Annotated in this window: 51 protein-coding genes and 1 pseudogene (1 of these 52 running past the window's edge); 22 read left to right on the top strand and 30 right to left on the bottom strand. The window is 72.3% G+C overall.

The window, feature by feature from the left end; all coding sequences use genetic code 11:
* Nucleotides 1-133: 133 nt before the first annotated feature.
* Genes FS532_RS11690 through FS532_RS11680 form a run of 3 tightly spaced genes read right to left on the bottom strand, consistent with a single transcriptional unit; the run spans nucleotide 134 to nucleotide 2,021 of the window.
* Nucleotides 134-847 carry an anti-sigma factor family protein gene (locus FS532_RS11690; protein WP_144754212.1) on the bottom strand — a complete coding sequence of 238 codons (714 nt, stop codon included), beginning with the start codon at nucleotides 845-847 and terminating at the stop codon, nucleotides 134-136.
* Nucleotides 844-1,359 carry a sigma-70 family RNA polymerase sigma factor gene (locus FS532_RS11685; RefSeq protein ID WP_144754209.1) on the bottom strand — a complete coding sequence of 172 codons (516 nt, stop codon included), beginning with the start codon at nucleotides 1,357-1,359 and terminating at the stop codon, nucleotides 844-846. The genes FS532_RS11690 and FS532_RS11685 overlap by 4 nt, the downstream gene beginning before the upstream one ends.
* Nucleotides 1,356-2,021, bottom strand: a complete 666-nt coding sequence (locus FS532_RS11680) for a YceI family protein (RefSeq protein WP_144754207.1) — start codon at nucleotides 2,019-2,021, stop codon at nucleotides 1,356-1,358. The genes FS532_RS11685 and FS532_RS11680 overlap by 4 nt, the downstream gene beginning before the upstream one ends.
* Before the next feature lie 141 nt (nucleotides 2,022-2,162).
* On the opposite strand from FS532_RS11680, the gene FS532_RS11675 reads away from it, so the two are divergent.
* On the top strand, nucleotides 2,163-2,717 hold the full coding sequence (locus tag FS532_RS11675; RefSeq protein ID WP_144754204.1) for a COG4315 family predicted lipoprotein: 555 nt from the start codon (nucleotides 2,163-2,165) through the stop codon (nucleotides 2,715-2,717).
* Between the two features lie 25 nt (nucleotides 2,718-2,742).
* Nucleotides 2,743-3,597, top strand: coding sequence for an NAD-dependent epimerase/dehydratase family protein (locus FS532_RS11670; RefSeq protein WP_144754201.1), 855 nt, complete (start codon nucleotides 2,743-2,745; stop codon nucleotides 3,595-3,597).
* Nucleotides 3,598-3,615: 18 nt separating this feature from the next.
* On the opposite strand, the gene FS532_RS11665 is transcribed toward FS532_RS11670, so the two are convergent.
* Together FS532_RS11665 and FS532_RS11660 are read right to left on the bottom strand one after the other, a co-directional pair.
* Complete coding sequence (locus FS532_RS11665) at nucleotides 3,616-4,758, bottom strand: ATP-binding protein (RefSeq protein WP_144754198.1); 1,143 nt, start codon at nucleotides 4,756-4,758, stop codon at nucleotides 3,616-3,618.
* A 90-nt stretch (nucleotides 4,759-4,848) separates the two neighbouring features.
* Nucleotides 4,849-5,811 carry a DNA-3-methyladenine glycosylase 2 family protein gene (locus FS532_RS11660; protein WP_144754346.1) on the bottom strand — a complete coding sequence of 321 codons (963 nt, stop codon included), beginning with the start codon at nucleotides 5,809-5,811 and terminating at the stop codon, nucleotides 4,849-4,851.
* Between the two features lie 79 nt (nucleotides 5,812-5,890).
* Between FS532_RS11660 and FS532_RS11655 the strand changes: the two genes are divergently transcribed.
* The 4 genes from FS532_RS11655 to FS532_RS11640 all read left to right on the top strand — a co-directional run bounded on the left by FS532_RS11655 (nucleotide 5,891) and on the right by FS532_RS11640 (nucleotide 9,512).
* Nucleotides 5,891-6,919: a 6-phosphofructokinase gene (locus FS532_RS11655; RefSeq protein ID WP_144754195.1), complete on the top strand. Its 1,029-nt coding sequence runs from the start codon at nucleotides 5,891-5,893 to the stop codon at nucleotides 6,917-6,919.
* 48 nt (nucleotides 6,920-6,967) lie between these two features.
* Complete coding sequence (locus FS532_RS11650; protein WP_144754192.1) at nucleotides 6,968-7,945, top strand: MDR family oxidoreductase; 978 nt, start codon at nucleotides 6,968-6,970, stop codon at nucleotides 7,943-7,945.
* Between the two features lie 89 nt (nucleotides 7,946-8,034).
* Nucleotides 8,035-8,703, top strand: a complete 669-nt coding sequence (locus FS532_RS11645) for a GntR family transcriptional regulator (RefSeq protein ID WP_144754189.1) — start codon at nucleotides 8,035-8,037, stop codon at nucleotides 8,701-8,703.
* Nucleotides 8,704-8,726: 23 nt separating this feature from the next.
* The gene (locus FS532_RS11640; protein ID WP_144754186.1) at nucleotides 8,727-9,512 is read left to right on the top strand and encodes an ABC transporter ATP-binding protein; all 786 of its coding nucleotides are present in this window, start codon (nucleotides 8,727-8,729) and stop codon (nucleotides 9,510-9,512) included.
* 264 nt (nucleotides 9,513-9,776) lie between these two features.
* Here FS532_RS11640 and FS532_RS11635 read toward each other — a convergent pair whose 3' ends face one another.
* The 12 genes and pseudogenes from FS532_RS11635 to hemE form a co-directional block, all read right to left on the bottom strand.
* Nucleotides 9,777-10,250 (bottom strand): DIP1984 family protein, encoded by a 474-nt coding sequence (locus tag FS532_RS11635; RefSeq protein ID WP_144754183.1) that lies wholly within the window; start codon nucleotides 10,248-10,250, stop codon nucleotides 9,777-9,779.
* 74 nt (nucleotides 10,251-10,324) lie between these two features.
* Nucleotides 10,325-11,656 carry a glutamate-1-semialdehyde 2,1-aminomutase gene (gene hemL / locus FS532_RS11630; RefSeq protein WP_144754180.1) on the bottom strand — a complete coding sequence of 444 codons (1,332 nt, stop codon included), beginning with the start codon at nucleotides 11,654-11,656 and terminating at the stop codon, nucleotides 10,325-10,327.
* Complete coding sequence (hemB, locus tag FS532_RS19060; protein ID WP_260852663.1) at nucleotides 11,653-12,708, bottom strand: porphobilinogen synthase; 1,056 nt, start codon at nucleotides 12,706-12,708, stop codon at nucleotides 11,653-11,655. The genes hemL and hemB overlap by 4 nt, the downstream gene beginning before the upstream one ends.
* A 66-nt stretch (nucleotides 12,709-12,774) precedes the next feature.
* Nucleotides 12,775-13,455 (bottom strand): annotated as a pseudogene (locus tag FS532_RS19055) (uroporphyrinogen-III synthase); the annotation flags it as partial.
* Nucleotides 13,456-13,519: 64 nt separating this feature from the next.
* Nucleotides 13,520-14,509 (bottom strand): hydroxymethylbilane synthase, encoded by a 990-nt coding sequence (hemC, locus tag FS532_RS11620; protein ID WP_260852656.1) that lies wholly within the window; start codon nucleotides 14,507-14,509, stop codon nucleotides 13,520-13,522.
* Complete coding sequence (locus FS532_RS11615; protein WP_144754174.1) at nucleotides 14,506-15,741, bottom strand: ferrochelatase; 1,236 nt, start codon at nucleotides 15,739-15,741, stop codon at nucleotides 14,506-14,508. The genes hemC and FS532_RS11615 overlap by 4 nt, the downstream gene beginning before the upstream one ends.
* The gene (hemQ, locus tag FS532_RS11610; RefSeq protein WP_144754171.1) at nucleotides 15,738-16,469 is read right to left on the bottom strand and encodes a hydrogen peroxide-dependent heme synthase; all 732 of its coding nucleotides are present in this window, start codon (nucleotides 16,467-16,469) and stop codon (nucleotides 15,738-15,740) included. The genes FS532_RS11615 and hemQ overlap by 4 nt, the downstream gene beginning before the upstream one ends.
* 69 nt (nucleotides 16,470-16,538) lie before the next feature.
* Nucleotides 16,539-16,769, bottom strand: coding sequence for a DUF3618 domain-containing protein (locus FS532_RS11605; protein WP_022906123.1), 231 nt, complete (start codon nucleotides 16,767-16,769; stop codon nucleotides 16,539-16,541).
* A gap of 36 nt (nucleotides 16,770-16,805) precedes the next feature.
* A complete protein-coding gene (locus tag FS532_RS11600) occupies nucleotides 16,806-17,264 on the bottom strand; it encodes a phage holin family protein (RefSeq protein WP_079237687.1) in 459 nt (152 codons plus the stop codon).
* On the bottom strand, nucleotides 17,261-17,515 hold the full coding sequence (locus tag FS532_RS11595; protein WP_079237686.1) for a hypothetical protein: 255 nt from the start codon (nucleotides 17,513-17,515) through the stop codon (nucleotides 17,261-17,263). Before FS532_RS11595 ends, FS532_RS11600 begins: the two co-directional genes overlap by 4 nt.
* Nucleotides 17,516-17,614: 99 nt before the next feature.
* Nucleotides 17,615-18,931: a protoporphyrinogen/coproporphyrinogen oxidase gene (locus FS532_RS11590; RefSeq protein ID WP_260852655.1), complete on the bottom strand. Its 1,317-nt coding sequence runs from the start codon at nucleotides 18,929-18,931 to the stop codon at nucleotides 17,615-17,617.
* The gene (gene hemE, locus FS532_RS11585; protein WP_144754168.1) at nucleotides 18,928-20,043 is read right to left on the bottom strand and encodes a uroporphyrinogen decarboxylase; all 1,116 of its coding nucleotides are present in this window, start codon (nucleotides 20,041-20,043) and stop codon (nucleotides 18,928-18,930) included. Before hemE ends, FS532_RS11590 begins: the two co-directional genes overlap by 4 nt.
* A 90-nt stretch (nucleotides 20,044-20,133) precedes the next feature.
* Between hemE and FS532_RS11580 the strand changes: the two genes are divergently transcribed.
* Both FS532_RS11580 and FS532_RS11575 read left to right on the top strand, forming a co-directional pair.
* Entirely contained in the window at nucleotides 20,134-21,456 is a 1,323-nt protein-coding gene (locus FS532_RS11580; RefSeq protein WP_144754165.1) for a glutamyl-tRNA reductase, read from the top strand.
* Nucleotides 21,457-21,473: 17 nt separating this feature from the next.
* Nucleotides 21,474-21,884 carry an NUDIX hydrolase gene (locus FS532_RS11575; protein WP_260852654.1) on the top strand — a complete coding sequence of 137 codons (411 nt, stop codon included), beginning with the start codon at nucleotides 21,474-21,476 and terminating at the stop codon, nucleotides 21,882-21,884.
* Between the two features lie 18 nt (nucleotides 21,885-21,902).
* On the opposite strand, the gene FS532_RS11570 is transcribed toward FS532_RS11575, so the two are convergent.
* A complete protein-coding gene (locus FS532_RS11570) occupies nucleotides 21,903-22,190 on the bottom strand; it encodes a hypothetical protein (protein ID WP_144754162.1) in 288 nt (95 codons plus the stop codon).
* A 121-nt stretch (nucleotides 22,191-22,311) separates the two neighbouring features.
* On the opposite strand from FS532_RS11570, the gene FS532_RS11565 reads away from it, so the two are divergent.
* From FS532_RS11565 to FS532_RS11555, 3 genes are all read left to right on the top strand, one after another.
* A complete protein-coding gene (locus tag FS532_RS11565) occupies nucleotides 22,312-22,965 on the top strand; it encodes a DUF4232 domain-containing protein (RefSeq protein WP_144754159.1) in 654 nt (217 codons plus the stop codon).
* Nucleotides 22,966-22,984: 19 nt separating this feature from the next.
* Nucleotides 22,985-23,401: a GNAT family N-acetyltransferase gene (locus FS532_RS11560; protein ID WP_144754157.1), complete on the top strand. Its 417-nt coding sequence runs from the start codon at nucleotides 22,985-22,987 to the stop codon at nucleotides 23,399-23,401.
* 82 nt (nucleotides 23,402-23,483) lie between these two features.
* Entirely contained in the window at nucleotides 23,484-24,326 is an 843-nt protein-coding gene (locus tag FS532_RS11555; protein ID WP_260852653.1) for a phosphotransferase family protein, read from the top strand.
* 19 nt (nucleotides 24,327-24,345) lie between these two features.
* Here the strand turns inward: FS532_RS11555 and FS532_RS11550 are convergent, their stop codons facing one another.
* From FS532_RS11550 to FS532_RS11540, 3 genes are read right to left on the bottom strand one after another with little or no spacing between them, the layout of a single operon-like run.
* Nucleotides 24,346-25,299, bottom strand: a complete 954-nt coding sequence (locus tag FS532_RS11550) for a serine hydrolase (RefSeq protein ID WP_260852652.1) — start codon at nucleotides 25,297-25,299, stop codon at nucleotides 24,346-24,348.
* On the bottom strand, nucleotides 25,299-27,281 hold the full coding sequence (locus tag FS532_RS11545) for a M13 family metallopeptidase (RefSeq protein WP_144754154.1): 1,983 nt from the start codon (nucleotides 27,279-27,281) through the stop codon (nucleotides 25,299-25,301). Before FS532_RS11545 ends, FS532_RS11550 begins: the two co-directional genes overlap by 1 nt.
* Before the next feature lie 39 nt (nucleotides 27,282-27,320).
* Nucleotides 27,321-28,742 carry a hypothetical protein gene (locus FS532_RS11540; RefSeq protein ID WP_186322000.1) on the bottom strand — a complete coding sequence of 474 codons (1,422 nt, stop codon included), beginning with the start codon at nucleotides 28,740-28,742 and terminating at the stop codon, nucleotides 27,321-27,323.
* A gap of 100 nt (nucleotides 28,743-28,842) precedes the next feature.
* Between FS532_RS11540 and FS532_RS11530 the strand changes: the two genes are divergently transcribed.
* On the top strand, nucleotides 28,843-30,180 hold the full coding sequence (locus FS532_RS11530; protein WP_144754145.1) for a uracil-xanthine permease family protein: 1,338 nt from the start codon (nucleotides 28,843-28,845) through the stop codon (nucleotides 30,178-30,180).
* Nucleotides 30,181-30,240: 60 nt separating this feature from the next.
* Here the strand turns inward: FS532_RS11530 and FS532_RS11525 are convergent, their stop codons facing one another.
* Entirely contained in the window at nucleotides 30,241-30,903 is a 663-nt protein-coding gene (locus tag FS532_RS11525) for a GAP family protein (protein ID WP_186321999.1), read from the bottom strand.
* 120 nt (nucleotides 30,904-31,023) lie between these two features.
* Here FS532_RS11525 and FS532_RS11520 point away from each other — a divergent pair, with 120 nt between their 5' ends.
* The 3 genes from FS532_RS11520 (at nucleotide 31,024) to FS532_RS11510 (ending at nucleotide 33,390) form a co-directional block, all read left to right on the top strand.
* Nucleotides 31,024-32,358, top strand: coding sequence for an MATE family efflux transporter (locus FS532_RS11520; RefSeq protein WP_144754139.1), 1,335 nt, complete (start codon nucleotides 31,024-31,026; stop codon nucleotides 32,356-32,358).
* A 73-nt stretch (nucleotides 32,359-32,431) separates the two neighbouring features.
* Entirely contained in the window at nucleotides 32,432-32,887 is a 456-nt protein-coding gene (locus FS532_RS11515) for a DUF1772 domain-containing protein (protein WP_144754136.1), read from the top strand.
* A gap of 26 nt (nucleotides 32,888-32,913) precedes the next feature.
* Nucleotides 32,914-33,390: a GNAT family N-acetyltransferase gene (locus FS532_RS11510; protein ID WP_186321998.1), complete on the top strand. Its 477-nt coding sequence runs from the start codon at nucleotides 32,914-32,916 to the stop codon at nucleotides 33,388-33,390.
* Between the two features lie 99 nt (nucleotides 33,391-33,489).
* Here the strand turns inward: FS532_RS11510 and FS532_RS11505 are convergent, their stop codons facing one another.
* Complete coding sequence (locus FS532_RS11505) at nucleotides 33,490-34,062, bottom strand: TetR/AcrR family transcriptional regulator (protein ID WP_186321997.1); 573 nt, start codon at nucleotides 34,060-34,062, stop codon at nucleotides 33,490-33,492.
* A gap of 62 nt (nucleotides 34,063-34,124) precedes the next feature.
* Between FS532_RS11505 and FS532_RS11500 the strand changes: the two genes are divergently transcribed.
* Complete coding sequence (locus tag FS532_RS11500; RefSeq protein ID WP_144754127.1) at nucleotides 34,125-35,003, top strand: oxidoreductase; 879 nt, start codon at nucleotides 34,125-34,127, stop codon at nucleotides 35,001-35,003.
* Between the two features lie 156 nt (nucleotides 35,004-35,159).
* Here the strand turns inward: FS532_RS11500 and FS532_RS11495 are convergent, their stop codons facing one another.
* Nucleotides 35,160-36,302: a substrate-binding domain-containing protein gene (locus tag FS532_RS11495; protein WP_144754124.1), complete on the bottom strand. Its 1,143-nt coding sequence runs from the start codon at nucleotides 36,300-36,302 to the stop codon at nucleotides 35,160-35,162.
* Between the two features lie 77 nt (nucleotides 36,303-36,379).
* Between FS532_RS11495 and FS532_RS11490 the strand changes: the two genes are divergently transcribed.
* From FS532_RS11490 to FS532_RS11475, 4 genes are all read left to right on the top strand, one after another.
* Nucleotides 36,380-37,594, top strand: coding sequence for an MFS transporter (locus tag FS532_RS11490; RefSeq protein WP_144754121.1), 1,215 nt, complete (start codon nucleotides 36,380-36,382; stop codon nucleotides 37,592-37,594).
* Nucleotides 37,595-37,604: 10 nt separating this feature from the next.
* Entirely contained in the window at nucleotides 37,605-38,300 is a 696-nt protein-coding gene (gene nucS, locus FS532_RS11485) for an endonuclease NucS (RefSeq protein WP_144754118.1), read from the top strand.
* A gap of 89 nt (nucleotides 38,301-38,389) precedes the next feature.
* Nucleotides 38,390-39,064: an HAD hydrolase-like protein gene (locus FS532_RS11480; RefSeq protein WP_144754115.1), complete on the top strand. Its 675-nt coding sequence runs from the start codon at nucleotides 38,390-38,392 to the stop codon at nucleotides 39,062-39,064.
* Complete coding sequence (locus FS532_RS11475) at nucleotides 39,061-40,323, top strand: MFS transporter (RefSeq protein WP_144754112.1); 1,263 nt, start codon at nucleotides 39,061-39,063, stop codon at nucleotides 40,321-40,323. Before FS532_RS11480 ends, FS532_RS11475 begins: the two co-directional genes overlap by 4 nt.
* Before the next feature lie 56 nt (nucleotides 40,324-40,379).
* Here the strand turns inward: FS532_RS11475 and FS532_RS11470 are convergent, their stop codons facing one another.
* Together FS532_RS11470 and FS532_RS11465 are read right to left on the bottom strand one after the other, a co-directional pair.
* The gene (locus FS532_RS11470) at nucleotides 40,380-41,210 is read right to left on the bottom strand and encodes an SDR family oxidoreductase (RefSeq protein ID WP_144754110.1); all 831 of its coding nucleotides are present in this window, start codon (nucleotides 41,208-41,210) and stop codon (nucleotides 40,380-40,382) included.
* A 49-nt stretch (nucleotides 41,211-41,259) separates the two neighbouring features.
* The gene (locus FS532_RS11465; protein WP_144754334.1) at nucleotides 41,260-41,904 is read right to left on the bottom strand and encodes a nucleoside/nucleotide kinase family protein; all 645 of its coding nucleotides are present in this window, start codon (nucleotides 41,902-41,904) and stop codon (nucleotides 41,260-41,262) included.
* A gap of 69 nt (nucleotides 41,905-41,973) precedes the next feature.
* Here FS532_RS11465 and FS532_RS11460 point away from each other — a divergent pair, with 69 nt between their 5' ends.
* Nucleotides 41,974-42,342 carry a VOC family protein gene (locus tag FS532_RS11460; RefSeq protein WP_144754106.1) on the top strand — a complete coding sequence of 123 codons (369 nt, stop codon included), beginning with the start codon at nucleotides 41,974-41,976 and terminating at the stop codon, nucleotides 42,340-42,342.
* Between the two features lie 6 nt (nucleotides 42,343-42,348).
* Here FS532_RS11460 and FS532_RS11455 read toward each other — a convergent pair whose 3' ends face one another.
* From FS532_RS11455 to FS532_RS11440, 4 genes are all read right to left on the bottom strand, one after another.
* A complete protein-coding gene (locus FS532_RS11455) occupies nucleotides 42,349-42,789 on the bottom strand; it encodes an NUDIX hydrolase (RefSeq protein ID WP_144754103.1) in 441 nt (146 codons plus the stop codon).
* A gap of 159 nt (nucleotides 42,790-42,948) precedes the next feature.
* Nucleotides 42,949-43,539: a TetR/AcrR family transcriptional regulator gene (locus FS532_RS11450; protein ID WP_144754100.1), complete on the bottom strand. Its 591-nt coding sequence runs from the start codon at nucleotides 43,537-43,539 to the stop codon at nucleotides 42,949-42,951.
* Nucleotides 43,540-43,746: 207 nt separating this feature from the next.
* A complete protein-coding gene (locus FS532_RS11445; RefSeq protein WP_144754097.1) occupies nucleotides 43,747-45,069 on the bottom strand; it encodes a carboxylesterase family protein in 1,323 nt (440 codons plus the stop codon).
* 79 nt (nucleotides 45,070-45,148) lie between these two features.
* Nucleotides 45,149-46,357 (bottom strand): MFS transporter, encoded by a 1,209-nt coding sequence (locus FS532_RS11440; protein WP_144754095.1) that lies wholly within the window; start codon nucleotides 46,355-46,357, stop codon nucleotides 45,149-45,151.
* A gap of 105 nt (nucleotides 46,358-46,462) precedes the next feature.
* Here FS532_RS11440 and FS532_RS11435 point away from each other — a divergent pair, with 105 nt between their 5' ends.
* Nucleotides 46,463-46,597: the 5' portion of a sugar phosphate isomerase/epimerase family protein gene (locus FS532_RS11435; protein ID WP_186321996.1), read on the top strand. 666 nt of this gene lie beyond the right edge of the window; 135 of the gene's 801 nt are visible here — the first part of the coding sequence; the start codon lies at nucleotides 46,463-46,465; its stop codon lies beyond the right edge, outside the window.

Below are 46,597 nucleotides of genomic sequence, written 5' to 3'. Positions count from 1 at the left end.
GCCGAACACACCCCGTGCGAGGGTGGAGAACCAGCGATGTGCGGCTGGTGAGCGCTCCGGGTGTTCCCCGGTTGTTGCAGGTGATTCGGCACCCTCGGCCGACCGGTTTGGTCGAGTTCGGGAAATCGTTCGATCAGAGTTCGACGGACGCCAACGACCGCGCTGCACCGTGCAGTCGGACCTCGACCGACGCGATCGATCCGAGCGGCACGTCCGTCGCCGCCGCGAGCCCCGTCGCACGCTCGCCCGTCGCGCTCCACGACGCGACGGTCTCGTCGGTGCCGTCCTCCCGCACCACCACGAGGTCGTACATGACCGCGCTGCCCGTGCCCCAGTCGCGGCCGCCGTACTCGCACCCCCAGTCGAACCGGGTGCCCCACGCCTTGCCCGTCACGTCGAGGTCCACCGTCAGGCCGGACCCCGACGACATCGCGTAGCGCTCCCCCGCCTGCGGCACGGACGTCGACAGCGGCGGCGCCGAGGGCGACCCCGGCGAACCGGCTCCCGTCCCGACCGCGACCCCGCCGAGCACCGCCGCGACGACGGCAAGCCCCGCTGTGGACGCGACCAGCACCCGGCGACGGCGCCGCCGGGTGCGGACGCGGTGCGCGACCACGGCGAGCGAGCGCTGCGGGGCCGGGTCGGGCCTCCCGTCCGGTTCTGCGATCGCCACCGCGTCCCCGGCCGGCAGCCGCCCCAGGAGCCCGGGCATCCCGGCCAGCTCCGCGACGGCGGCGCGGCACGCGGCGCACGTCTCCAGGTGCCGCTCGTACTCGAGCCGCTCGTCGGTCGGCAGCGAGCCGAGAACGTACGCGGCGTCCCAGTCCCGGTAGCGGTCGTCGGTCATCGGGTCACCCCTCGTTCCTGCAGTGCGAGCCGGAGCGCGCGGAGGCCGTAGTGCAGGCGCGACTTCGCGGTGCCCTCCGGGATCCCGTGGCGTCGGGCGATCTCGGGCACGGTGTGGCCGAGCCAGTACGCGTCGACGACGACCCGCCGGTGTTCCGGTGAGAGGCCGGCGAGCGCGTCCGCGACGACGATCCCGTCGAGGACGGCGTCCGTCCGGTCGGGCTGGACCTCGTCGACGGGCAGGTCGGAGCCGACCTCGCGGCGGCGCCGGGCGGACCGCGCATCGTCGACGACGAGGTTCCGCGCGACCGTGAACAACCACGCACGGGCGGCATCCGCGTCGCGCTCGAGCACCGCGGGCCGCTGCCAGGCTCGCACGAGGGTCTCCTGGACGACGTCCTCGGCGAGCGCCCGGTCCGTCGTGAGGTGCAGCGCGTACCGCCGGAGTGCGTCCCCGTGCTCGGCGTGCAGCGCCGTCAGGAGCTCGTCGGCGGGCCGGGCGTCCACGGTCACCGTGCCAGCTCGACCGAGAACTCGACCGCACCGTGGTCGTCGACCCGCACGAAACCGAGGTCCGGCGCCTGCACGCCGTAGTCAGCGAACGTGATCGGCACCGAGCCCGCGACCTGCACGTGGCCGTCCCGGTCGACACCGAGCTGCGCGTCCGCCGTCACGGCCTTGGTGACGCCGTGCAGGGTGAGCTCGCCGCGCAGGGCGACGTCGGAGTCCGTCCCGGCGAGCGCCGCGCGCACGTCGACGGGCGTGGTCACCCGGAACGTCGCCGTCGGGAAGCGGTCCGTCTGCATCGCGGTCCCGCGGAAGTAGTCGTCGCGGGCGGACTCGGGCGTGCTGATCGACGCGACCTGCACCGTCACCGTGGCCGCCGTGAGGGACCCGTCCGCCACGGTGGCCCGGGCATCGACGTCCTTGGTGCGTCCGGTCACGGTCACATCCTGGCCCCGGAGCACCTCGTGCACCCGGTACCCCGCGAAACCTGCGGACGTCGAGGTCCACGTGCCGTTTGCCTCGGTCGCGCTCAGGGTGGCGCCCCCGGTCGGTGCCAGGGACGGCGCCGCGTCCGCGGCGTTGTTCACGAGGTTCGCGTAGACGATCGGACCGCCGACGACGACCACACCGGCGGCGATGCCGAGCAGGACCTTCGTTCGTCTCTTCACACCCGGTCAACGAGGCAGGTCGCCGGATCGTTCGATCCGGGTCGGGATCGAACGATCCGGCCCGTCGTGCCGTGTCACCTCATGAGCGGATCCGTTCCAGCCGGGAGGCCCGGCCCGGGTCCGCAGGACAGGGGTCACCCCATGCGTTCCACACGTTCCAATCGTTCGGTCCTGCTGGTCGTCGGCGTCGCGTTCGGCGCGTTGGCCCTCGCCGGGTGCGCGTCGCAGTCGACGGCGTCGTCCGGCTCGTCGGCTTCGTCGTCGTCACCGGCATCTTCTTCGTCTTCTTCCGGGGGCCTGTACGGGTCCGACGACAGCGGCGGTGACAGTGGCGGCCACGGTGCCGACGACGGCATCGCGACCGCCTCGGCCTCGCTCGGTACGGTCGTCGTCGACGGCAAGGGGATGACGGCGTACTTCTACGACCAGGACGTCAAGGGCTCGGGCAAGAGCACCTGCACCGGTGGGTGCGCCTCGGCCTGGCCGGCGATCGAGTCCGACGCCACCACCCCCTCGGTGTCCGGTGTCACCGGCACGGTCGGCACGATCACGGGTGTCGACGGGAAGCTCCAGGTCACCGTCGACGGGCGGCCGATCTACACGTACGCGGCGGACACGACGGCCGGGGACGTCACCGGGCAGGGCGTGGGAGGGGTCTGGTACGCGGTGAACCCGGACGGCACCGAGCACCGCTGAGGCGCTGCTGGCCCATGATGGGACGGTGGACATCGTCATCGCCGGCTGCGGCGACCTCGGGATCGAGACCGGCCTGCGCTTCGCCGCGGAGGGGCACCGTGTGGTCGGGCTCCGGCGCCGGGGTGAACTCGTCCCCTTGCCGCTCGTCGGCCGGTCGGTGGACCTCCGGCACGAGGTCGCACCGATCGACCCCGCCACGGACGTCGTCGTCGTGGCCCTGGCGGCGGGGAGCCGTGACGTCGACGAGTACCGCGCGACCTACGTCGACGGGCTGCGGAACGTCCTGGACGGCATCGACGCGTCGGGGTCCGACCCGCGGGTGATCGTGGTGTCCTCCACTGCCGTGTACGACGTGGACGACGGCAGCACCGTCACGGAGGCGACCCCGGCGGTCGCCTCCACTCCGACGGCTGGTGTGCTGCTCGAGACCGAGGCGCTGCTCCGGTCCCGCGTCCCAGATGCCGTGCTCGCTCGGCTGTCGGGCGTGTACGGCCCCGGGCGTGAGCGCCTGATCGACCAGGTCCGCTCCGGTTCTGCGCGCCTGGCACCGGGGGTCTCACCGCACACGAACCGGATCCACCGCGACGACGCCGCCGCCGCACTGGTGCACCTCGCGACACTGGACGAACCCGCGCCGACGTACCTCGTCACCGACGACGAACCCGCGCGGCTCGACGACGTGTACGCGTTCCTCGCCGCCGAACTCGGCGTTCCGGAGCTTCCCCGCGCCGAAGCCGCCGAGGCCTCCGGACGGCAGGGCGCCGGGGACAAGCGCCTGTCGAACGCCCTGCTCCGCTCGACGGGATGGGCCCCACGCTTCCCGTCGTTCCGCGAGGGCTACCGCGCCGTGATCGCCGGCGAGGGCACCCGCCACCCCTGACCACCGGGGCGCAGACGCCTACTCACCGCCGTTGCCACGCACGAACTCAGCGAATCCCGGCATCGTGAACTGGAGCAGCCCGCGGTCCGCCGGTTGGATCAGTCCCTTGTCGATCAGTCGCGCCCTCGGCGCTGAGAGGCTGTTCGGTGTCGCGTGCATCGCCTGCGCCAACGTCGCCCGCGCGACCGGCCCGGCACCGAGATCAGCCATGGCCCCGAGAAGACGACGTTCGAAGGCCGTGCATCCGGCCCATCGAGCTCGGAAGAGCGCTTCGAGGTCAGCCTGCATGACCGATCGACCGCGTTCGACCGCTCGGACGTCGACGACATGACCCGGGTCAGGGCGTCCGGCTGCGGTCCACGCCGCGTCCGCGATCAGCTGAACCGCGTACGGGTAGCCCTGGGCGATCGAGAGGGCGAGCTCGACTGCCTCCTCGGTCCATCTGACGCCGAGGGCGCGGGCCGGTCCGACGACGGCGATCTCCTCTGCTTCGCGTCCGAGCGTCCCGAGCGGTCGGTACGCGATTCGCTCACTGAACGTGACGACGGCGGCGATCCGCTCCGGTGCGCTCGGGAGCCCCGCAGCGAACACCGCAGCGGGGACGTCAGCACCCTCCGCTTGCAGGTGTTGCCAGGCGTACACGAGGGTCCGCAAGCCGACTTCGTCCGCGGCCTGGATCTCATCGATGAGCACGACGACTCCGCCGACGCCATCGGTCTTGTCCCTGATGGCGGCTTCGAACGCTCGAGCGCCGCGGGGTTCGACACGTGGGCCGACGGAACGAGTACCGGAGACCTGCGCGAGCCCGGGCACACCGAGCGTCAGTTCGACCGACTCCAGGCGCCCCACGGACGCCCGGGCCCGGTCACCAGATGTCTCGGTGGCGGAAGCGAGCGCAGTGCAGATCTGGGCGACCAGGCCCGCCTCCTCACCCGCTGTCACCCACACCGAGAGCAGTCCGCGTGCCTCTGCCCGACGCTGGTACTCCCGCAACAGCGATGTCTTCCCGAAACCCCTCGGGGCGTGGTCGACGCGGATGCGGCCCACCAGCCGGCCCAGGTCCGCCAGAACCGACAGTCGTTCGTCGATCTCCGCCAGCTGAATCGCCCGTCCAGGTACCGCACGGGCTACCTCGCCAGGCGTGTATGGGCTGGGCTGCATGGTCTGCCTCCGGATGATTCGTTATGAATGGGCGCTTTCATAACGGATCATCCAGACCCCTGCGACTGCAGCCCGAATCCTCGGTATTTCCTAGTGGAACCGGTGGTCCTGGATCGTCATCCGGGGCCCGAACGCCGGCTTCCGGAAGCCCGAGCCCCCGATCAACCGCACGACCCGCTCCCGGTGCCCGCGCCAGGGTTCGAGGAGCTCGAGCATCCCGTCGTCGTCGACCGGCCCGCCGGTGAGTGCCCACCCGACGAGGGCCGGTACGTGGAAGTCCCCCACGCTCGGGGAGTCCGGGTCGCCGTGCGCACGCTGTGCCGTCTCGGCAGCCGTCCACTTCCCGATGCCCGGCACCGACTGCAGGCGCTCGGACACGACGGTGCCGCCGCGGCCCAGCGTCAGCGTCCGCTCGAGTGCGGGCGCGACCCGCATCGCCCGCATCACGGTGGCCGACCGCCCGGGTTCGATGCCGGCCCGGTGCCACTCCCAGCTCGGGATCCTGGACCAGGTCGCAGCGTCCGGCGGGACGAACATGTCCGCCGGGGCCGGTCCGGGGGCGGGCGTGCCGTACCGCCGGAGCAGGTACCGCCAGGCGCGCCAGGCCTGGCGCGAGGTCACCTTCTGCTCCATGATCGCCGGCACGAGCATCGCGACGACGGTGTTGGTGCGGAGCAGCCGGAGCCCGGGTTGCCGGTGCCGCGCGTCGGCGAGGAACGGGTGCCCCGAGACGTCCAACGACGACCAGTCGTCGCCGCGGCCGAGCAGGTCGGGTGCGTGGGTGACGGCCCAGGCGGCACCGTCTCCCCACGCGGACACCGCGATCGTGGACGACCCCGCGCGGCGCACGAGCACCGAGGCCGGCCCGGTCGGCGTGCGGAGGGCGAGCCACGTGTCGGCGCCGACCACGCGGAAGGCGGGGTCACCGGAGCCGCGCTGCAGGGGCCGGAGGGTCGCGCGGACGTCCACCGCGCCTCCAGGCCGGTAGAGCGTGTCCACGCGAGCCGCGTCGTCCGGCGCGGCGACGGACGACGACGCGGCGGCAGCATGCAGGGACACACGGGGATGGTAATGCGGAACCACCGTCAGTCATGATGGGGGCAGTCCCCCACCACCCGACGACGGAGTTCCCATGCGCATCGGCATCCTCACCTCCGGAGGCGACTGCCCCGGCCTGAACGCGGTCATCCGCGCGATCGTGCTGAAGGGCATCGCGATCTACGGACACGACTTCGTGGGGTTCCGCGACGGTTGGCGCGGCGTCGTCGACGGCGACATCGTCCCGCTCGGTCGCAAGGACATCCAGGGCATCGCGAAGCAGGGCGGCACGATCCTCGGCACGAGCCGGACGAACCCCTTCGAGGGCCCGAACGGCGGCGTGGAGAACATCGAGAAGACGCTGGAGCGGCACGGCATCGACGCCATCGTCGCGATCGGCGGCGAGGGCACCCTGGCCGCGGCGAAGCGCCTGACCGACGCCGGCCTGAAGATCGTCGGCGTCCCGAAGACCGTCGACAACGACCTCGGCGCGACCGACTACACGTTCGGCTTCGACACCGCCGTCGCCATCGCGACCGAGGCCATGGACCGCCTCCGCACGACGGGCGAGTCGCACTCGCGCTGCATGGTGGCCGAGGTCATGGGCCGCCACGTCGGCTGGATCGCCCTGCACTCGGGGATGGCCTCGGGTGCGCACGCGATCCTGATCCCGGAGCAGAAGACGAGCATGGAGCAGATCGCGCAGTGGGTGCGTGCCGCCTACGACCGCGGCCGGGCACCCCTGGTCGTCGTCGCCGAGGGCTTCGTCCCCGACCACGAGGACAACGCGCACACCGAGCGTGGGCTCGACGCCTTCGGGCGGCCGCGGCTCGGCGGTATCGGTGAACGCCTCGCGCCCCTCATCGAGGAGATGACGGGCATCGAGAGCCGCGCCACCACCCTGGGCCACATCCAGCGCGGTGGGACGCCGACGGCGTACGACCGCGTGCTGTCGACGCGCCTCGGCCTGGCGGCCATCGACGCGGTCGTCGAGGAGCGGTGGGGCCGGATGGTCGCGCTGAGGGGCACGGACATCGTGCACGTCTCGTTCGACGAGGCACTCGGCGAGCTGAAGACCGTGCCGCAGGCCCGGTACGACGAAGCCGCCATCATGTTCGGATGAGCACTGCCGGGTAAGCAGGGCCGGGAGGCGCGGGGTAGCGTCCGTCTCGTGACCCGCGCAGTCCTCGTCTCCAGTTCCGCCCCGCCCACCGTCACCGAGGTCGACCTCGCCGACCCGGCCGAGGGCGAGGCCCTCGTCGACGTGACGTACTCGAGCGTCAACTACAAGGACGGCCTTGCGCTCGCCCGGAACCCCGGTGTGGCGCGGGTCGATCCCCTCGTTCCCGGCATCGACGTCGTCGGTCGGGTGTCGGCCCTCGGCCCGGGTGTGCACGACGTCGCGATCGGCGACCGTGTCGTGCTGAACGGCGCCGGGCTGGGCGAGACCCGGCACGGCGGCTGGGCGGAGCACGCCGTGGTGCCGTCCGGGTCGCTGGTGGTGCTGCCCGACGGCCTCGACGACTCCGTCGCCGCCGCGATCGGCACGGCGGGGTTCACCGCGATGCTCAGCGTGCTCGCACTCGAACGGTTCGTCGCCCCCGGGGACGGTCCGGTGCTCGTGACCGGCGCGTCCGGCGGTGTCGGTACCGTCGCGATCGCGTTGCTCGCCGCCCGCGGGTACGACGTCACCGCGTCGACCGGACGGCTCGCCAACGAGGACTCGCTCCGTGCCCTGGGCGCGACGGCCGTCGTCGACCGGGCCACGCTGTCCGAACCCGGCAAGCCCCTGCAGCGTGCGGCCTGGGCGGGCGCGGTGGACAGCGTCGGTGGCGCCACACTCGCGAACGTCATCGCTGCGACACGGTGGGGCGGAGCGGTCACGGCGTGCGGACTCGCGCAGGACGCCGCGCTGCCGATGACGGTGATGCCGTTCATCCTGCGAGCGGTGTCCCTGCTCGGCATCAACTCGGTCGACGCACCGCTGCCGCTCCGGCAGCAGGCGTGGGACCGACTCGCGACCGATCTCGACCCGGCGGTGCTGGCGGGGGTGGTGCGGACCGTGTCGCTCGACGAGGCCGTGCGGGTGGGTCCGGAGGTCGTCGCGGCAAAGGTGCACGGGCGGACCATCGTCAGGATTGATGCATGACATTCCATCATGCTAAGATTTCACAAGCGTTTGCATATTGACACGTTAGGATTGGAGTACAGAACACCTGACCCTGTGAGGAGTCCGGCATGCCGGTACCCAAGTCGACCGTCGAGAACTCGCCGCGGAAGCTCCTGCGAGACGTCGTGCTCGAGAAGATGCTCGCCGCGATCCAGGACGGCACCCTCCAGGCCGGCGAGCGTCTCAACGACGACGAGCTCGTGCAGTGGCTCGGAGTCAGTCGCACCCCGATCCGCGAGGCGATCGCCAAGCTCGTCGACTACGGCCTGGTCGAGATGGAGGCGAACCGGTACACCCGGATCGCGACGCCGAACGCCAAGCAGTACGACGAAGCGCTCCAGGTCTCCCTCGGCATCGCCGAGCTCGCGGTGCGGTGGTCGTTCCCGAAGCTCGACGAAACCGATCTCGCGCAGCTCGTGGACGTCCTCGAGAACCTCCGGGTCCACGCGGAGAACGAGGACCGCGCAACGAACGACGACATCTCCGACTTCCTCGAACTCCTGGTCCGCGTGGCCGACAACGAGCTGCTCGCGACGTTCACCACGTCGCTCGTGCCGCGCGTGAAGTTCCTCGCGCTGACCGCCGACGAGTTCATCTTCTGGGACGTCAAGCACGCCGTCGACCCCCTCGCCGCTGCGGCACGAGGTCGTGACGGCGAGGCCGGGGCCGCGGTCATGCGCTCACTCGCCCGTGCCGTCGACGACCACCTGAAGACGCTCCGCGCCGCTCGCGCATGAGCGGCGTCGGGCACGATGGGATCGTGACCGACGTCCTCATCCACGCCACCGGCGTCCGCGTGACCCGGTCCGGCCGGGACCTCCTGCACGGCATCGACCTGACCGTCCGGCGCGGCGAGCACTGGGCACTCCTCGGGCCGAACGGTGCCGGCAAGTCGACGCTGCTCGCGGTCCTCGGTGCGAACAGCCACCCGACGGCGGGCACCGTCGAGGTGCTGGGCCGCCGACTCGGGCGGGTGGACGTCCGGGAGCTCCGCGAGCACATCGGGCACGTCGACCCGCGGCACCGCATGCTCTCGCCGCTGACCGTCCTCGAGACGGTTCTGACCGGGCTCACCGGGACGACCGACCTCATGATGCGGTGGACGCCGACGGACGCCCAGGTGGCCACGGCCGAGCGGCACATCGCCGACGTCGGGCTGACCGACCGGCTCGATGCCCGCTGGCCCGTGCTCTCCCAGGGTGAGCGCGGCCGGGCCCTGATCGCCCGCGCGCTGATGTCCGAGCCGCAGCTGCTCCTGCTCGACGAACCCGCCACCGGGTTGGACGTCGCCGCCCGGGAGCACCTGCTCGAGACCGTCGACGCGCTGCGGCACCGGCACCCCGAGCTCGGCAGCGTGATGGTGACCCACCACCTGGAGGACCTGCCGGCCTCGACCTCGCACGCGATGCTCCTGCGGGACGGCGCGTCGGTCGCGCAGGGCACCTCCGACGAGGTCATCACGTCGTCCGCGGTCTCCCACGCGTTCGACTTCCCCCTCGCGATCCTGCGCGCCGAGGGCCGCTGGGCCGCACGCCGCGCGTCGTAGCCGACCCGCGCCTCCAGGGAGCGGACGGCGACAGCGCGACCTGCTGACGGGGCGGTGGTGTCCCCTGTCCCACCCTCGGTGGTCCGGTCGGTACGCGGTTGTGCGTGGTGCTGCGTGCACCGTCGCCGGTGCGCGGTGCTGGGCTGCGTTGTGCCGGCTCGCGCCACGGCGCTGCCCACTGCGCCACATGAGGACCGGATTGCCCGCCGGTCCGTCGGGTCCGTACCCGCCCCGGTCCGCCTACCGACGCACCGCCCCGTTCGTTCAGTCGGTCGGCTCCAGGAGCGCCACCTCCCAGTTGCTGCGCTGGATGGTCGCGTCGAGCTCGCGGAGTTCCTTCGCCAGGGCGTCCGCACGACTCCGCAGCTCGGCCGTCGGCAGGGCGGCGAACGTCCGGAGCTCGCTGCGGAGTTGCCGGTAGCCGCCACCACCGCCCGCGGTCGCGTCGGCCGCACCGGTCACGAGCGAGTGCCGCAGCCGCAGGGCGTCCCGGCGTGCGAGGAGCGCGGTGACGGTGTCCCCGGAGGCCAGCACGGTCGACGCGTTGGTCGCGTTGATGCGCGCGAGCAGCACCTCGAGTGCGTCGACGGCCTGCTCGGCCTCGGCCAGCAGGGCGGCGGCGTCCTCGTCGGGCTCCTCGCCCTCCTGGTAGCGGGCGTTGGCGGCGATCCGCGATCGGAGCTGCTCGATGCGCTTCTGCAGGTCCGCGCGTTCGATGAGCGCTTCAGCGAGTTGCATGTCGCCATCCAACCAGCGGACGGGAGGCACGGGCCGGGTCCGGCACGGGCCTGCCGTCGCGGGGACGGTCGGCTCTACGGCGTCGCGCTCGCCGCCGCCTTCGCCGCGGCCGGCAGCGCGTCGAGCACCCGGCCGACGGCCCGGTCGTCGTGGGCGGCGGTGACGAACCACGCCTCGAACACGCTCGGCGGCAGGGTGACCCCGGCGTCGAGCATCGCGTGGAAGAACGGCGCGTACCGGAACGCGTCCTGCGCGCGGACGTCGTCGTAGTTCCGAGGGGCGGTCTCGCTGAAGGCGAAGGAGAACAGGTTCCCGGCGCGCTGCACGGTGTGTGCGACGCCCTCGGCGGAGAGTGCCTCGCTGGTGGCGGTCGCGATGGTCGACGCCGTGCGGTCCAGGTGCGCGTACACGTCCGGGGTCGCGGCCCGGAGCGTGGCGATGCCGGCAGCGACGGCGAGCGGGTTCCCGGACAGGGTGCCCGCCTGGTACACGGGGCCGAGCGGTGCCAGGTAGTCCATGACCTCCCGGCGACCACCGAGTGCGGCGAGCGGCATGCCGCCGCCGATGACCTTGCCGAACGTGATGATGTCGGGCTTCCAGCCGGCACCGTCCGGAACGACCTTGGACGCCTCGAGCCCCCACCAGCCGGCAGAGCCGACACGGAAGCCCGTCAGGACCTCGTCGACGATGAGGAGTGCGCCGTGCGACTGGACGATCTGCGCCAGCGCCCGGTTGAACCCGCGCTCCGGTGCGAGCACGCCCATGTTCGCGGCGGCGGCCTCGACGATCACGCCGGCGATGCGCTCGGAGTGCTCGTCGAACGCGCGGCGGACGGCGTCCAGGTCGTTGTACGGCAGCACCAGGGTCTGCGCCGCGGTCTCCTCGGTGATGCCCGCGCTGCCGGGAAGGGCCAGGGTGGCGACCCCCGAACCAGCCTCGGCGAGCAGGGAGTCGGAGTGCCCGTGGTAGTGCCCGGCGAACTTCACGAGCAGGTCGCGGCCGGTGTAGCCGCGGGCCAACCGGATCGCCGTCATCGTGGCCTCGGTACCGGTCGACACCATGCGGAGCTTCTCGATGGGGCCGTCGCCGTCGACCGACACCCGCTGCTTCACGAGCTCGGCGAGCTCGGTCTCGCCCGGGGTCGAGGCCCCGAAGGACAGTCCGCGCGCGGCAGCCTGCTGCACGGCCTCGACGGTACCGGGGTGCGCGTGACCGAGGATCGCGGGACCCCACGACGCCACGAGGTCGACGTACTCACGTCCCTCGGCGTCGGTGACGTACGCTCCCTTCGCCGACACCAGGAAACGCGGGGTGCCGCCCACCGATCCGTAGGCACGGACGGGCGAGTTCACGCCGCCGGGGATCGCGTTCTTGGCACGGCCGAACAGCTGGTCGTTCGTGGTCATTCGGGGGCCTTCCCGGTCGAGGCGATGCCGGCGACTACGGCGGTGGTGCCGGAGGTGCGGAGACCGGCCTCCTGGTTGAGCTTCCGTGCGATGTCGACGGCGAAGTAGGTCAGGATCGCGTCGGCGCCGGCACGCTTGATGCCGATGAGCGACTCCATCGCGGCGGCGTCGCGGTCGATCCAGCCGTTCTGCGCGGCTGCCGTGATCATCGCGTACTCGCCGGAGATCTGGTACGCCCACACCGGCACGGGCGAGGTCGCAGCGGTCTCGGCGAGCACGTCGAGGTAGCTCATCGCGGGCTTCACCATGACGATGTCGGCGCCCTCCTCGATGTCCTGCTCGACCTCGCGCAGCCCCTGCCGACCGTTGGCGGCGTCGATCTGGTACGTCCGGCGGTCGCCCACGAGCGAGGAGTCGACGGCCTCGCGGAAGGGGCCGTAGAACGCGGACGCGTACTTCGCCGCGTAGGCGAGCAGGGCCGTCCCGGAGTGGCCCGCGACGTCGAGCGCGTCACGTGCGGCGGCGATCTGGCCGTCCATCATCCCGCTCATGCAGACGAGCTCGGCACCCGCCTCGGCCTGAGCGACGGCCATGTCGCGGTAGCGCAGCAGGGTCGCGTCGTTGTCGACCGACCCGTCCGCCGCCAGGACACCGCAGTGCCCGTGGTCCGTGAACTCGTCGAGGCACAGGTCGGACTGCACGACGAGCGCGTCGCCGACCTCTTCCTTCGCGATCCGGATCGCCACGTTGAGGATGCCGTCCGGGTCGGTCGCGCCGGAGCCGACGGCGTCCTTGCGTTCGGGCACGCCGAACAGGTTCACGCCCCCGATGCCGACGGACGCGGCCTCGACCAGCGCACGCCGGAACGAGTCGAGCGAGTGCTGCTGCACCCCGGGCATGCTCGAGATGTCGATCGCGTCGCGCGCCCCTTCGCGGATGAACATCGGCAGCACGAGCTCGGCGGAGTGGAGCCGGGTCTCGGCGACGAGGCGTCGCATCGCGGGGGTGGCGCGGAGTCGACGGGGGCGGACCTGGGGGAAGCGGCCGGTCACTGAGGTGCCTTCCTGTTCGGGGGCGGGGTGGTGCAGGGTCTCGACGACGGCGTCGAGCAGGGCTTCGGCGGACCGGGTGCGTCCGATCACGTGGACGGGCAGTCCGGCTGCGCGAGCGTCGGCGGCGGTCCCGGGCCCGATGCAGGCCACGAGGGTGCCGGGGTCGAGCGGGGTCATCCGGCGGGCGATCTCGCGGGCGACGCTGCCGCTCGTCACGAGCACCGCGGCGGGCACCGTGTCGAAGGTGATCGGCTCGTCGCCGGTCCCCACGGTACGGTACGCCACCACGTCGTCCACGTCGATCCCGCGGGCGCGCAGACCGTCCACCAGCGTCGGTGCGGCCAGGTCGGACCGCGGGAACAGGACGGATCGAGCCGTGTCCGGCAGCGCCTCGACGAGCGCCGCCGCCGAGGCGTCCGGCGGCACCAGGTCGACGACCCAGTCGGCGGCACGCGCGGCTCGTGCGGTCGGCTCGCCGACCGCCGCCACCAGCAGGTCGGACGGGAGGCGCGTCACCAGTCCCGCGATCACGCGCACCGCCGTCGCACTGGTCACCACGAGCCAGTCGGAGCCGGCCACGCGTGGACGGTCGCCGACCGCGGATGGTGCGTCGTGCCTCCCGGCCGCTCCGGAGGCGACCAGACGGCGGACCGCAGCGGCGAGCGGGGCGGGGTCCTTCGGTGCCTCCGTCCCGATGAGCGGGACGATCCGCGGGTCGAGCCCCCGGTCGTGTGCGGCAGCGGCCACGCGGTCGCCCCAGTCGCCACCCCGCGGGATGACGACGACGGGCGACCGCGTGTCCGTGACGTGCCTACTCGGCGGCGGAGGCGATGTCGGCCAGCTCGGCCGCGCCGTTCTCGAGCAGTTCGGCGGCGACGCGGGCGCCGACCTCGAGTGCCTCGGCCTGGCGGTCCTGCGCGGATCCCTCGAGCACCGATGCGTGCGATGCGGTGCGGTACTCGGAGCCGTCGGGACGGTAGACCGTCGCCGAGACGAGCAGGAGTTCGGCGTCGACGATCGCCGTCGCGCCGATCGGTGCGGAGCAGCCGGCCTCGAGCTTCGCGAGGACCTCGCGTTCGGCCGACACCGTCAGACGGGTCGGGGCGTGCTCGATCTTGCCCAGCGCGGCGAGCAGGTTCCGGTCGGTCTCGTCCGCCCGGATCTCGACCGCGAGTGCGCCCTGGCCGGGAGCACTCGGCCAGAAGCCGAGGTCCAGGAGCTCGGTCGCCTCGTTCAGCCGGTCGATCCGACCGAGGCCGGCGGCGGCGAGCACCACGGCGTCGAGGTCGTCCTCGACGCGGCCGAGACGGGTGTCGATGTTCCCGCGGATGTCCACGACGTCGAGGTCGGGGCGCTTCGCCTTGAGCTGCGCGACGCGGCGGGGCGATCCGGTGCCGACCTTCGCGCCCTCGGGCAGGGTGTCGAGCGTCGCGGCGTTCCGGGCGACCAGGACGTCGCGGGCGTCCGCGCGCTTCGGCACCGCGCCGATCCGCAGGCCGGGGTACGGCGCGGTCGGCAGGTCCTTCAGCGAGTGCACGAGCACGTCGACCTCGTTCGCGACGAGGGCTTCGCGGAGGGCACTGGCGAAGACGCCGGTGCCGCCGAGGCTCGCGAGCGAGGCACGGTTCGTGTCGCCCTCGCTCGTCACGGTCACGAGTTCGACCGGGCGACCCGATGCCTTCGCCAGGCGGTCGGCGATGTCCTGGGACTGCGCGACGGCGAGGCGGCTGGCGCGGGTGCCGAGGCGGATCGGCGGCGGGCCGCCGGCTGCTCCGTCCGTCACGCCTGCTTCGTCCGTCACGGGGCGAGCCCTGCGGCGGCGGGCTTGAACCCGGCGCGCACGTTCTCGCAGCAGCCCGGACGGCAGACGTCGTACCAGGGGCCGAGGTCCGTCTCGTGCGGCCGCTCGCTCGTCGGCGTGCCGTTGACGCGCTCGAGGACGAGGTCCACCAGGCCGGCGACGTAGGCCGGGTCGACGCCCGGGGTCTGCGTCCGGACCGACCAGAAGCCGAGCTCGCCAGCGGTCTCGGTGGCTTCTTCGTCGAGGTCCCACATGACCTCCATGTGGTCGCTCACGAAGCCGAGCGGGACGATGAGGACCGCACGCGTCGGGCCGCCCTTGAGCGTCTCGTTCATGTAGTCGTTGATGTCCGGCTCGAGCCACGGCTGCGACGGCGGGCCCGAGCGCGACTGGTAGACGAGCTTCCACGGCGGCGTGCTCGTGCCGCGGAGGGACGCGTGCTCGGGGAGTTCGAGCAGCTCGGCCCACGCCTGGTCGAGGACGACCTGCGCCACGGCGAGGTGCTGGGCCTCGTACGCCCCGTGCTCGTCGAAGCCGCCGTAGTCGGGGCCGGACTTCGCCGCGTCGGTCGACGGGATCGAGTGCGTCGAGAACAGCACGTGCAGCTCGGTCGCGACGTCGAGGCCGTCGTTCTCGGCGATGGCCTTCGCCATGCCGTCGCGGACACCGTCGACGAACGGGCGGACGAAGCCGGGGTGGTCGAAGAACTGCCGGACCTTGTCGATCTGGATGGTGTCGATCAGACCGGTCTCGGTGAGCACGCGGGCGTAGTCCTCGCGGTACTGGCGGCAGCTCGAGAACGACGAGTAGGCGCTCGTGGCGATCGCGATGAGCTTGGTGTAGCCGTGGTCTGCGGCCTCGGTGAACGCCTGCTCCAGGTAGGGCTCCCAGTTGCGGTTGCCCCAGAGCACCGGCATGTCGATGCCGCGGCTCGCGAGTTCACCTTCGAGAGCCGCCTTGAGCGCGCGGTTCTGCGCGTTGATGGGGCTGACACCGCCGAAGTGCCGGTAGTGGTGCGCGACCTCTTCCAGTCGCTCGTCCGGGATGCCGCGACCACGCGTGACGTTGCGGAGGAACGGGATGACGTCGTCCTGGCCCTCGGGACCGCCGAAGCCGGCGAGCAGGATCGCGTCGTACGCGACCGGGACCTCGACGTGCTCGGGACCGTCGGCCGCTGCCGGCGTCGCGGCGAGCACGGGCTGACCGTTCGTGATGTGGGTCGTGTCGGTCATGACAGCACCTCCGGCAGCTCGGCGGTCGTCACCCGACGACCGGTGAAGAAGGGGACCTCCTCGCGCACGTGCAGGCGCGCCTCGGTGTAGCGCAGGTCGCGCATCAGGTCGACGAGGTCCACCAGGTCCGGGCTCTCGAGCGGCAGGATCCACTCGTAGTCGCTCAGCGCGAACGTGGCGATCGTGTTCGTGAGCACCCGGCGGTACTTCGCGCCGGCGATGCCGTGGTCGCGGAGCATCTTCGAGCGCTCTTCTTCGGGCAGGAGGTACCACTCGTAGGAGCGGACGAACGGGTACACCGTGATCCACGCCTCGGGGTCCTTGCCGCGCAGGAACGCAGGGGTGTGCCGCTTGTTGAACTCGGCCTCGCGGTGCATGGCCATGGCGTGCCACACCGGCTCGGCGTCCTGGAACAGGCCGGTCCGGCGGATCTCGCGCAGGACGGACTGGATCGCCTGCGCGTCGTCGCCGTGCAGCCAGATCATCACGTCGGCGTCGGCGCGGAAGCCGGACACGTCGTAGAAGCCGCGGATCGTCACGCCTCGCTCGGCGGCGGCCGTGACGACGGCGTCGAGCTCGGCCACCGCGTCGTCTCCGACGGTGTGGATCGGGCCGAGGGGCCGACGGAACACGGCCCAGAGGGCGTACGCCGTGAGCAGGTTGGGGTCGATGCCGTCGGGGGCGGTCTCGTGGGCGTCGTGCGCGGACGAGGGCGCGGTGGAGCTCATGGAATCCATTGTCCTATCGGTTGCCAGGGTGTTGGCCGCCCCGCATCCCGTGGACCGCGCTCGAGCGGTCTACCGCCGTCGGAGCACCGCTACGACGATACCCCCGACCACCGCCACGCCCGCTGCGAGCCCGGCCAGGTACGGCACCGGCTTCTCGTCGATCCCACGCTTGACCTTCGAGGCCGCGATCCCGATCTGCTTCGGCACGTTGAGCTTGTCCTCGATCGCGTCGAGGGTGTCGAAGAGCTGGGCGCGCGTCGCTGCGACGCGGTCGGCCAGGTCGTCGTGCTGATCGGTCACGTGGTTCCTCCGAGGGGGTGGTGCGGGTACGAGCCGCTAGAAGCGGCCACCGACGTCCGGCTTGCGGGTGCCGTACTGGGTCGGCGGGGTCGGCTTCTTGCCCAGGCCCTTCACCGCGTTGACGTCGTTCTTCACGCTGTCGATCGTGCGCTTGGGCGTGATCGGGAGTCCGGTCTTCAGGCGCCGCCAGCCGAGGAGCCCGAGGATCGCGGCGACGAGCAGCATCGCGACGGCGATCACCAGCGCCGCGAGCCACGCGGGCATCACGGTCGCCAGGCCCATCACGGCAGCGGTCAGCAGGACGCCGATCGCGTACAGGACGATGACGAGCGCGCCCACGAGCAGACCGGCGGCGAGACCGAAGATCTTCGCCTTGGTCAGCATCTCGGCCTTGAGCAGGTTCAGCTCGCCCTTGACCAGCTCCTTGACGAGCTTGGGGACGTCGCCGACCAGGCCGAACAGCGAACGCGGCTTGCGGTCGCGCGTGTCCGTCATGAGGTGGCGTTGTCCTTCTTCTGGCCGACCTTGCGGACGACCTTCTTCGTCTGCTCACCGACGAACTCGGCGACGTCCGGGGTCTTGTCGGCGATGAAGTCCTCGGCGACGTGGACGCCCTTCTGGACGCCGTTGCTGTTCCAGATCTTGCCGCTGACGGTCTTGATCTGCTCGTACCGCGCCCGTCCGGCTCGCGATCCCAGGACGTACCCGAGTGCGGCGCCGGCGACGAACAGGAGCTTGCCTCGCATCTGCGATTCCTCCGTTGGGTCAGTGTGCGGTGGTCATGCGCCGAACGGAATACGTCCGGCGTTCCTGCAACAGTAGCCCTCCACCAGGGTGGGGTCCGCTCAGGAATCCAGGATGTGCTCAGCGGCGGTGCGCGAAGACGCCACGATCCCGGCGAGGCCCCGGCCGGTCGAGGCCTCCCCGATCGCGACGACCCCCTCCGCCAGACCGGCTGCGGTCGTGTCCGGCCCGTGCCAGCGGACGCGGGCGGCGCCGACGACCGCACTCGGTGCGACCGGCACGCCGAGCAGGGCGGTCGCATCGCGGGTGGCGCGGGTCCCGGTGGCGTCGGCGGGGTCGACCGGGAGGCTCGTGGCGACGTCCGCCCCGTCGGTCGCGTCGGTCGCGTAGCTGAGTCGCAGGACGTGTCGGCCCGCGGCCGCCTCGGCGAGCCACGGCCACTTCACCGTCGCGTGCGTGATCGCCTTGGCGGCGACCTCGGCGGCATCGGGGTGCACGAGCATCCCGGTGCCCCGCGGAGCCGCGTCCAGCTCGGGCTGGTCGACCACGAGCGTGACGAGCTCGATGCCCGTCCGCGTGGCCGGGGTGGTCCGGGCGGGGTCGGGGGTCGAGGCGAGGACGTGATCGGCCGGCAGGCGTTCGGTCGGCCCGTCGGCGGAGACGAGCTCGACCGCGTGCTCCTCGATCGCCGTGGCCCGGGTGTGCAGCCGGACCTCGACGCCGTAGGTGTCCATGTCGGCGACGAGCTCGTCCACGAGCCGGACGATGCCGCCGCGGATCCCCTGCACCGCCGACCCCGCGGTCGCCCGGGCCCGGAGCGCGAGGACGGCGCGGGCGAGGGAGCCGTCCCGGAGCAGCGCGGCACGCAACCCTGGTGCGACGCGGTCCGGGTCGAGGTGGTCCGGGTGCGTGGAGTGCACGCCCGCGACGATCGGCACGACCAGGTCGTCGAGCACCCGCTCGCCCATGCGCTTCCGGACCAGCTCGCCGAGCGACGTCGCCTTCGAGCCGACGAGCGACGGCAGCAGGGAGTCCATCTGCGCCCGGAACGCGGCCTTCTGCCCCACGACCGCGAGCACGTCCGCCGCCATCGGGCTGCCCGGGATCCCGAGCAGGCCGGTGGCGGGGATCGGGAAGGTGCGACCGTCGCGTGTCATCAGCCAGGCGCCGCGGGGGTCGGGCGTCGTGATCTCGTTGCCGAGACCGAGCTCGATCGCCAGTCGTCCGACGGCGTCGTTCCGGGTCGCGAACGAGTCCGCGGCCATGTCGAGGTCGAGCCCGGCCACGGTGTGCCGACGGACCATCCCGCCGAGCACGCCGGACGCCTCGACGAGGACCACGTGTGCGCCGCCCTTCGCGAGGTCACGGGCGGCGACGAGACCGGCGACCCCGCCGCCGACCACGACGACGTCGGTCACGCGGCGGCTCCGTCCGTCCCGTCGCCGAGCTCGTGGACGAGCGCCACGATCCGGGTGAGCACGGCCGGGTCGGTCTCCGGGGGCACTCCGTGCCCGAGGTTCACGACGTGGGCACGGGCCGCACCACCGCGACGGACGACGTCGCGCACGTGGGCCTCGAGCACCTCCCACGGGGCGGAGAGCATCGCCGGGTCGATGTTGCCCTGCACGGTGACGCCCGTGCCGACGCGGCGGACGGCCTCGTCGAGCGGCAGGCGCCAGTCGACCCCGACCGCGTCGACGCCCACGGTGCCCGTGCCGAGCGTGGTCATGTCGCGCAGGACCTCGCCGCTGCCGACACCGAAGTGGATGCGGGGGACGCCGAGGTCGGCCACGTGGGCGAGTGCCGCGGCGGAGTGCGGTGCGACGGACTGCACGTAGTCCGCCCGGGACAACGAGCCGACCCACGAGTCGAAGAGCTGCGCGGCCGAGGCCCCGGCGAGCACCTGGGCCCGGAGGAACGCCCCCGACACGTCGGCGGCCCAGGCGAGCAGGCGCGACCAGGTATCCGGGTCGGAGTGCATGAGCGTGCGGGCGCGGATGTGGTCCTTCGACGGGCCGCCCTCCACGAGGTAGGCGGCGAGCGTGAAGGGGGCGCCGGCGAACCCGATCAGCGGGGTGTCCCCGAGCTGTTCTACGGTGCGTGCGACGGCCTCGGAGATCGGGGCGAGGGCCGTCGGGTCGAGCTGCTCGAGCGCCTCGACGTCCGCCGCCGACCGGATCGGGGAGCCGAGGACCGGGCCACGTCCGGGGACGATCTCGACGTCGACGCCCGCGAGCTTGATCGGCACGACGATGTCGCTGAAGAAGATGCCCGCGTCGACGCCGTGCCGGCGCACCGGCTGCAGCGTGATCTCCGACGCCATCGCCGGGTCGAGGCAGGCGTCGAGCATGGCCGTGCCGACCCGGAGTTCGCGGTACTCGGGCAGCGATCGCCCCGCCTGACGCATGAACCACACCGGCAGGGTCTCCGGCCGGTCACCGCGGAGCGCGCGGACGAGCGGCGAGCCCGACGTGCGCCCGGAGACGAGCGGGTGCGAGGCGGGGAGGGAGGTGGTCGGTGCATCGGTCACCGCACGATTCTCCCATCGGCGAACGGAACGTATCCCGTGCACGCATGATGAGAACGGGAGCCGGGCGGAACGCGGGTTACCATGGAAGACGTGCTCATCTGTCTCACGGCGTCGCACCGCAACGCCAGCTTCGATCTCCTGGAGCGACTGAGCATCGGCGCACCGACCGCCGCGAGCCGTCTCGTGACGGACTCCGACGTGCTGGACGGGGCCGTCGTCCTCGCCACGTGCAACCGCTTCGAGGCCTACCTCGACATCGCGGGCGACGACCGCGACTCCGCCGTCTCGGCCACCGTCGAAGCCGTCGCCACCGCCAGTGACCTGGACCCCACCGAGGTCCTGCACTCCGTCAACGTGCTCGGCGGCAAGGACGTCGTCCAGCACCTCTTCGCCGTGTCGAGCGGCCTCGAGTCCGTCGTGGTCGGCGAGACCGAGATCTCCGGGCAGGTCCGTCGCTCGCTCGAGGACGCCCGCTCCAACGGCACCACCACCTCGGACCTCGAGCGCCTCTTCCAGGAGGCCGCGCACACCTCCCGCGGCGTGAAGACCCGCACCCGGATCGGTGCCGCCGGCCGCTCGCTCGTGCGCCTCGGCCTGGAGCTCGCGTCGTCGCGCATCACCGACTGGGCCCACACCCGGGTGCTCCTCATCGGCACCGGCAGCTACGCCGCGACGACCATCGCCGCGCTGCGTGACCGTGGGGCCACGACCATCCAGGTCTTCTCGCCCTCCGGCCGGGCCCCCTGGTTCGCCGCGAAGCACGAGCTCGTGGCCGCCCACGACCTCCGCCAGGCCATCGCCACGAGCGACGTCGTCATCACCTGCACCTCGAGCGAGCTCCCGGTCGTCCAGGCGTCCGACCTCGACGACGGCGTCCGCCGCATCGTCATCGACCTCGGGCTCCCCCGCAACGTCCACCCCGACGCGGCCGACGTCGACGGTGTCGAGATGCTCGACCTCGAGACGATCAGCATCCACGCCCCGGTCGCCGAGCTGAACGCCGAGTCCGAGGCCCGAGCGATGGTCGACGACGCCGTCTCCCGCTTCCGGGCGCAGGCGCTCGAGCAGTCGACGACCCCGGCGCTCGTGGCCTTCCGCAAGCACGTGTTCGACATCCTCGACGACGAGATCGACCGCGCCACGCGCCGTGCCGACGGTGACGACGCGTCGGCCGAGCAGACCGAGCGGGCCCTGCGACACCTCGTGGGCGTCCTGCTCCACCGCCCGTCCGTCCGCGCACGTGAACTCGGCCGCGCCGGACGCGGCGAGGAGTTCGTCGGCGCGCTCGACACCCTGTTCGGCGTCCGCCCCGAGCCCGAGGCGGAACTGCCGACGCCCGTCGTACCCCTCGCGGAGCGCACCGCGCCCGAGCGCTCCGTCGCAGACCGAGCCGACGAGGCGGACGCGAGCTGAGCCTCCCGTCCGACCCGGTGACCCTGCGCGTCAGTGCGCTGCTGCTGGTGCGTGACCGACGCGTGCTCATGGTGCGCGCGCGAGCGCGCGACGTGCTCTACCTGCCGGGCGGCAAGGCCGAGCCGCACGAGACCGACGTCGAGGCCGTCATCCGCGAGGCGTTCGAGGAGACCGGGCTGCGACTCACCGCCGACGACGTCGATGCCTTCGGCACCGTCACGGAGCCCGCGCACGGGCAGGCTCCGGGGACGATGGTCGCCATGGCGCTGTTCCTCGTCCGGCCTGGAGGCTCGCTCGACTCCGCCACGCCCGTCGCCTCGGCGGAGGTGGACGAGGTCGAGTGGGTCACCTCAGCGGATGCGGACCGGTGCCCGCCGGCGGGCGTCGAGACGCTCCGCCGACTGGTCGCGGCGGGGCTCGTCGACTAGTCGGCGGACCGCCCTGCATCAGGAAGGGTTGGAGCCGGTCTCGGCGTCGGTGTAGTGGCCGACCTCGCCGTCCGGAGTGGGCTCGGCCTCGCCGGGGATGTCCGACTCCACGTACTCGCCCTCGCCGTCGCCGCCCTCGGGACGGGTCTCGCCGGGGATGTCACTCGAGACGAACTCGCCGGCCGGCTCGTTCGACGCGACCGGGCTCTCGCCGGGGATCTCGCTGTCCGTGAAGGACCCCGCGCGCGGCTCGACGCCGTCCGAACGGCCCTCTTCGCCCCGTGCCTGTTCGTGCTTGCCTGCCATGTCGACCTCCGTTGCTCGTGCGCTGGGTTGCTCGTGCGCTGGCGCGCGTGCTCCGGAGTGTGCTCGTGACGGCTGGACGCCACCCGAGACGTGTACCCCGGCACGGTGATTGCGTTGGGACATGCAACGTCGCGTTCGTCCTCCGCTCCTCCTCGCCGTCGGCCTCGTCGCGGTCGGCGTCCTCGCCGGGTGTTCGTCGGGTGGCACCGCGACGCCGTCCGCGACGGCCACGAAGACCGTCACGGCGGCACCGTCGTCGTCCGCTCCGTCGGCCTCCACGTCGACCTCGGCGGCATCCGCCTCGACGCCCGCCGGTGGTGCGACCGGCGGAACCGGGGTGTGCGCTGCGTCCGCACTGACGGGCAGCATCGAGGCCGGCAGCGGAGGTGCTGCAGGCAGCACCTACGTCCATCTCGTCCTGCAGAACACCGGTTCCGCGACCTGCACGCTGCAGGGGTGGCCCGGCGTCTCGTTCGTCGGCGAGACCAACGGCACCCAGCTGGGGAACGCCGCGTCCGAGGACCGTGCCTCCGCACACCCGATCGTGACGCTCACGGCGGGGCAGAAGGCGGTGGCGCCGCTCAAGATCACCAACGCCGAGAACTACCCGTCCGGGCAGTGCGACCCGATCTCGCCCGACGGCCTCCGCGTGTACCCGCCCGGGTCGAAGCAGTCCCTGTTCGTCGCCGCGACCGAGTACACCGCGTGCCGGTCCGCCGCCGTCACCGTGCTGAACGTGCAGGCGCTCGTCCCGGAGGGCCAGGCTGCCGACTGACGTCTGCGACCATGACCGCATGGTGACGATCACGGAGGAACGACCGGGACGCGACGAGCTCCTCGGGCTGTACGACGGTGTCGGGTGGACGGCGTACACGCGGGACCCGGATGCGCTCGTCGCCGCGGTCGCCGGCTCGCACCTCGTGCTGACGGCCCGTGATCACACCGGCGCTCTGGTCGGTCTCGTCCGGACACTGTCCGACGGCGTGACGATCGCGTACGTGCAGGACGTCCTCGTACTGCCGGCGCACCAGGGAGCAGGGGTCGGCGGGCGACTGCTCGATGCCGTCCTCGAGCGGTACGCCCACGTCCGCCAGACCGTGCTCCTCACCGATGCCGAGCCGGGTCAGCGGGCGTTCTACGAGTCGCGGGGGCTCGTCGAGGTGCACGACGTGGAACCGCAGCCGCTGCGGTCGTTCGTCCTCCTCCGGTGAGGACTCTGGACACGCCGTCCGGCTCGGCCACCGGGAACGCCCTCGTCCCCTCGTCGAAGGCCGCGACAGTACGCTCGTCGCCGTGGACCAGCTCACCTCACCGGTCATCGTCGCCGGGGCGGCGGACCTGCTCGGCCGGCCGCTGACCCTCGACCGCGAACTCACCGGCGGCCAGCACGCCCGCACCCTCATGGCCGTCGACAGCGACGCCCGGGTGGTGGTCCGGATGTTCCCCCGCGGCGACGACGCGGTCGTGCGGGAACGCGAGGTCCTGCGACGGCTCGGCCCCCTCGGCACGCTCGTCCCACGGCTCCTGGCGCACGGCGAGGCACAGGGTCACCCGGTGATCGTGACCGACGCGGTACCCGGTGGTCCACCGGCGCCTGGTCTCGACCCCGTGGTGATCGGCGAGCAGATGGGCCGCGCGCTGGCGGAGATCCACCGACTCGACCCGGTCGACCTGCCCGACGAGTCCCGACAGCCCACGCGCCGTGCCGGACGCCTCGCCACGAGCGCGCACGAGGCCTGGCGCGAGGTCGACCTCGACCGGGTCCTCACGCACGGCGACTTCTGGAGCGGCAACGCCCTGTGGGAGGGCGAGCGGCTGACGGGGATCGTCGACTGGTCGGGCGCGATGTCCGCTCCGCGCGGCGTGGACATCGCCTGGTGCCGGCAGGACCTCGTCCTCCTCGGGTCGACCGCGGCGGCCGACCGGTTCCTCGCCGTCTACGAGGGCGCGACGGGTCAGCGTGTGCGCGACGTACGCGCCTGGGACGTCATCGCCGCGGCGCGGGCGGACGCCTACCTGGAGACCTGGGCGCCGAACTACGCCGGCATCGGGCGGCCGGAGATCGACGGTCGACTGCTCCGGTCGCGCTTCGACACCTGGGTCGGCTCCCTCATCGGTACGCGACTCCAGCGCTGACCGCCACGGGACAGTCGCGCTACACGGCTGGCTCGTGCACGACCTCGAGCACCTCAGTGCCCAGGGTCCGCATCGCCTCGACCACCGCGAGCCGCCGCTGCAGCGAGGCGTCGTCGAACGTGACGGTCACGGCGTAGCTCACGGACGATCCGGGACCGCGGAGGATCCCGGCCTCGGCCCGGACACCCGTGCTCGATCCCGTCACGGACACCACCTGGAGCCCGTGGTCGAGCGCCCGGTGCGCGAGCGGGTCGAGCCCGAACGAGCCGGCGACGAGACTGAGGTCGCTCGCGAGCGACAGCCACCCGAGCACCCGGTTCGACACCGCTTCGTCGACGACCTCGCCGAGGGCCAGCCCCCGCATCAGCCAGGCGAGCTCCCCCGTCGGCGCGACCGACGCGTCCGGGGCGTCGTCTGGCCCGCGGCGGTCCCGCACCCGGTCGATGAGGGCCGTGCGCTCGATCCCGAGCGACTCCGCACGCTCGCGGACGGCGTCGATCCCGACCGTCGACAGCAGCGCGTTCATCGCCCACGCGTCGGCGTTCGCACCGACCAGGGTCGCGAGGTCGGGCACCTGCATCGTCGGCTCCTGCAGGAACTGCCACAGTCCGGCACCCGTCGCGGTGTCGCGCGCCATCCGCTGCAGCCGGTCGCCGTGCAGCCCACCGTCCTCGAGTCGCGCCGCGACCTCGACCAGCAGCAGCACACGACCGAGGCTCGCCACCGGGTGGACGAGCGTGTCGTCCACCGCCAGCAGGGACTTCCCGGTCGAGGTGTCGATGACCGACGCGCTGACCGAGGCACCGTCGCGCGCGATCGCGCCCAGTGCCTCCAGGGTGGCCGCGAAGCGCTCGTCGGCGCCGCCGCGGTGCCGACCGCGCGCACGGCCGTCGGCACCGCCGACGTCCTGTCGTCGACGCGACCGTCGAGCCGCTCCCGGCTCCGACGACGGAGCCGCGTCCGGCTCGGCCATCACCAGATCGAGACGCGCTCGGCCGGGTCGAGGTACATCGCGTCCCGCTCGGTCACGCCGAAGGTGTCGTACCAGACGTCGATGTTGCGGACGACCTGGTTGCAGCGGAACTCGTTCGGCGAGTGCGGGTCGATGCTCAGGAGCCGAGCTGCCTCCTCCGGACGGATCGCCATCCGCCAGGCCTGGGCCCAGCTGAGGAAGAACCGCTCGGCGCCGGTCAGCCCGTCCACCACCGGCGGCTCCTGGCCGTCGAGGGAGAGCAGGTACGCCTTCCACGCGATCGACAGGCCGCCCAGGTCACCGATGTTCTCGCCGATCGTCAGGGCCCCGTTGACGTGACCGTCCGGGACCTCGGTCGGGACGAGCGCGTCGTACTGCGCGATGAGGGCCTTCGTGCGCTCCTCGAACGCGGTGCGGTCGGCCTCGGTCCACCAGTCCTGCAGTCGGCCGTCACCGTCGTACTGCGAGCCCTGGTCGTCGAAGCCGTGGCCGATCTCGTGACCGATGACGGCCCCGATCGCACCGTAGTTCGCGGCGGCGTCACGTCCGGCGTCGAAGAACGGGAACTGCAGGATCGCCGCGGGGAAGACGATCTCGTTGAAGCCGGGGTTGTAGTACGCGTTGATCGTCTGCGGCGTCATGAACCACTCGTCGCGGTCGATCGGCTTGCCGATCTTCCCGAGTTCGCGGTCGACCTGGAACGACGCCACGGCGCGGACGTTGCCGATGAGGTCGTCGGCCGACACCGGGAGCGCCGAGTAGTCGCGCCACTGCACCGGGTAGCCGATCTTCGGCGTGAACTTGTCGAGCTTGTCGAGCGCCCGCGCACGGGTCTCGTCGGTCATCCACTCGAGCGCCGTGATGCTCTGGCGGTACGCCTCGACGAGGTTCGCGACGAGGACGTCCATCGTCGCCTTCGACGTCTCGTCGAAGTGCTCCTGCACGTAGATGCGCCCGACGGCCTCGCCCATCGCGCCCTCGACGAGGGAGACACCGCGCTTCCAGCGCTCGCACTGCTTCGGCGCACCGGTCAGCGCCGTGCCGTAGAAGGAGAAGTTGGTCGCCGAGAACGCACTGGTCAGGTACGCCGCGGAGGCGCGGATCACCTGCCAGCGGAGCCAGTCCTTCCAGACGTCCAGCGGCTCGGTGCGGAGCAGCTCCGCCAGGCCCGTCACGAACGAGGGCTCGCGGACGACGACGGTCGAGAAGGCACCGGCGGGGGCGTCGATGGCCTCCCACCACAGCTGCAGGTCGATGCCCTCGGCGAGCGCCGCGACCTCGGCCCACGGCAGCTTGTTGTACGTCTTCTGGCTGTCACGCGTGGTGACGTTGTCCCAGTGCTTCGACGCCAGCGCGGTCTCGAGCGCTATGACGTGCTCGGTGCGGTCGCCGGCGTCCTCGAAGCCCGCGAGGGGGAACATCGCCGCCACGAACTCGCGGTACTTCGTGCGGATGTCGGCGAAACGCTCTTCGCGGTAGTAGGACTCGTCGGGCAGCCCGAGGCCGGACTGCTCGAGGAACACGACGTACGACTCCGGGTCGCCCGGGTCGTTGTCGACGAAGAGCTGCAGGAAGCTCGGCAGACCGAGCCGTTCGAAGCGCCCGACGATCCGGATCACGTCCTCGGTCGAATCGATCGCTGCGATCTCGGCGAGGAGCGGCTCTATGGGCGCGGTGCCGAGGGCCTCCAACCGGTCCTCGTCGGTGAAGGACGTGAAGAGGTCGCCGACCTTGCGCTCCTCGGTCCCCGGTGCCGCCTGCTGCGACCGCTCGATGATGTCCCGCACGGCGATCTCGGCGGCCTCGGCCAGCACCGTGAACGAGCCGTACCGCGCCTTGTCGTCGGGGATCGGCGTCGCGTCGACCCACGAGCCGTTCACGTGGCGGTACAGGTCGTCCTGCGGGCGGACAGTTGCGTCCAGCTCGTCGATGCTGATCCCAGAAGCGTTGTGGATCCCGGAGGTGCTTGCGACGTCGGTCATGCGGTCCACGATAGCCACCGCCGCCCTGTCAGAGCGGTGTCAGCCGCGATGGACGCCACGCCGGCGCAGGAGTCGAGCGCCGGCGAGCCCGCCGAGCCCCAGCGCCAGCAACGCGCCGGCGATGCTGAGCGGCATGGTGGGGTCGTCACCCGTGTACGCGAGATGCTTCGCCGACCCGACGGTGATCGGGCCCGCGGCGGCCTGCTGCGCGGCTGGGTGGTTGCCCGTGGACACCCCGGGACCCGCGCCCGGGTCCGGCTTCGGTGCCGGTCGGACGGGGAGCTTCGGCAGGATCAGGCGGAGAGCGCCCTGCTCGACTCCGTTGACACGCTGCCGTGCGACCACGACGTCGTCCGGGAGCACCGCACGCGGGACGACGAGTTCCCAGCTGCGCCCGATCGTGGTGGCGAGCGGCTGCCCGTCGGCGCTCTCGACCGGAGTGCCGCTCTCGGTCTCGAGGGCGACCACGCCGCCGACCTCGCCCCTGCCGGCGAGCCGCACGGAGCCGTCGGCGAGCTCTTCCGCCGTGCCGGTGAGCGCCATCGGCACGGTGACTCGAGCCTCCGTCGTGCCGAGTTCGGTCGCACCGTCGAAGGTGGTCACGGTGACCGAGTAGAAGCGCGCGGCCTCGGGGATGGGCAGTTCCGCCGACCAGGTCGTGTCTGCCGAGGCCCGGACCGTCAGCGGCTTCCCGTCGGCGTCGAGCACCGGGCCGTCGGCATCGGAGAACCGGAGCGTCGCACCGGCGGGCGCCCGGCCCGCGAGCGACACCCGTTCGGTCTCACGCGAGGCGGTCGTCTCCTGGACCACCGCGGCGCCCGAGATCGTGTAGACGTCGTCCGCCCCGCCGTTGTGCGTGCCGTCGAAGTACTGCCAGGCCTCGATGTGGTGCTCACCGAACGCGAGCCCGCGCAGGGTGAACGACCAGGCACCGTCGTGATCCGCGTCGGTCTCGCCGACGGTCGTCCCGTTGTCCTTGATGACGAAGTGCGCATCCGGGTAGCCGGTCCCGTCGAGTTCGATCTTCCGACCGATGCCGTCGACCGTGGCCAGCATCCCGGGCGGCTGGAGGTAGAGCACGTCCACCGGGACGTCGATCGACTGATCCGTGACCTGCGAGGTCACGCGGATGACCCGTTCCCCGGACCGGACCCGCACCGACGCCGACCACGTGCCGTCAGGGCCGGCGTCGGTCCACTCGGGCGCGACGACGTCGCCCGCGATGCCGATGCTGCCGCCGACCGGCCCGGTCCCGGCGAGCGTGACGATCCCCAGCCCGTGGTCGATCGAACGCACGCCGACGGTGAAGTCGGACGTCGGCGTCCGGTCCGAGGCTGCTGCCGGCCGATCGGGCGCCGCATCGGCCGTGGTGGCCACGATCACGGGCGAGAGCGCGACCGCTGCGACGGCGACGGTCGCCATCGCTCGACGGCCGACGGCCACGAGGCGGGGCTGCGACATGGGACTCCTTTGCTGGTACTTCACACACCTTATACATGGTGTTCAGTCGTGCGCACCCGTGGTGCCGTCACCGGTGGAGACCTGCCGGTACGGTCGTCGCATGGGACTTCCGTGGAAGCTGCACGGGGACGGCGCGACCGTCTCCGCGACGACGATCGTCGCGCCGGACGAGCGCCTCACGTGGGGCCGGACGATCGGCCTGGGCGTGCAGCACGTGGTCGCGATGTTCGGGGCGACGTTCCTCGTCCCACTGCTGACCGGGTTCCCGCCGTCGACGACGCTGCTCTTCAGCGGCATCGGGACGATCCTGTTCCTGCTCATCACCGGCAACCGCCTGCCGAGCTACCTCGGCTCGTCGTTCGCCTTCATCGCGCCGATCGCCGCCGCGACGAAGATCGGCGGCATCCCGCTCGCGCTCTCCGGGATCATCGTGGTCGGCGCTCTACTCGCCATCGTCGGTGCCGTCGTGCACCTGGCCGGCGCCGGGTGGATCGATCGGCTCATGCCGCCCGTGGTGTCCGGGGCGATCGTTGCGCTCATCGGGTTCAACCTCGCGCCGGCTGCGCGCGACAACTTCACGAAGGCGCCGGTCGTCGCCCTCATCACCCTCGGTGCGATCATCCTCGTGACGGTCCTCTTCAAGGGCCTCGTCGGGCGGCTGTCCATCGTGATCGGCGTGGTGGTCGGGTACGTCGCGGCCCTCATCGGCGGCGAGGTCTCGTTCACCGCCGTCGACAAGGCAGCGTGGATCGGGCTGCCGGAGTTCACGGCCCCCGCGTTCGACCCGTCACAGCTCGCGATCTACCTGGCGTTCGTACCGGTCGTCCTCGCGCTCGTCGCCGAGAACGTCGGCCACGTGAAGGGCGTCGGGCAGCTCACCGGGCGCGACCTCACCCCGCTCACCGGCCGGGCGCTCTTCGCGGACGGCGTCTCCACCGTGCTCGCCGGCCTCGGCGGCGGTTCGGCGACCACCACCTACGGCGAGAACATCGGCGTGATGGCGGCCACCCGGGTGTTCTCCACGGCGGCGTACTGGGTGGCGGCGATCGTCGCCGTGCTGCTCGGGCTCTCCCCGAAGATCGGCGCGGTCATCTCCTCCGTCCCGCCAGGGGTCCTCGGCGGCGCGACCACCGCGCTCTACGGCCTCATCGGCGTCATCGGCATCCGGATCTGGGTCGAGAACCGGGTCGACTTCTCGAAGCCGAAGAACCAGCTCACCGCGGGCATCGCGCTCATCATCGGGATCGCGGACTTCACGTTCTCGTTCGGTGCGGCGAGCTTCGGGGGCATCATCCTCGGCACCGTCGCGGCGATCGTGGTCTACCACCTGATGGACCTCGTCGGCCGGGCGCGCGGCACCGACGAGCCGACGCCGACGGCGTCCGACGCCGCGCACGCGGCGACCGGCGGCATCCCGGCGGATCCACGCCACGACTGACCCGGCCGTCTCGTCCCGGCACCCGACGTGTCGAGGTGGGTCGCGCCTCCAGGCCCGCGCTCAGCGCAGCCCGGTCAGCCCGATGACGAGTTGCACGACCCCGAGGACGACCAGGACCACGACGAGGGCGTGCACACCCCACCGCGCGATCCACGAGCGCATGGCCTCGAGCGGCCGCTCGGCCCGCGGTCCGAGCGCGACGGCGAGAACGACCGGCAGCAGCACGACGACGCCGGACGCGAGCACGAACACCGCTCCGACGACGACCGTCAGGGCGGCCTGCGGGTCCGCATCGCCGAGCGTCACGCCGGCCGCGAACGCCAGGACGACCGACTTCGGGCTGACGAACAAGAGCGCCCCGAGTCCGAAGGCGCGCCCTGGACCGAGTGCCTCCATCGCATCGGCCCACCGCGTGCTCGCCGGCGAGCCGTCCGGCAGACGGCGGCGCACCCACTGCCACGCGGCGAGCGCGAGGAGCACCACCGAGGCGACGAGCGCGACCAGCGCCTGCACCGGTGGGCCGTCGTCCGTCGGCGCCGGGAGCTGCTCGCCCACGGACACCGCGACGACGAGGGCGACCGCCACCGCCGCCATCCAACCCGCGGCACACGCGACGGCCGAGCCGTAGCCGCGCCGGTGCCCGAGCAGGAACACGACCGACGCCACCGGCAGGGGACTGAGCGCGATGCCGATCGCTCCCGGAACCAGTGCGGCGATGTCCACGTCCGGAGCGTATCCCGGCCTGGAGGCGCGGGTCGGCTCCGCCCCGCCCCCGCGGCCAGCGGGGTGGTCGGTCCCACATCGCGTGCCGCGCACGGTCCGCAGCACGGCCAGAATGGGTCGGTGCCCGGACCGACGCGACCCGCAGCGACCACCGAGCGGCGCGCCGTCGACCGCGACATCGTCCGCCTGGCTGTACCGGCGCTCGGCGCACTCGTCGTCGAGCCGTTGTTCCTGCTGACCGACACCGCTCTCGTCGGACACCTCGGTGCGACGCCGCTCGCTGCCGTCGGGCTCGCGGGCGCCGTGCTGCAGACCGTGACCGGACTGCTCGTGTTCCTGGCGTACTCGACGACCCCGGCCGTCGCGCGGGCGCTCGGGGGCGGGGACCGACGCGGAGCCGTGCACGCCGGCATCGACGGGATGTGGCTGGCGCTCGGGCTGGGGGTCGTCCTCGCGCTCGTCGGGTGGCCGCTCGCCGGACCGCTGGTCGACCTGTTCGGTGCGTCGCCCGACGTCTCGGCGGCCGCGACCGCGTACCTGACGGTCTCGCTCGTCGGACTCCCCGGGATCCTGGTCGTGACCGCGTCGACCGGGCTGCTGCGCGGGCTGCAGGACACGAGGACACCGCTCGTCGTCGCGACCGTCGGATTCGTCACGAACGGGCTGCTCAACGCCCTCCTCATCTACGGCGCCGGCTGGGGCGTCGAGGGGTCGGCGGCCGGCACCGTCATCGTGCAGTGGGCGATGGCGGTCGTCTACGTCCGGATCGCTGTTCGCGCAGCGCGGGCATCGGGGGCTCCGCTCCGCCCAGGCGCCTCGGGTGTCGCACGGGCGCTCCGGTCCGGGGCCTGGCTGTTCCTCCGGACCGCGTCACTGCGCGTGGCGATGCTCGCGACGGTCGGCGCCGCGGCGGGGCTCGGGACGACCGGTCTCGCGACCACACAGGTGGGTCTGACGGTGTTCTCGACCCTGGCGTTCGCGCTCGATGCGCTCGCGATCGCCGGACAGGCGCTCGTCGGGCACGGACTCGGCGCGCGGGACCCCTCGCGTGTGCGGTTGGTCACCCGGCGGCTCGTCCTGCTCGGGATCGCCGGTGGTGCGGTGCTCGGTGTGCTCACCCTCGCCGTCAGCGGGGTACTCGCGCCGGTGTTCTCGGACTCGTCCGCCGTGCGGGACGCTCTGCCCGCAGTGCTCGTGCTCATCGCCGTCGGGATGCCGATCGCCGGGTACGTCTTCGTGCTCGACGGCGTGCTGATCGGCGCCGGGGACGCACGGTACCTCGCGATCGCGGGTGGTGTGAACCTCGTCGTGTACCTGCCGCTGCTCTGGTGGGCGGGTGGGACCCTCGCGGGGCTGTGGGCCGTGTTCGCGCTCGGGTACATCGGTGTCCGGGCGGTGACGCTCGGGGTGCGGGCGCACCGCCGCGGCTGGATCGAGCACGCGCTGGCCCGGTGACCTCGGAGGTCGGGGCCGGTCTGCGTCAGCGTCGCGTCAGCGCGGTGTGAGTGGCTCGGACGAAGGTGGCCTCGTGAACGTCCTCCTGGTGGTCCAACTCGTCCTCGTCGGCGTGCTCGCCGGCGAGGAGTTCATCGTCCGCTGGGGCGTGCAACCGGCGATCGCCGCCCTGCCCGACGACGCCCACGTGCGCACGCGCATCGCGTTGGTGCGGTCCCTCAAGGTCGTGGTGCCGATCGTGATGGTGCCGGCAGTGCTCGCGTCCGTCGCCGTCCTCGTGACGGCCGGCGCGGGCGACGGCCTCGGGTGGCGCATCGCCGCGATGACCGCGTTGGTGGTGTTCGTCCTCGCGTCGTTCCTCGGGACCGTGCCGATCAACATCGGCGTGAACGACTGGGACCCGGCGAACCCTCCCGCGGACTGGAAGGACGTCGTGCGGCGGTGGGAGCGGATCGACGTCCTCCGGTCGAGCGCTGCTGCGGTCGCGTTCGTCCTGTTCACCGTCGCGCTCGTCGTGGCGTCGAACTGACCACGGTCGCCCGTACGCTCCGTACCGTGCGCTCCATCGAGACGATCTCCCCCGATGCCACCACCGCGGCTCGGATCGTCCGCGACTACCTGGCCGACGTGGCCTCGCGGTGGTACGGGCGGCCCGTGACGGACGACGAGGTCGACCAGGCGCTCCTCGACGAACCCTTCGACGACCTCCAGGGGGACACCGGCGCGCTGTTCGTGGCGTTCGAAGACGGCCACCCGGTCGGCTGCGCCGGCGTGCGTTTCCTCGGCGACGTGGCCGAGCTCACCAAGGTGTTCACGTCGCCACTGCACCGCGGTCGAGGCGTCGGCACGGAGCTGCTCCGCGCCGTCGAGCGATCCTGCCGTGCACGAGCCGTCACGACGCTCCGCCTGGACACCCGCGCCGAACTGACGGAGGCTTGCGCGATGTACGAACGGAACGGGTTCGAGCGCATCACCGCGTTCAACGACGACCCCTACTCGGATCGTTGGTACCGCAAGGCCCTGCGCCCGTGAGGACCGGCATGGTCGGCGACGTGCTGGCTGTTGCCCTCGGCGGCAGCGAACAAGGTCGCCTGACGACTTCGATTCACCATCCGGTGTCGGAGCAGATGCTCACCTGCGCCGACCAGGCGGCCCGAGCCGGGGCAGCAGCATCGCGACTGCGTCGGCGACCACGGCGTCCACCCGTTCCGGTGCGAGCCGACCGGCGATGACCAGGCCGGCGATGCCCTCGAACATCCCGGCGACCAGGAAGGGGAGGGCGCCCGGGTCGCCGTCCGCCCGCTGGCCGAGGAGTTCTGCGCCGAGCGCGAAGAACCGGGCCGCTGCCGCGTCGAGCGGCCCGTCCGGCGTGGCGTGCGTCCCGAACATGAGCGACATGAGGGGGCCCTGGTCGCGCGCGAACGCGATGTGGGCGTGCGCGTAGGACGTGAGTCGTGCCTCCTGGCCGTCGAGCCGGTCGGCGTCCCGCAGGGCGGCGGTGAGGCTCTCGAAGCCCCGCGCAGCGATGGCTTCGAGCAGCGCGTCGCGATCGCGGAAGTGCCGGCTAGGGGCGGCGTGGCTCACGCCGGCGCGGCGGGCGAGTTCACGCAGCGTGACCGCCTCGACGCCCTGTTCGACGAGCAGCCGACGGCCCTCGGCGAGCAGGGTCTCGCGCAGGTCACCGTGGTGGTAGCTCGTGTCCACGGTCCGACCATAGCGCGATGTGGTCGTTGACAACTATGTTGACAGCGCCTACATTTGGCGACATGACCGATTACGACGCGTCCGCCCTGCCGGACCTGACCGACCGCACCATCGTCATCACCGGCGCGTCGAGCGGTATCGGGCGGGCAACGGCCGCTGCGTTCGCTCGGGCCGGGGCGCACGTGGTCCTCGCCGTCCGTGACACGACCAAGGGCCGGGCGGTGGCGAGCACGCTCACGGGCTCCGTCGAGGTGCGGCCGCTCGACCTCGCCGACCTCGTCTCCGTGCGGTCGTTCGCCGAGCAGTGGACCGGACCGATCGACGTCCTGGTCGCGAACGCCGGCGTCTCCGCGCGCTCGCTGACTCGGACCGCCGACGGCTTCGAACTCGACTTCGGCACCAACCACCTCGGGCACTTCGCACTGACGACGCTGCTGCTCCCACGGGTGCGCGACCGGGTGGTCGTCGTCGCGTCCCAAGCCGAACGTGCCGCTCGGCTCGACCTCGACGACCCGAACTGGGAACGGCGCCCCTACCGGTCGTCGCGCGCCTACAACGACTCCAAGCTCGCGAACCTGCTGTTCGTCGCCGAGCTCCAGCGCCGGCTCTCCACCGCGGGTTCGGCGGTCCGGGTCCTCGCCGCACACCCCGGGCTCGTCACCACGTCGATCTACGACCTGCCGGACGGCGCACGACCCGGCATCTGGGACCACCTGCTCCCCCGGCTGGGTCAGGACGCCGACCAGGGCGCGCTCCCCACGCTCTACGCGGCGACGGAGGACCTCCCCGGCGACACGTTCGTGGGGCCGCAGCACCTCATGCACATGCGCGGTGGGGCGCAGGTCATCGGTCGGTCACGACGCGCTGGGGACCGGGAGCTCGCGGCCCGGCTGTGGGACGTCTCGGAGCGGCTGACCGGGATCACCGCGCCGGTGGCCTGACCAGCGCCGCTCCGGGCGCGACTCCGCCGTCCTGCTCATCGCGGCCAGCGGTACTCGTACTCGAGACGACCCGGTCCGCTGCGCCCGTCTCGACAAGCGGGCCGGGAGGCGCGGGGACGGCCCGCCCCGTCGGCTCGGCCGGGCACGGTACCCGCGTCAGGCTCGCCCGGAGCCGCGTCCGGAGGGTGGCTGGTCCGGCACCGGCCCCGTGGTGTCGCCGATCCGCAACTCGGACCGGAACGCCGCCGGCACGGGTTCGTCCCCCTCGAGCATCGCCAGCGCGGCACGCGCGGCAGCGCGGCCCTTCTGCTCGAACGGCTGCACCAGGGTCGTGAGCTGCCGGATCGGGGTGCGGTGCAGCAGGCTGTCGTCGACCGTGATGCCGTCGAACCCGACGACGCTGACGTCCTCCGGCACCCGGAGTCCGGCGTCGAGGGCAGCCGAGATCACCCCGACGGCGAGCAGGTCGCTCTGCGCCACGACGGCCGTGGGCGCGGTCGATCCGGGAGCGAACAGGGCCTCGCCGGCGATGCGCCCCTCCTCCACCGAGCTGCCGGCGGTCTCGACGGCGACGGCGTCGGGGTAGACACCGCGAACGCCGCGCAGCCGTTCGAGGGTGGTGTGGGCGACGCCCTCGGCCTCGCGCGCCTCGTCGACGGGACCCCGACGCCGGGCGGCGTCGAGCGGGAGCGCCACGATCGTCACGTCGGTGTGCCCGAGGTCGCGGAGGTAGGCGGCGGCACGTCGGGAGGCCTCGCGGTTGTCGAGGTGGATCGGCACGGCACCCTCGATCTCGTCCGCCTCGATCGCGACGACGGGGATCTGGCGTCGGCGGAGGACCGCGACCGCGGGGTCGATGCGCACGTTGCAGCCGACGAGCACCACGGCGTCCATCGGTGCGTCGACGATGGGTCCGGCGCCCTGTTCGTCGTCGAGCGGGCTCCGGACGAGCAGCAGGGACGCACCGGCGGCACCCGCGACCTCGGCGATGCCGTCGAGCGTCAGGACGTTCACCGGGTCACGGAAGGCGTCGCTCAGGCGCTCGTCCATCACGACCCCGATGACGCCGGAGCGGCCGCGGCGCAGGGAGCGCGCACGTGGGTCGGGACCGCCGTAGCCGAGGTCGGCGGCGGCCGCGAGCACACGGGCCTTCGCGTCCTCCGACACCGGGCCGAGGCCGCTGAACGCGAGCGACGCCGTCGACGGTGCGACCCCGGCGGCACGCGCGACCGCTGCCAGCGTGGGACGCGCCCGTCGGGCAGAGCGCGACTCGCCGAGTCCTGTTGCCGGTTCGTCCATCGCCCGTTAGCGTAGCCGGAACCAGCGGTCGAATCGATTCGATCCGACCGCAACACGCGCCCCAGCAAGGATCTCCGATGACGACGACGTCCACCCGCACGACCCCGACCACCCGGGCCTGGATCACCGCGGTGTTCGTCGTGTTCACCCTGTCCGGCCTCGACATCGCGACGTGGCTCGGCCGGATCCCCAGCGTGCGCGACTCCCTCGGTGCGAGCACGTTCGAGATGGGCCTGCTCGTGCTCGGCATGGCCGTCGGCTCGATCGGGGGCCTGACCTTCGCCGGACACATCGTCGCGAAGCTCGGCGCACGTCGAGGCGTCCAGATCGCCGCGGTGTGCCTGACGGCGGGCATGGTGTTCGCCGGGGTCGCGGTCACCCTCGGGTGGGGCTTCGCCGCCATCTGGATCGCCCTCATCGCGTTCGGCTTCGGCAACGGACTCTGCGACGTGTCGATGAACGTGTCCGGTGCCGCTGCCGAGAAGGCCGGCGGGCGCACGATCATGCCGCTCTTCCACGCCGCCTTCAGCCTCGGCACGCTCGCCGGCGCGGGCCTCGGAGCCCTGGCCGAACGGCTCGACGTCCCGGTCGCGTGGCACTTCATCGTCCTGGTCGTCGTCACGAGTGCCGCGATGCTCGTCGCCGTCGCGAAGTTCCAGGACGAGCACCGCTTCGAGGAGCCGGTCGGCACCGACACCAGCCCGGTCGCGACGCCGCTCACCCGCTGGCAGGTCTGGGCACAGCCCTCCACGATCTTCATCGGCGTGATCGTGCTCGGCATGGCGTTGGCCGAGGGCTCCGCGAACGACTGGCTCCCGCTCGCGATGATCGACGGCCACGGCCTCGACAACGCCGCCGGGTCCGCCGTGCTCACGGTCTTCCTCGCCGCGATGACCGTCGGCCGTGTCGCCGGTAGCCCCCTGATCGACCGGTTCGGTCGCGTGCCCGTGCTGCGGATCAGCGCCGCCGTCGCGGTGGTCGGCCTCGGCATGCTCATCTTCATCGACGACGTCCCGCTCGCCGTCGTCGGCGTCGTGCTCTGGGGCCTCGGCGCGAGCCTGGGCTTCCCGATGGGCATGTCCGCCGCCGCCGACGACCCCCGGACCGCCGCCGCTCGGGTCAGCGCCGTCGCGACGATCGGCTACGTGGCGTTCCTGGCCGGACCGCCGCTCATCGGGTTCCTCGGCGAGCACATCGGCCTGCTCGGCGCGCTGCTGGTCGTCTTCGTCTTCATCATCGCGGCGGGGTTGGCATCGGGAGCGGCGCGCGAACGAGGCGTCGCCGCCCGTTAGGCTTCCGGGCGTGCGCCTCGTCATCGCCCGCTGCTCCGTCGACTACGCGGGGCGGCTCTCAGCCCACCTGCCGCTCGCGACCCGTCTCCTCATGCTGAAGGCCGACGGTTCCCTGCTCGTGCACTCCGACGGCGGCAGCTACAAGCCGCTCAACTGGATGAGCCCGCCGTGCTCGATCGAGATCAGCGAACCGGACGACGAGCAGTCCAGCGCCGGCATCACGCAGGTGTGGACGGTCACGCAGAAGAAGACGCAGGACAAGCTCATCGTCTCCCTGTACGAGATCGTGACCGACGAGACCCACGACCTCGGCGTCGACCCAGGGCTCGTGAAGGACGGGGTCGAGGCGCACCTGCAGCAGCTCCTCGCCGAGCAGATCGAGCTCCTCGGGGACGGTCACACGCTGGTCCGCCGCGAGTACATGACCGCCATCGGACCGGTCGACATCCTGGCGCGGGACGACGCCGGCGCGAGCGTCGCGGTCGAGATGAAGCGCAACGCCAACATCGACGCGGTCGAGCAGCTGACGCGATACCTCGAGTTGATGAACCGCGACCCACTGCTCCGTCCGGTCCAGGGCGTGCTGGCGGCGCAGACCGTGGCACCGCAGGCGCGCACGCTCGCCGAGGACCGCGGCATCCGCGTTCTCGTGCTCGACTACGACGCGATGCGCGGCATCGAGGGCGGCCACACCCGCCTGTTCTGAGCGAGCGCTGCGGAACCTGGTCCGGGCCTGGAGGCACGGGTCGGCCCCGCCGCGTCGGTCCCGGCGCGCGCCGGTAGGGTGGGCAGGACATGACCAGCCCGTTCAGCGCCATCCTCTTCGACCTCGACGGCACCATCAGCGACTCCGCGCCGGGCATCCTCGAGAGCCTCACGTACACGTTCCGGAAGGTCGGCGTCCCGGTGCCGGACCACGCGACGCTGATGTCGTTCGTCGGTCCCCCGATCATGGACACCTTCACGACCGCGATGGGCATGGACCAGGAGCAGGCCGAGCACACCCTCGCCGTGTACCGCGAGCACTACTTCTCGCACGGGGCCCTCGACTCCGCCATGTTCCCCGGCATCGACGTCGTGCTCCGCACCCTGCACGAGGCCGGGCTGCCGATCTCCACCGCGACGAGCAAGCCCGAGACCCCGGCGACGTACATCCTCGAGCACTACGGCCTCACCGGTGACATCGACATCATCACGGGCGCGAGCGACGACGAGGTCCGGTCGAGCAAGGCCGACGTGGTCGAGGAAGCGCTCAAGCGACTCGACGCCCGCGGGTTCGACACGAGCCGACCGGTGCTCGTCGGCGACCGGCTGCACGACGTCGAGGGCGCGACGGTCCACGGCGTCCCGGTGGTCTTCGCCGAGTGGGGCTACGGCTCTCCCGCCGAGGCCGAGGGCACGATCGCGTCGGCGGCGACCCCGCTCGACCTGCTCCCGATCCTGCTGCCCGGCACGGTCGTCCCACGGTGAACGCCGCCGCCCGCACGGGCTTGCGCGGAGCCGCCTGGGTGCTGCCGGCCGCGATCGTCCTGATCGCGCTGAACTTCCGCGGCCCGATCGTCGCGACGGCTCCGGTGATCGGGGACATCCGGCTCGACCTCGGCCTCACCGCCACGATCGCGGGCCTGTTGACGACGATCCCGGTGCTGTGCTTCGCGCTCGCGACGCCGTTCGCCAGCTGGGTGATCGCCAAGGCCGACCCCGAGCGTGCGGTGTCCCTGTCGCTCGTCATCGTGCTGGCCGGCACCGTGGTCCGGTCGATGCCCTCCGCCGCGGCGCTGCTCGTCGGAACCGCGATCATCGGCATCGGCATCACCATCGGCAACGTGGTGATCCCGGTGGTGATCCGCCGGGACACCTCCCCGGAGCGCGTCGGCCTCGTCACCGGTGTGTACACGTCGGCGCTCAACGTCGGTTCGATGATCACCTCGCTCGGCACCGCGCCGCTCGCCGCGGCGTGGGGATGGCCGCTCGCGATCGCTGTCTGGGCCGTGCTCGCGGTCATCGCCGGCTTCGCGTGGACGTACGCCGTCGGAGCCCGCGCCGCCTGGTTGCGTCCATCGACGGCGAACACCGAGCCACTCCCGGTCACCGGGCCGATCGACCAGGTGCTCGACACCGGCGCGATCCGGACCGTCCGTGCCGCTCAGGCGGCTGCCGAACCGGTCCGTCCCGCCCGGCGCCTGATCACCTGGGGCCTGACCCTGGCGTTCGGCGGCCAGGCGTTCTCGTACTACGCCCTCACCGCCTGGATCCCGACGCTCCTGCACGACGAGATCGGCTTCTCGAAGGCATCGTCCGGCGCCAGCTCGTCGGTCTTCCAGATCCTCGCCGTCGTCGGAGCGCTCGGCGTCCCGGTGCTCGCATCGAAGTGGCGGCCGCGCGCGATCATCTCCCTCGTCGCGTTCCTCTGGCTCGCGATGCCCCTCGGTCTCCTGTTCGCGCCGCAGCTCTGGTTGCTCTGGTCGGTGCTCGGCGGCGCTGCCCAGGGTGGCGGCATCACGGTCATCTTCATCGTGATCGTCCGGATCGTGTCGAGCGACGCCGATGCCCGTCGGATGTCCGCGTTCGTGCAGGGCGGCGGCTACCTGATCGGCTCCGCGGGCCCCATCGTCGCCGGGTCCCTGCACGGGGCAACCGGGAACTGGACGGCACCACTGCTCGTCGTGCTCGTCGCGGTGCTCACCCTCGGTGTCGTGGGGACCTTCGCCGCCCGGCGTGTGTCCTGACCACCTGTCGGACGCTCACTGAAGGACGGGAGCACCCCGTGCCTCCAGGCCGGGCGTCAGCCCTCCAGCACCTCGCCCAACGAGAGCGGACGGCGCCCCGTGACCCGCTCGACGTCACCGGAGACCCGCGCGAGCGCGCCCTCGGCGATCGCCGTGTAGGTGCTCACCCAGGCGTCCGCCTGCCAGGGTTCCGGGTTCCAGCGCGCCCGTGAGGCGTACGCCTCCTCCACCGTCTCCGGGTGGTACGTGACCGTCCGGCCGCGGACCTCGGAGACCGTCGTCGCGGCCTGTTCGAGCGTGATCGCGACCGGGCCGGTCAGCTCGTAGGTCCGGTCGAGGTGCGCCGACGGGTTGCGCAGCACCTCGGTCGCGACACGTGCGACGTCCGCCCGCGCGACCGCGGCCATCGCACCGTCGCCGGCCGGGCCGCGGATCACGCCGTCCTCGCCGACGAGGTCCTCGACGAAGTCCAGGTAGAACGAGTCCCGCAGGAACGTGTGCGCCATCGAGGTGGCCCGGATCGCCTGTTCGGTCGCCCAGTGGTCACGCCCGAGGGTGAACGTCGCGTCCGCTGCGGCGCCCGAGAACGACGTGTACACGACGTGACGGACCCCGGCCGTCGCCGCAGCGCCGACGAACGCACGGTGCTGGGCGAGGCGGTCCTCGGCCTCCGCCGCCGAGACCATGAGCAGCAGGTCGACCCCCTCGAGGGCGGCACGGCTCGCGTCGACGTCGTCGAACGTCGCCACGGCGACCTCCGTCCCCGGCAGCTCCGGGGCGCGCGCGGCATCGCGGACGATCATCCGGAAGGGGACGCCGTCCGAGGCGAGTGCGCGGGCGACGGCGCCGCCGATCTTGCCGGTGGCTCCGGTGATGGCGATGGTCATGGCAGCTCCTGTTCGGGTCGCGTCGTGTTGGTTCGCGTCGGTCTCGTGGTCACGTCCGTACCGTCCTGGAGGCACGGATCACCGTGGGTGCGACCCTCGCCGCGTTCACGCCGTCGACCTCCACCGCCCAGTCGCGGGCCGCCTCGTGGTCGCGGCCGTGCCGCATGTGCCGGCCCACCAGACGGTCGACGCGGACGCCGTCGTCGACGCTGCAGAACCAGGTCTCGGTGAAGAGGTCGGCGAGCGTCGCCCAGGGCTCGGTGTCGTCGAGCAGGTAGTTGCCCTCGGACACGACCAGTCGGGTCGTGGCCGGGACGGCGATGCTGCCGGCGACGGGTTCGTCGACGCGGCGGTCGAAGTCCGGCGCCCACACGACGGGACCGCGTGCGTGGTCGACCGCGTCCGCTGCCACGAGTCGTCGCACGAGCGCCACGTAGCCCTCGCCGTCGAAGGTGTCGATCGCACCCTTGCGGTCGTGTCGTCCGAGGGCGTCGAGGGCGGCGTTCGACAGGTGGAACCCGTCCATCGGGACCTGCACGGCAGTGCCCGCTCCCAGTGCCGCGTCGACGGCCACGACCACCCGCCGGGCGAGCGTCGACTTGCCCGCACCAGGCGCTCCGGCGATCCCGAGGACCGTCCGACCGTCGCGGCCCGCGAGCTCGACGGCACGCTCGACGGCCTGGTCGACGGACATCTCGGGCGGGGTCACGCGTTCATCCTGGCAGAGCGCACCGACAGCGCCGGGCGGTGGTTCACTTGCCGCATGGTCGATGCGACGAAGGCGTTCAGTGGGTTCTCGGTGCGGGACGTGCCCGAGGCGAAGGCGTTCTACGAGGACGTCCTGGGGGTCGAGGTCACCGAGGACCACGGCATGCTGTTCCTGCAGCTCGGCGACGGCCACGGGGTGCTCGTCTACCCGAAGGGGCCGGCCCACGAGCCCGCGGCGTTCACGGTGCTGAACTTCCCGGTGCCCTCGGTCGACGACGCGGTCGACGAGCTCGCTGCGAAGGGCGTCGAGTTCCTGCACTACGACGGGATGACCGACGAGAAGGGCGTGAACCGGAAGGGTGGCCCGCTCATCGCCTGGTTCACGGACCCGTCGGGCAACGTCCTGAGCGTCATCGAGGAGTAGTCGCCGTCAGCGGGTGAGGGCGCCCGCCCAGCCGAGGGCGATCGGCACCACCAGGCCGTGACGGTGCCGGGGCAGGTCCGCGATCGGCAGCCAGTCGGCACGCTCGGTGGACCCGTCGGTCTCGTCACGGAGCGCACCACCCGTGATCGACACCCGGAAGACCACCTGCACGGCCTTCATCGGCCGACCGTTCGCGTGCATCCGACGCTCGGCGGGCACGACGTGGTGGCGGACACCGAGCAGCCCGCCGACGGCGACCTCGTACCCGGTCTCCTCCATGAACTCGCGGACGACGGCCTGCTCGACGCTCTCGTCGAGTTCGACACCGCCACCGGGGAGCGCCCACGTCCCCGCCTCCGGGAACCGCTGCATGGCGAGCAGGACGCGACCTTCGTGCGTGACCACGCCGTAGGCGGCGAGCCGGGTGTCGTAGTCCGTGTACTCCATCTCCTGACCATGCCAGGAAGCCGAGCGAGCGTGCGCGAGCCGCGCCGCGCCTCCAGGCCGGTCAGCCCGCAACGTGCGGGGTTCCGCGCAACGTGACAGCCTCACGGTCTCGCACCCAGTACGGAACCTCGCACACTGCCGTGCCGACGGACCGCGTCCTCAGACGGTCGCTGCCGCAGCAGCCCACCCCGCCCGCATCCGCGCCACCGCGCGGTCGAACCCGGCGAGCGGCTCGGCGTCGTCGCGGAGCATCGACTGCAGCTGGAGCCCCTCGTAGAGCGCGACCAGCTGCTCGGCCGCGTGCCGCGGCGAGGTCCCGCGGGGTTCGCGCCCGGCGACGACGTCGCGCACGAGTGCGAGGGTGACGTCCTCGAACGAGCGCGTGTACTGCCCCCGGAACCATCCGGCCGCGGGGTGCTCCGGGCTGGACGCCGCGCTGAGCAGCGCGATCCGGAGGCGCACGAGGGCGGGTTCGTCACGGCCGGCCTCGAGTCGTGCGCGCAGGTAGGCGACGGCACCCGAGCGTTCGGCGACGACCCACAGCGCCCGACGGCTGCCGTTGTTCCACCGGTCCATCACGGCGACGACGAGGAGCTCCCACAGCGGGAACACCCGCCGGACGGTCTCCTCGGTGACCCCGGCGTGCTCGGCCACGTCGGCCGGACCGACGGTGTGGAAGTCGGCCGCACGGTACGCCTCGATCGCGCCCGAGACGATCCGGGCGCGCAGGTCGACGTCGGACTCGGGCATGCCGTCGATTCTCCGGGCCGCGCGGCAGGCTCGCGAGCCGCCAGTTCTGGGGTCGTGGCCGTGCCGCCACAGCGACAGTGTGCCGGGGAGCCCGGCCGTCTGGTGCGCCAGGGCGACAGATCGCCGCGGAACTCCGGCGGCAGACTGTCGCTTTCGCGGAAGCGCAGGGTGACGGAGGCGGAAGGCGCCACCCGCGCGCCCGGCCCGTCAGCCCCGGTCGAACGTCAGCGTCTCGTCGTCCGCCGCCGTGACCCGCCCCGTGCGCGCGAACTCGGCCCAGATCGCACGGAAGGCCCTGCCGCGCCGTTCGACCTCCGGCCAGTCCCGCTCCGGCACGAACCGGGAGCCGGCCCACGCCGCTCGACCGCCGAGCAGCAGCGGCAGGTCGCTCATGTGGACGGCGCCGGTCGGCTTCGTCGTGACGCCCCGGATCAGCCGGTACGACGTTGCCCGACCTCCGGCAGCGCGGTGCCGTGCGGTGAAGCGGCGGACGTCCTTGCCGTAGATGACGTCCGACAACGGCCGGACGAGCAGCCACCGGAGGAGCGGACGAACCAACTTCGAGCGCGCGATCGTCCGGAGGCCGGGGACGAGCGGCACGTACATGCCGGCCTCGTCGGTGCCCGAGCCGATCAGCACGTCGATGTCGGGTGCGACCGTGGACCACGCCTCGTCGACGGACCGCTCCGCGGGCAGGGGCGCGTGACCGTACTGCGTGCCGTAGGGCATCCCGCCCGGCAGTCCGTACGGTGCGGCAGCGCGGGTCCCGATCGCCTGACGTTCGAGCAGGTCGTCGAGCGGGGTGTCCGGGTGCAGGCTCCCGACGGCGCGCACCATGGCCGCGTTCATCCGTGACCGCCCGCGGGACAGCCCGAGCGGTGCGCTCTGGATGATCGCCCGCCGGAAGAGCCCCGCCGTGCCCTCGCTGATCATGAGGTGCGCGGCCGCGTCCCCGCCGGCAGACTGGCCGAACACCGTCACCAGGTCGGGGTCGCCGCCGAACGCCGCGATGTTCGTCCGGACCCAGCGGAGCGACTCGACCAGGTCGAGCAGCCCCAGGTTCGCCGGCACGCGCTCGCCGTCACCGAGGAACCCCAGGATCCCGAGCCGGAACGTCACCGAGACGAACACGACGCGCTGCTCGGAGACGAGGTCACGGGCGTCGTAGATCGGCACGTCCCCACCGCCGATGACGTACGAGCCGCCGTGGATCCAGACCATGACGGGCAGCCGTTCGCCGGGCTGCACGTCGGCCGGTGCGGTGATCGACAGGCGTTGGCAGTGCTCGTCGACGACGAGGCCCTCGGCCGGCGGCAGCAGCTGGTCGACGAACGTCGACTGGACCTGGGGCGCGACGGGTGCCGGCGTCGTCGCCGGGTACGGCACGTCGAAGGGCGGCATCGGCTCGGGACGCTGGAAGCGCGCGGCCCGGGCGTACGGGATCCCGAGCGCGCGGACGACCTCCCCGTCGACGACGCCGGTGATGCGTCCGGCAGGCGGGTCCCAGGTCAGCGAGTCGGCGTCGAGCATGGACCCCACGCTATCCAGCGTGACCACCATGCGGACTGGAGGCACGGTGCGGGCCCGCCCCGCGCCTCCAGTCCGCCCGTCAGTCGCGTCGGGCGACGGGACGCAGCGAACCGGACGCCGCGAACGCCGCGACGAACAGCACCGCCACCAGCCACAGCGCGCTGAGCGCGCCCACGTGCTCGGCGATCGCGCCGATCACCGGCGGGCCAGCGAAGTTCGCGAAGTACCCGATCGACGCGACGACGCTCACGCGGGCCGCCGGGTTCGGGCCGCTCTGCGCCGCGGCGGACATGCCGAGCGGGAAGCCCATGGAGACGCCGACGGCCCACAGGACGACGCCGATCAGGGTGAGCCACCAGCTGCCACCGACGATGAAGAGGACGGCGCCGACGATGCCGAGCGCGGTCGTCCACCGGACCGTCCGGACACGACCCAGCCGGTCGACGACGGGGCCGGCGAAGACGCGGGTGGCTGCCTCGGAGACGGCGAACACGGTGAAGAACAGCGCGCCGATCGCCGCGGTCTGGCCGTGCCCGTCGGTGGTGGCGAGCGCGAGCCAGTTGTTGGCCGACCCCTCGCCGAGTTCGACGCCGAGCATGACCACGCCGATGAGCAGCAGCCGCACGTCGGCCCACCCGCGGGCCCACTGCCGGAGCCGCTGCCGGGGCGTGAGCGACGTGTCGTGCTCCTCGGCCCGGGTGCCGTCCGGGATGCCCCGCATGGCGATCACGCCGACCACGAGGATGACGACGGCCTCTCCCAGCAACTGTGCCGAGGGGGTGATGCCCAACCACGCGCACAGCGCGGCGAGTCCCGCGCCGAGGGCCGCGCCTCCCGACCAGGCGGCGTGCATCAAGGGGAGCAGCGTGCGGCCGGCGAGCGCCTCGATCGCGGTGCCCTCGACGTTCGCCATCACGTCGAGCGAGCCGATGCCCGCCCCGGCGACCACGAACCCGACCGCGGCGAGCGGGACGGAGTGCAGCGCGGCGGCCGTGCCGATGACGGCGATCGCCGCCGGGACGAGCACGACGACGGCCGTCAACGCCCGCCGTCCACCCAGGCGCCGGAGCAGCGGGGCGGCACTGAGCAGTCCGCCGATCGAACCGATCGTGACGCCGCCGAGCATGAGTCCGATGGTGCCGACGTCCACACCGAGTTCGACGCGGAGCTCGGGGAGGCGCGGTCCCCAGGCGGCGAGGCTCACCCCGCCGATCGCGAAGGCGACGATGATGGCGTTCCGCCACCCGGCGAGCTGTCTGCGGTCGTCATCGACCGACGCTGTGGTCATGCGACTAAAACTACACAGCGGGTGGTTTTTGGGGTAGCGTCGTCATCGATCTCGCCGTGGAGCATCGCTCCTCGACACCCAGACAGGACCGAAGGAGCCTCTGCAATGCCCATCACCTCTGTGCAGCTGTACTCGCTGCGCGACGCCATCGCCGAAGACCTCGACAAGGCCATCGCCCGTGTCGCCGAGATCGGCTACGAGAACGTCGAGCCCTACGCGTTCGTCGAGCGCGCCGCGGAC

Origin of the sequence: Curtobacterium pusillum (assembly GCF_007673235.1) — a bacterium.
Taxonomy (GTDB): domain Bacteria; phylum Actinomycetota; class Actinomycetes; order Actinomycetales; family Microbacteriaceae; genus Curtobacterium; species Curtobacterium pusillum_C.
This window is presented reverse-complemented; position numbering and strand designations above follow the sequence as displayed.

Excerpts from the sequence above, each read along its gene's own strand:
- FS532_RS11545 (WP_144754154.1), bottom strand. The coding sequence starts at position 27,281 with ATGACCGACGTCGCAAGCACCTCCGGGATCCACAACGCTTCTGGGATC.
- FS532_RS11480 (WP_144754115.1), top strand. The coding sequence starts at position 38,390 with ATGACCAGCCCGTTCAGCGCCATCCTCTTCGACCTCGACGGCACCATC.
- FS532_RS11560 (WP_144754157.1), top strand. The coding sequence starts at position 22,985 with ATGGTGACGATCACGGAGGAACGACCGGGACGCGACGAGCTCCTCGGG.
- FS532_RS11570 (WP_144754162.1), bottom strand. The coding sequence starts at position 22,190 with ATGGCAGGCAAGCACGAACAGGCACGGGGCGAAGAGGGCCGTTCGGAC.
- FS532_RS11445 (WP_144754097.1), bottom strand. The coding sequence starts at position 45,069 with ATGCTCGACGCCGACTCGCTGACCTGGGACCCGCCTGCCGGACGCATC.
- FS532_RS11690 (WP_144754212.1), bottom strand. The coding sequence starts at position 847 with ATGACCGACGACCGCTACCGGGACTGGGACGCCGCGTACGTTCTCGGC.
- FS532_RS11495 (WP_144754124.1), bottom strand. The coding sequence starts at position 36,302 with ATGGACGAACCGGCAACAGGACTCGGCGAGTCGCGCTCTGCCCGACGG.
- FS532_RS11450 (WP_144754100.1), bottom strand. The coding sequence starts at position 43,539 with ATGCCCGAGTCCGACGTCGACCTGCGCGCCCGGATCGTCTCGGGCGCG.
- FS532_RS11465 (WP_144754334.1), bottom strand. The coding sequence starts at position 41,904 with ATGTCCGTCGACCAGGCCGTCGAGCGTGCCGTCGAGCTCGCGGGCCGC.
- FS532_RS11655 (WP_144754195.1), top strand. The coding sequence starts at position 5,891 with ATGCGCATCGGCATCCTCACCTCCGGAGGCGACTGCCCCGGCCTGAAC.
- FS532_RS11595 (WP_079237686.1), bottom strand. The coding sequence starts at position 17,515 with ATGCGAGGCAAGCTCCTGTTCGTCGCCGGCGCCGCACTCGGGTACGTC.
- FS532_RS11470 (WP_144754110.1), bottom strand. The coding sequence starts at position 41,210 with ATGACCATCGCCATCACCGGAGCCACCGGCAAGATCGGCGGCGCCGTC.
- FS532_RS11565 (WP_144754159.1), top strand. The coding sequence starts at position 22,312 with ATGCAACGTCGCGTTCGTCCTCCGCTCCTCCTCGCCGTCGGCCTCGTC.
- FS532_RS11665 (WP_144754198.1), bottom strand. The coding sequence starts at position 4,758 with ATGCAGCCCAGCCCATACACGCCTGGCGAGGTAGCCCGTGCGGTACCT.
- FS532_RS11645 (WP_144754189.1), top strand. The coding sequence starts at position 8,035 with ATGCCGGTACCCAAGTCGACCGTCGAGAACTCGCCGCGGAAGCTCCTG.
- FS532_RS11490 (WP_144754121.1), top strand. The coding sequence starts at position 36,380 with ATGACGACGACGTCCACCCGCACGACCCCGACCACCCGGGCCTGGATC.
- FS532_RS11635 (WP_144754183.1), bottom strand. The coding sequence starts at position 10,250 with ATGCAACTCGCTGAAGCGCTCATCGAACGCGCGGACCTGCAGAAGCGC.
- FS532_RS11600 (WP_079237687.1), bottom strand. The coding sequence starts at position 17,264 with ATGACGGACACGCGCGACCGCAAGCCGCGTTCGCTGTTCGGCCTGGTC.
- FS532_RS11460 (WP_144754106.1), top strand. The coding sequence starts at position 41,974 with ATGGTCGATGCGACGAAGGCGTTCAGTGGGTTCTCGGTGCGGGACGTG.
- hemQ (WP_144754171.1), bottom strand. The coding sequence starts at position 16,469 with ATGAGCTCCACCGCGCCCTCGTCCGCGCACGACGCCCACGAGACCGCC.
- FS532_RS11455 (WP_144754103.1), bottom strand. The coding sequence starts at position 42,789 with ATGGAGTACACGGACTACGACACCCGGCTCGCCGCCTACGGCGTGGTC.
- hemL (WP_144754180.1), bottom strand. The coding sequence starts at position 11,656 with ATGACCACGAACGACCAGCTGTTCGGCCGTGCCAAGAACGCGATCCCC.
- FS532_RS11530 (WP_144754145.1), top strand. The coding sequence starts at position 28,843 with ATGGGACTTCCGTGGAAGCTGCACGGGGACGGCGCGACCGTCTCCGCG.
- FS532_RS11675 (WP_144754204.1), top strand. The coding sequence starts at position 2,163 with ATGCGTTCCACACGTTCCAATCGTTCGGTCCTGCTGGTCGTCGGCGTC.
- FS532_RS11440 (WP_144754095.1), bottom strand. The coding sequence starts at position 46,357 with ATGACCACAGCGTCGGTCGATGACGACCGCAGACAGCTCGCCGGGTGG.
- FS532_RS11550 (WP_260852652.1), bottom strand. The coding sequence starts at position 25,299 with ATGGCCGAGCCGGACGCGGCTCCGTCGTCGGAGCCGGGAGCGGCTCGA.
- FS532_RS11500 (WP_144754127.1), top strand. The coding sequence starts at position 34,125 with ATGACCGATTACGACGCGTCCGCCCTGCCGGACCTGACCGACCGCACC.
- FS532_RS11540 (WP_186322000.1), bottom strand. The coding sequence starts at position 28,742 with ATGTCGCAGCCCCGCCTCGTGGCCGTCGGCCGTCGAGCGATGGCGACC.
- FS532_RS11615 (WP_144754174.1), bottom strand. The coding sequence starts at position 15,741 with ATGACCGACACGACCCACATCACGAACGGTCAGCCCGTGCTCGCCGCG.